38 protein-coding genes, 1 rRNA gene and 1 riboswitch (1 of these 40 running past the window's edge) are annotated in these 57671 nt (G+C 72.2%); of the genes, 8 read left to right on the top strand and 31 right to left on the bottom strand.

Features of this window, described 5'->3' with window-relative positions; genetic code table 11:
- The 10 genes from DQ392_RS21845 to DQ392_RS21795 all read right to left on the bottom strand — a co-directional run.
- Nucleotides 1-6381: the 5' portion of a type I polyketide synthase gene (locus DQ392_RS21845; RefSeq protein WP_114017386.1), read on the bottom strand. Its footprint begins 3162 nt before the window's first position; 6381 of the gene's 9543 nt are visible here — the first part of the coding sequence; the start codon lies at nucleotides 6379-6381; the stop codon falls past the left edge of the window.
- Nucleotides 6382-6405: 24 nt separating this feature from the next.
- Nucleotides 6406-17316, bottom strand: a complete 10911-nt coding sequence (locus DQ392_RS21840) for a type I polyketide synthase (protein ID WP_114017385.1) — start codon at nucleotides 17314-17316, stop codon at nucleotides 6406-6408.
- Nucleotides 17317-17561: 245 nt separating this feature from the next.
- On the bottom strand, nucleotides 17562-18323 hold the full coding sequence (locus tag DQ392_RS21830) for a thioesterase II family protein (protein WP_114017383.1): 762 nt from the start codon (nucleotides 18321-18323) through the stop codon (nucleotides 17562-17564).
- 135 nt (nucleotides 18324-18458) lie between these two features.
- Entirely contained in the window at nucleotides 18459-20069 is a 1611-nt protein-coding gene (locus DQ392_RS21825; RefSeq protein WP_114017382.1) for an AMP-binding protein, read from the bottom strand.
- The gene (gene hemA / locus DQ392_RS21820; RefSeq protein WP_114017381.1) at nucleotides 20066-21298 is read right to left on the bottom strand and encodes a 5-aminolevulinate synthase; all 1233 of its coding nucleotides are present in this window, start codon (nucleotides 21296-21298) and stop codon (nucleotides 20066-20068) included. The genes DQ392_RS21825 and hemA overlap by 4 nt, the downstream gene beginning before the upstream one ends.
- 59 nt (nucleotides 21299-21357) lie before the next feature.
- Entirely contained in the window at nucleotides 21358-21603 is a 246-nt protein-coding gene (locus tag DQ392_RS21815) for a hypothetical protein (protein WP_114017380.1), read from the bottom strand.
- Between the two features lie 94 nt (nucleotides 21604-21697).
- Nucleotides 21698-24316, bottom strand: coding sequence for a helix-turn-helix transcriptional regulator (locus DQ392_RS21810; protein ID WP_281273024.1), 2619 nt, complete (start codon nucleotides 24314-24316; stop codon nucleotides 21698-21700).
- 1477 nt (nucleotides 24317-25793) lie between these two features.
- Nucleotides 25794-26129, bottom strand: coding sequence for a YnfA family protein (locus DQ392_RS21805; protein ID WP_114017378.1), 336 nt, complete (start codon nucleotides 26127-26129; stop codon nucleotides 25794-25796).
- An 87-nt stretch (nucleotides 26130-26216) separates the two neighbouring features.
- Complete coding sequence (locus DQ392_RS21800; protein WP_114017377.1) at nucleotides 26217-26726, bottom strand: GNAT family N-acetyltransferase; 510 nt, start codon at nucleotides 26724-26726, stop codon at nucleotides 26217-26219.
- Nucleotides 26727-26944: 218 nt separating this feature from the next.
- Nucleotides 26945-28444: a SulP family inorganic anion transporter gene (locus tag DQ392_RS21795; RefSeq protein WP_114017376.1), complete on the bottom strand. Its 1500-nt coding sequence runs from the start codon at nucleotides 28442-28444 to the stop codon at nucleotides 26945-26947.
- A gap of 440 nt (nucleotides 28445-28884) precedes the next feature.
- Here DQ392_RS21795 and DQ392_RS21790 point away from each other — a divergent pair, with 440 nt between their 5' ends.
- Nucleotides 28885-29304, top strand: a complete 420-nt coding sequence (locus DQ392_RS21790) for a MerR family transcriptional regulator (protein WP_114017375.1) — start codon at nucleotides 28885-28887, stop codon at nucleotides 29302-29304.
- Between the two features lie 92 nt (nucleotides 29305-29396).
- Here the strand turns inward: DQ392_RS21790 and crcB (DQ392_RS21785) are convergent, their stop codons facing one another.
- The 3 genes from crcB (DQ392_RS21785) to DQ392_RS21775 form a co-directional block, all read right to left on the bottom strand.
- Nucleotides 29397-29771, bottom strand: a complete 375-nt coding sequence (gene crcB / locus DQ392_RS21785) for a fluoride efflux transporter CrcB (RefSeq protein WP_114017374.1) — start codon at nucleotides 29769-29771, stop codon at nucleotides 29397-29399.
- A gap of 49 nt (nucleotides 29772-29820) precedes the next feature.
- Nucleotides 29821-30315 carry a fluoride efflux transporter CrcB gene (gene crcB, locus DQ392_RS21780; RefSeq protein WP_114017373.1) on the bottom strand — a complete coding sequence of 165 codons (495 nt, stop codon included), beginning with the start codon at nucleotides 30313-30315 and terminating at the stop codon, nucleotides 29821-29823.
- A gap of 195 nt (nucleotides 30316-30510) precedes the next feature.
- A complete protein-coding gene (locus DQ392_RS21775) occupies nucleotides 30511-31170 on the bottom strand; it encodes a cysteine hydrolase family protein (RefSeq protein WP_114017372.1) in 660 nt (219 codons plus the stop codon).
- Nucleotides 31171-31309: 139 nt separating this feature from the next.
- Between DQ392_RS21775 and DQ392_RS21770 the strand changes: the two genes are divergently transcribed.
- On the top strand, nucleotides 31310-31786 hold the full coding sequence (locus tag DQ392_RS21770) for a pyridoxamine 5'-phosphate oxidase family protein (protein WP_114017371.1): 477 nt from the start codon (nucleotides 31310-31312) through the stop codon (nucleotides 31784-31786).
- Here DQ392_RS21770 and DQ392_RS21765 read toward each other — a convergent pair.
- Nucleotides 31777-33108 (bottom strand): aminotransferase class I/II-fold pyridoxal phosphate-dependent enzyme, encoded by a 1332-nt coding sequence (locus tag DQ392_RS21765; RefSeq protein WP_220182652.1) that lies wholly within the window; start codon nucleotides 33106-33108, stop codon nucleotides 31777-31779. The two genes, DQ392_RS21770 and DQ392_RS21765, sit on opposite strands and share 10 nt — an antisense overlap.
- 35 nt (nucleotides 33109-33143) lie before the next feature.
- On the opposite strand from DQ392_RS21765, the gene DQ392_RS21760 reads away from it, so the two are divergent.
- The gene (locus DQ392_RS21760) at nucleotides 33144-33830 is read left to right on the top strand and encodes a pyridoxamine 5'-phosphate oxidase family protein (RefSeq protein ID WP_114017369.1); all 687 of its coding nucleotides are present in this window, start codon (nucleotides 33144-33146) and stop codon (nucleotides 33828-33830) included.
- Here the strand turns inward: DQ392_RS21760 and DQ392_RS21755 are convergent.
- The 3 genes from DQ392_RS21755 to DQ392_RS21745 all read right to left on the bottom strand — a co-directional run bounded on the left by DQ392_RS21755 (nucleotide 33817) and on the right by DQ392_RS21745 (nucleotide 36243).
- Nucleotides 33817-34848 carry an EamA family transporter gene (locus tag DQ392_RS21755; RefSeq protein ID WP_114017368.1) on the bottom strand — a complete coding sequence of 344 codons (1032 nt, stop codon included), beginning with the start codon at nucleotides 34846-34848 and terminating at the stop codon, nucleotides 33817-33819. The genes DQ392_RS21760 and DQ392_RS21755 overlap by 14 nt on opposite strands.
- Nucleotides 34849-34888: 40 nt before the next feature.
- Complete coding sequence (locus DQ392_RS21750; RefSeq protein ID WP_114017367.1) at nucleotides 34889-35428, bottom strand: Clp protease N-terminal domain-containing protein; 540 nt, start codon at nucleotides 35426-35428, stop codon at nucleotides 34889-34891.
- Nucleotides 35429-35550: 122 nt separating this feature from the next.
- Nucleotides 35551-36243 (bottom strand): helix-turn-helix transcriptional regulator, encoded by a 693-nt coding sequence (locus tag DQ392_RS21745; protein WP_181856528.1) that lies wholly within the window; start codon nucleotides 36241-36243, stop codon nucleotides 35551-35553.
- Nucleotides 36244-36385: 142 nt separating this feature from the next.
- Between DQ392_RS21745 and DQ392_RS21740 the strand changes: the two genes are divergently transcribed.
- Nucleotides 36386-37237 carry a PhzF family phenazine biosynthesis protein gene (locus tag DQ392_RS21740; protein ID WP_114017366.1) on the top strand — a complete coding sequence of 284 codons (852 nt, stop codon included), beginning with the start codon at nucleotides 36386-36388 and terminating at the stop codon, nucleotides 37235-37237.
- A gap of 22 nt (nucleotides 37238-37259) precedes the next feature.
- Here the strand turns inward: DQ392_RS21740 and DQ392_RS21735 are convergent, their stop codons facing one another.
- Nucleotides 37260-38075, bottom strand: coding sequence for a CPBP family intramembrane glutamic endopeptidase (locus tag DQ392_RS21735; RefSeq protein WP_245981758.1), 816 nt, complete (start codon nucleotides 38073-38075; stop codon nucleotides 37260-37262).
- A 188-nt stretch (nucleotides 38076-38263) separates the two neighbouring features.
- Here DQ392_RS21735 and DQ392_RS21730 point away from each other — a divergent pair, with 188 nt between their 5' ends.
- Entirely contained in the window at nucleotides 38264-40114 is a 1851-nt protein-coding gene (locus tag DQ392_RS21730; RefSeq protein ID WP_114017364.1) for a substrate-binding domain-containing protein, read from the top strand.
- Between the two features lie 22 nt (nucleotides 40115-40136).
- On the opposite strand, the gene DQ392_RS21725 is transcribed toward DQ392_RS21730, so the two are convergent.
- Nucleotides 40137-41633 (bottom strand): glutamate-cysteine ligase family protein, encoded by a 1497-nt coding sequence (locus tag DQ392_RS21725; protein WP_114017363.1) that lies wholly within the window; start codon nucleotides 41631-41633, stop codon nucleotides 40137-40139.
- A 507-nt stretch (nucleotides 41634-42140) separates the two neighbouring features.
- On the opposite strand from DQ392_RS21725, the gene DQ392_RS21720 reads away from it, so the two are divergent.
- On the top strand, nucleotides 42141-42839 hold the full coding sequence (locus DQ392_RS21720) for a hypothetical protein (protein WP_114017362.1): 699 nt from the start codon (nucleotides 42141-42143) through the stop codon (nucleotides 42837-42839).
- A 298-nt stretch (nucleotides 42840-43137) separates the two neighbouring features.
- Nucleotides 43138-43341 carry a DUF5999 family protein gene (locus DQ392_RS21715; protein ID WP_114017361.1) on the top strand — a complete coding sequence of 68 codons (204 nt, stop codon included), beginning with the start codon at nucleotides 43138-43140 and terminating at the stop codon, nucleotides 43339-43341.
- Nucleotides 43342-43456: 115 nt separating this feature from the next.
- Here DQ392_RS21715 and gcvP read toward each other — a convergent pair whose 3' ends face one another.
- Nucleotides 43457-46369 (bottom strand): aminomethyl-transferring glycine dehydrogenase, encoded by a 2913-nt coding sequence (gcvP, locus tag DQ392_RS21710; protein WP_114017360.1) that lies wholly within the window; start codon nucleotides 46367-46369, stop codon nucleotides 43457-43459.
- Between the two features lie 187 nt (nucleotides 46370-46556).
- Nucleotides 46557-46653: riboswitch (glycine riboswitch) on the bottom strand.
- Between the two features lie 136 nt (nucleotides 46654-46789).
- Between gcvP and DQ392_RS21705 the strand changes: the two genes are divergently transcribed.
- On the top strand, nucleotides 46790-47167 hold the full coding sequence (locus DQ392_RS21705; RefSeq protein WP_114017359.1) for a PRC-barrel domain-containing protein: 378 nt from the start codon (nucleotides 46790-46792) through the stop codon (nucleotides 47165-47167).
- On the opposite strand, the gene DQ392_RS21700 is transcribed toward DQ392_RS21705, so the two are convergent.
- From DQ392_RS21700 to rrf, 11 genes are all read right to left on the bottom strand, one after another.
- Entirely contained in the window at nucleotides 47083-48609 is a 1527-nt protein-coding gene (locus tag DQ392_RS21700; RefSeq protein ID WP_114017358.1) for a DNA polymerase IV, read from the bottom strand. The two genes, DQ392_RS21705 and DQ392_RS21700, sit on opposite strands and share 85 nt — an antisense overlap.
- Nucleotides 48610-48674: 65 nt before the next feature.
- The gene (locus DQ392_RS21695) at nucleotides 48675-49319 is read right to left on the bottom strand and encodes a MerR family transcriptional regulator (RefSeq protein WP_114017357.1); all 645 of its coding nucleotides are present in this window, start codon (nucleotides 49317-49319) and stop codon (nucleotides 48675-48677) included.
- Nucleotides 49320-49553: 234 nt separating this feature from the next.
- Nucleotides 49554-50027, bottom strand: a complete 474-nt coding sequence (locus DQ392_RS21690) for a bifunctional nuclease family protein (RefSeq protein ID WP_114017356.1) — start codon at nucleotides 50025-50027, stop codon at nucleotides 49554-49556.
- Between the two features lie 74 nt (nucleotides 50028-50101).
- Nucleotides 50102-50866: a transcriptional regulator FtsR gene (gene ftsR / locus DQ392_RS21685; RefSeq protein WP_181856527.1), complete on the bottom strand. Its 765-nt coding sequence runs from the start codon at nucleotides 50864-50866 to the stop codon at nucleotides 50102-50104.
- A gap of 18 nt (nucleotides 50867-50884) precedes the next feature.
- Nucleotides 50885-51412: an FHA domain-containing protein gene (locus DQ392_RS36000; protein WP_342774973.1), complete on the bottom strand. Its 528-nt coding sequence runs from the start codon at nucleotides 51410-51412 to the stop codon at nucleotides 50885-50887.
- A gap of 432 nt (nucleotides 51413-51844) precedes the next feature.
- On the bottom strand, nucleotides 51845-52669 hold the full coding sequence (locus DQ392_RS21675) for a DUF881 domain-containing protein (RefSeq protein WP_114017354.1): 825 nt from the start codon (nucleotides 52667-52669) through the stop codon (nucleotides 51845-51847).
- 5 nt (nucleotides 52670-52674) lie between these two features.
- Nucleotides 52675-53007: a small basic family protein gene (locus DQ392_RS21670; RefSeq protein ID WP_114017353.1), complete on the bottom strand. Its 333-nt coding sequence runs from the start codon at nucleotides 53005-53007 to the stop codon at nucleotides 52675-52677.
- A complete protein-coding gene (locus DQ392_RS21665) occupies nucleotides 53004-53903 on the bottom strand; it encodes a DUF881 domain-containing protein (protein ID WP_245981756.1) in 900 nt (299 codons plus the stop codon). The genes DQ392_RS21670 and DQ392_RS21665 overlap by 4 nt, the downstream gene beginning before the upstream one ends.
- A 183-nt stretch (nucleotides 53904-54086) precedes the next feature.
- Nucleotides 54087-56582 carry a mannose-1-phosphate guanyltransferase gene (locus DQ392_RS21660; RefSeq protein WP_114017351.1) on the bottom strand — a complete coding sequence of 832 codons (2496 nt, stop codon included), beginning with the start codon at nucleotides 56580-56582 and terminating at the stop codon, nucleotides 54087-54089.
- A 109-nt stretch (nucleotides 56583-56691) separates the two neighbouring features.
- Nucleotides 56692-57300 carry a cardiolipin synthase ClsA gene (gene clsA, locus DQ392_RS21655; RefSeq protein ID WP_114017350.1) on the bottom strand — a complete coding sequence of 203 codons (609 nt, stop codon included), beginning with the start codon at nucleotides 57298-57300 and terminating at the stop codon, nucleotides 56692-56694.
- Nucleotides 57301-57593: 293 nt separating this feature from the next.
- A 5S ribosomal RNA gene (rrf, locus tag DQ392_RS21650) occupies nucleotides 57594-57671 on the bottom strand; the annotation flags it as partial.

Here is a 57671-nt window from a genome sequence, read left to right as displayed (position 1 = left end):
GGCGGCGGCCTGCGTGTGCCCCATGTTGGACTTCACCGAGCCCAGCCACAGCGGCCGGTCCGCCGGCCGGTCCTGGCCGTAGGTGGCCAACAGCGCCTGTGCCTCGATCGGGTCGCCCAGCGTGGTGCCGGTGCCGTGTCCCTCGACCGCGTCGACGTCCGGGGCGGACAGTCCCGCGCCGGCGAGCGCCTGGCGGATCACGCGTTGCTGGGAGGGGCCGTTCGGCGCGGTCAGCCCGTTGCTCGCCCCGTCCTGGTTCACCGCGCTGCCGCGCACCACCGCGAGCACCGGATGGCCGTTGCGCCGCGCGTCGGACAGCCGCTCCAGCACGAGCACGCCCATGCCCTCGCTCCAGCCCGTGCCGTCGGCGGCGGACGCGAACGACTTGCACCGGCCGTCCGGAGCCAGCCCGCGCTGGCGGCTGAAGTCGACGAAGACTCCCGGCGTGGACAGCACGGTCACGCCTCCGGACAGCGCGAGCGAGCACTCGCCGCGGCGCAGCGACTGGGCCGCCTGGTGCAGGGCCACCAGCGAGGAGGAGCACGCGGTGTCGACGGTCATCGACGGCCCCTCGAAGCCGAACGTGTAGGACACCCGGCCCGCGGCGACCGCCGCGGACACCCCGGTGCCGACGAAGCCCTCCAGTTCGCTGGGCAGGTTCTGCAACTGCGCGCCGTAGTCGTGGTAGGTCAGCCCGACGAAGACGCCCGTGCTGCTGCCGCGGACCGCGGCAGGGTCGATGCCCGCGTGCTCCAGCGCCTCCCAGGCGCCCTCCAGCAGCAGTCGCTGCTGCGGGTCCATGGTCAGTGCCTCGCGCGGTGAGATGCCGAAGAACGCCGCGTCGAACATGGTCGCGTCGTAGATGAACCCGCCGTGCCGGGTGTAGCTGGTGCCACGGTGTTCGGGGTCCGGGTCGTAGAGCTGGTCGAGGTTCCAGTTGCGGTCGGCCGGGAACGTCGAGATGACGTCACCGCCGTCGGCGACGAGCTGCCACAGGTCCTCGGGCGAACTCACGCCACCGGGCAGCCGGCAGCTCATGCCGACGATGGCGATCGGCTCGTCGTCCCCCACCTGCCTTGTGGCGGGTGCGCTCGCGCCGGTCCCCGCGTCGAGCAGCTCGGCGAGCAGGTACTCGGCGAGCGCGTGCGGCGTCGGATGGTCGAAGACGAGCGTCGCGGGCAGCCGCAGCCCGGTCGTGGCGTTCATCCGGTTGCGGAACTCGACGGCGGTCAGCGAGTCGAACCCGGCCTCCCGGAACGCCCGCTGGTCGTCGACGGCGTCGGCGTTCGGCAGCCCGAGCACCACCGCCGCCTGGGTGCGTACCACCTCCAGCAGCGTGCGCATGTACTCCGACTCCGGCATGCGGGCCAGCCGGTCCCGCAGCTGGGACGCCGCCGCCGCGCCCTCGCCGACGACCCGGCGCGCCGGGGAGGGCACCAGGCCCCACAGGATCGACTGCACGGCACCGACCCTGGCCGCCGCGCGCAGCGCCGTGAACTCCAGCCGGACCGGGACGAGCGTGTGCGCGTCGGCCGCGCACGCCGCGTCGAACAGCGCCAGCCCCTCCGGGGTGGACAGCGGCCCCACACCGATCCGGCTCAGGCGCGCGCGGTCGGTTTCGTCCAGCACGCCGGTCAGTCCGCTGGCCTCTTCCCACAGCCCCCAGGCCAGCGACATGGCCGGGAGGTGCTGGGCGCGCCTGCGCCGCGCGAGCGCGTCGAGGAACGCGTTGGCCGCGGCGTAGTTGGCCTGGCCGGGACCGCCGAACACACCGGCGGCGGAGCTGAACAGCACGAACGCGGACAGCGGCAGGTCTCGGGTGAGCTCGTCCAGGTTCAGCGCGCCCTCCACCTTGGGGCGCAGCACGGCATCGACCCGCTGGGGGGTGAGCGAGGCGAGGACACCGTCGTCGAGCGCGCCCGCGGCGTGCACGACACCGGTCAGCGGGTGCTCGGCGGGGACAGCGGCCAGCACCTGCGCCAGGGCCTCGCGGTCGGCCACGTCGCAGGCGACGACGGACACCGCGGCACCCAGCTCGGTGAGCTCCTCCCGCAGCCGCGCCGCCCGCTCGGTGGCGGGGCCGCTCCTGCTGGTCAGCAGCAGACGGCGCACGCCGTGTTCGACGACGAGGTGGCGGGCGACGAGTGCGCCCAGCGTGCCGGTGCCACCGGTGATCAGCACCGTGCCGGCGCGGGCCCACGGGTCGGCGGGCTCCTCGGGCTCGGGGTGCCGGGCGAGCCTGGGCACGTGGGCCACGCCCTCGCGCAGCGCGATCTGCGGCTCTCCGGAGGCCAGCGACGCGGCGAGTGCCTCCCACGACGCATGGGTCAGGTCCGTGTCGACGAGCACGAATCCGCCGGGGTTCTCCGACTGCGCCGAGCGGACGAGCCCCCAGACCGCCGACTGTGCCAGGTCCGCGGGCGCCTCCTCGGCCACCGCGACCGCCCCCTGGGTCAGCACCACGAGCGGCACACCGGCGTTGCGGTCCTCCGCCAGCCACTCCTGGGCCGCGGCCAGCACCTGCCCTGTGGCCTCCCGCACGGCCTCCGGCAGATCCGGCGCGGCGGGCCGGCCGACCACCAGGAACCCCATGTCCGGTGTACGGACGGAGGCGTCCTCGATCCGGGCGCCCGCCGCTTCCAGCGCGGACCGCAGTTCGTCCGACTCGCCGACAAGGACGCACGTCGCACCGTCGAGAGCGGGCTCCCAGCGCGCCGGCGCGGGCACCCAGTCCAGCTGGAACAGCCCGCCGCGCAGCGGATCCGCGGAGCGGTTGAGGGCTTCGGCGGGCAGCGGCCTGACGGCGAGTGAGTCGACAGACGCCACCGGCACACCGGCGGTGTCCGCCACGTCCACCCGGACCGCGCTGCCACCGGCGGGCGACAGCCGGACCCGCAGTGCGGTGGCGCCGGTGGCCTGGAGCCGCACGCCGGACCACGCGAACGGCAGCAGCGGCCCCTCGTCGCTCCCCCGGTCGCCGAGGACACCGCTGAGGGCGAGCGGGTGCAGCGCGGCGTCGAGCAACGCGGGGTGCAGCCCGAAGCCGTCGCTGTCGGCGGTGTCCTGGGGCAGGGCGACTTCGGCGAGGATCTCGTCGTTCCGCCGCCACAGTGCGCGCAGTCCGCGGAACGCGGGCCCGTACCCGACGCCCACCGCGGCCACCTTGTCGTAGATCGTCTCGGGGGCCAGTGCGGTCGCGTCTGCCGGCGGCCAGACGTCCTGGCCGAAGTGTGCCGCGGGCGCGTCGGCGGCGAGGAGACCCGTGGCGTGCCTCGTCCACGGCTCGTCCGGTGCGGCGTCGTCGCCGCGGGAGTGAACGGTGAACGGGCGCCGTCCGTCCTCGGCGGTGTGCACGGCCAGTTGGAGTTGCACGCCACCGCGCTCGGGCAGGACCAGCGGGGCCTCCAGGGTCAGCTCGTCGACGAGGCGGCAGCCGACCTCGTCGCCCGCGCGGAGGGCGAGCTCCACGAACGCGGTGCCCGGCAGCAGCACGTGGCCGCCGACCGTGTGGTCGGCCAGCCAGGGGTGCGTCTTCACGGACAGCCTGCCGGTGAGCATCACCCCCTGGCCGTCGGCGAGTGAGACGGTGGCGCCGAGCAACGGGTGGGCGGGGGCGCCGAGTCCGAGTCCGGAGGCGTCGACCGTCCGCGACGTGGTCTTCGGCCAGTAGGCCTGACGCTGGAACGCGTAGGTCGGCAGGTCGACCCGCGGCCGGGGACCGATCAGGCCCGCCCAGTCGATGTCCGCGCCACGCACCCACGCCTCGGCCAGCGAGGCCGTCAGGCGGTCGGGGCCGCCGTCGTCGCGGCGCAGCGAGCCGACCACGAGCGCGTCCGACACCCCGGCGTTCTCCAGGTTGTCCTCCGTGTCGATCTTCAGTGTGGGGTGGACGCTGGACTCGACGAAGAGCCGGAAACCCTCGGCGGCGAGCGCCTCGATGGCCGGGCCGAACCCGACGAGCTCACGCAGGTTCTCGTACCAGTACCCGGCGTCGGCCTCGGTTCCGGTGAGCCAGCGGCCGCGGACCGTCGAGTACCACGGGATGGCGCACTCGCGCGGCTCGATGGGGCGCAGCATCTGAGCGAGCCGCTCCTCCACCACCTCCACCTGCGCCGAGTGGCCCGCGCAGGACGAACCGACCTTGCGGACCCGTACGCCCTCGGCCGCGTAGGCGGCCACCAGTTCCTCCAGCGCGTCGAGATCCCCGGAGACGACGGTGGCGGACGGCCCGTTCACGGCGGCGACGCACAGCCGCCCGGCCCACCGCGTGAGCCGCTCGCCGACCTCGTCGGCGGGTGACGGTACCCATGCCATGCCACCGAGTCCGGTGATCTCCAGCAGCAGCTGGGAGCGCAGCGCCACGATCCGCGCACCGTCCTCCAGGGACAGCGCGCCGGCGACGACGGCCGCCGCGACCTCGCCCTGGGAGTGTCCCACCACCGCTGCGGGCTCCACCCCGCACGAGCGCCACACCTGCGCCAGCGAGACCATCATCGACCACAAAACGGGTTGGAGCACGTCGATGCGGTCCAGTCCCGGCGCGTCGTCGTCGCCGCGCAGCACCGCGGACAGCGACCAGTCCAGGAACGGTGCCAGCGCCTGTTCGCACTCCGCCAGCCGTTCCCCGAACACCGGGTTCGAACCGGCCAGCGCCAGGCCCATGCCCACCCACTGCCCGCCCTGTCCGGGGAACACGAACGCCGACTTCCCCAGCGGCCCCGCGACGCCCTCCACCACGCCCGCCGCGTCCACGCCCTCGCCCAGCGCCCGCAGCCCCGCGACCAGTTCCGCACGGTCGGCGCCCACCACGACGGCGCGGTGCTCGAAGGCGGAACGGCCACGGACGAGCGAAGCGGCCACGGCGGCCGGGTCCGCGTCGGCGGCGGGGTGCGCCAGGAGTGCGCGGGCCTGGCCGCGCACCGCGTCGGCGCCGCGCGCCGAGAGCACCCACGGCACCGAGGGCAGGTCCCCTGTCTCGGCGTCGTCCACCGGCGGTGCCTCGAACTCCTCCAGGATGACGTGCCCGTTGGTGCCGCTGAACCCGAACGACGACACACCGGCCCGGCGTGGTTCGCCGTCGCTGTGCCACGCGCGCGCCTCGGTGAGCAGTTCGACGTCGCCCTCGGCCCAGTCGATGTGCGGTGACCGTTCCTGCGCGTGCAGCGTCTTGGGCATGACGCCGTGGTGCAGGGCCATCACGGCCTTGACGATGCCGGCCGCGCCGGCCGCCGCCTGCGCGTGTCCGATGTTGGACTTGACCGAGCCGATCCACAGGGGCCGGCCGTCCGGGCGGTCCTGGCCGTAGGTGGCCATGAGCGCCTGCGCCTCGAGCGGGTCACCCAGTGGCGTGCCGGTGCCGTGTGCCTCGACGACGTCGACCTGGCGTGCCGACAGTTTCGCGTTGGCGAGCGCCTGCTGGATCACCCGCTGCTGCGAGGGACCGTTCGGCGCCGTCAGGCCGTTCGAGGCGCCGTCCTGGTTGACCGCGGAGCCCCGCACGACCGCCCACACCGGGTGTCCCAGCCGCACGGCGTCGGACAGCCGCTCGACGAGGAACATGCCGACGCCCTCCGCGGCCGCCATGCCGTCCGCTGCGGCGGAGAACGCCTTGCACCGGCCGTCCTTCGCCAGCGCGCGCTGCCGGCTGAACCCGATGAACGTGCCCGGGGTGGACAACACCGTGACCGCGCCGGTGACCGCCATCGTGCAGTCGCCGTCGCGCAGTGCGCGCACCGCGAGGTGCAGCGCGGTCAGCGAGGAGGAGCACGCGGTGTCGACGGTCGCCGCGGGGCCCTCCAGCCCGAACGTGTAGGAGATGCGCCCGGACACCACGCTGGGGGACACACCTGTCATCAGGTAGCCCTGCAACTCGGGTTCAGCCTGCGTCATGAGCGTCATGAACTCGCCGCTGTTCGCGCCCACGAACACCCCGGTACGGCTGCCGCGCAGCGTCGTCGGGTCGATCCCGGCGCGTTCGATCGCCTCCCACGCGGTCTCCAGGGCGAGCCGCTGCTGGGGGTCCATGCCGGCGGCCTCGCGCGGGCTGACCTGGAAGAACGCGGGGTCGAACTCGGTGGCACCGTCGATGAACCCGCCCTCTCGCACGTACGACGTGCCGACGCGGTCGGGGTCGGGGTCGTAGAGCGACTCGACGTCCCAGCCGCGGTCCTCGGGGAATCCCGTCATCGCGTCGGTGCCCTCGGCGACGAGGCGCCACAGGTCCTCGGGCGAGGCGATCCCGCCGGGGAACCGGCAGGCCATTCCGATGATCGCGATCGGTTCGTGGTCCTTGTCCTCGGCCTGCTCCAGACGCGCGCGGGTGTCGTGCAGCTCCGTGGTCACGCGCTTGAGGTACTCGACCAACTGCTCCTCGGTCGCCATCTGCGGCTACCCCTTCTCCTACGGTCAGGCGAGGCCGAGCTCGCTGTCGATGAACGTGAGTACCTCGTCCGCGCTGGCGTTCTCCAACTGCCCGGAGACGTCGGACTCCGCGGCCCGCGTCTGCTTGCGCCAGCTGGACGACAACTGCTGCAACCGCGCCGTGACCCGGTCGGGGCTTCCGCCGTCGGCCGCCGCGGCGGCGAGCGCCGCCTCGATCCGGTCGAGTTCGGCGAGCAGCCGCTCCTCGGGGGTGCGTGTGGGTGGCGCGATCTCGGCGAGCAGGTGGGCGGCCAGCACCTCGGGGGTCGGATGGTCGAAGACGAGCGTCGCGGGCAGCCGGAGCCCGGTGGCGGCCATGAGCCGGTTGCGGAACTCCACGGAGGTCAGCGAGTCGAAGCCGATCTCGTTGAAGGCGTGGCCCGGATCGACGGATTCCGGGCCCGGGAAGCCGAGCACGGCGGCCACATGCCCGCGGACCAGGTCCAGTACGGCGGGTTGCAGCTCGGCTTCCGGGAGTGCGGCGAGCCGTTCGGCGAGGGACTCGGCCGCCCTCGCGCCGGAGTTCAGCACCCGCCGCGAGGGCGTACGTACGAGCCCGCTGAACAGCGGGGGAACCCCCGCCGCTCCCATGGCCGCGAGGTCGAGCCGGATCGGTACGAGAGCCGCCTCGTCGGACGAGAGCGCGACGTCGAGCAGCGCCAGACCCGCTTCCGCGGACAGGGCGCCGAAGCCACCCCGCCGCAGCCTGCGCAGGTCCGTCTCGTCGAGGTGTCCGGTGATGCCGGTGCCGGGTGCCTGCTCCCACAGGCCCCACGCCAGCGAGGTGGCGGCGCGCCCCGCGGCGTGCCGGTGGCGGGCGAGGGCGTCGAGGAAGGTGTTGGCGGCGGCGTAGTTGCCCTGTCCGGCGTTGCCCAGCACGCCGGCCGCTCCTGAGTAGAGGACGAACGCGGCGAGGTCCGTGTCCCGGGTCAGCTCGTGCAGATTGACCGCCGCGTCCACCTTCGGCCGCAGCACGCGTGCGACCTGTTCGGGGGTCATCGCAGCGACGACGCCGTCGGCCAGCACCCCCGCGGTGTGCACGACGCCGGTGAGCGGGTGCTCGCTGGGGATGTCCGAGAGCACGCCGGCGAGTGCGGCCCGGTCGGCCGCGTCGCAGGCCAGGACCCGGACCGAGGCGCCGAGCGCGGTCAGCTCCTCCCGTAGCGCGGCGGCGCCCTCGCCGGCAGGGCCGCGGCGACTCGTCAGCACGAGGTGACGCACACCGTGTTCCGTCACGAGGTGGCGCGCGGCCAGCGCGCCGAGGGCGCCGGTGCCGCCGGTGACGAGCACGGTTCCTTCCGGGTCGAGCGCACGCGGCATGGTCAGCACGACCTTGCCGATGTGCTGCGCCTGAGCGATGTGCCGGAAGGCGTCCCGCGCCCTGCGCACGTCCCAGGTCTCGACGGGCAGCAGCGTCAACGCCCCCTCGTCGAACAGGGACACGATCTCGCCGAGGATCTCCCCCACCCGCTGTCCGGGCAGCGCGGCCAGGTCGAAGCTCTGGTACTCGACACCGGGCTGTGCTCGTGCCACGGCATCGGGGTCGCGCACGTCGGCCTTGCCCATCTCGATGAAACGTCCGCCGCGTGGCATCAGGCGCAGGGAGGCGTCGATGAAGTCTCCGGCGAGCGAGTTGAGCACCACGTCGACGCCCCGGCCGCCGGACGCGGCGTCGAAGGTGTCCGCGAAGTCGAGCGTGCGCGAGGACGCGATCCGCCGGTCCGCGAGGCCGTTGCCGCGCAGCACGTCCTGCTTGCCCTGGCTCGCGGTGCCGTAGACCTCGGCCCCGAGGTGCGCGGCGATCTGCACGGCGGCCATGCCGACACCGCCGGCGGCGGCGTGCACGAGCACCGACTCCCCCGCGGTGAGCCCGGCCAGGTCGACCAGGGCGTGGTACGCGGTGGCGAAGGCCATCGGCACGGAGGCCGCGTCGGTGAACGACCAGGCGTCCGGGATGCGCACCAGCCGGTCGGCGCTGGTCACCGAGGTCTTGGCCGACCCGCTGAGGAAGATGCCCATGACCCGGTCGCCGGGCGCGAGGTGGGCCACGTCCTCAGCCACCTGAACGACGACGCCGGCGCCCTCGCCGCCCATCGGGGTGTCACCGGGGTACATGTCCAGCGCGACCAGCACGTCACGGAAGTTCAGACCGACGGCGCGCACCTCGACCCTGACCTCGCCTGGCTCCAACGGCCCGCCGTCCTCGGCCGGCGCCAGGACCAGGTTGTCCACGGTGCCGCGGCTGCTGACGTCCAGCCGCCAGTTCTCCGCGCCGGCGGGCGGCAGCAGCCCGTCGTCCCGTCCCGTGCCGAATCCGGCCAGTCGTGGCACGTGCACGGTGCCCGCCCGCACGGCCAGCTGTTCCCGACCGGTGGCCAGTGCCGCGGGGAGCACGGCACGGGAAGCGGGCTCGTCGTCGATGTCGACGAGGACCAGGCGGTCGGGGTTCTCCGCCTGCGCCGACCTGACCAGCCCCCAGGCGGCCGCGTTGACCAGGTCGTCCTGCGCGCCACCGACCGCGACGGCGCCGCGCGTGACGAGGGCGAGGCGACAGGAGGCGAACCGGGTCTCGGCCAGCCAGGTGCGCACCAGCTCCAGCACCCGGCAGGTGGCCTCACCGACCGCGCCGGCGAGATCGGTCACCTCGTGCGGCGCGACCAGTTCGACGGCGACCAGCGCGGGAACGTCCTCGTTCTCGGCGAGCGCGGCCAGGCCGTCGGGCTCGACGCACACCGGCTCGGCGGCGTCCTCGTCCGCGACGTGGACCGGCTCCCACCGCAGGGCGTACATCGAGTCCGTGCCGGTGGCCGCAGCGCTCGGGCGCACCGGCAGCGGGCGCATCACGAGTGACTCGACGTCCGCGACGGGCGTTCCGGCGGGATCGGTGACCGTGACCGCGTACGCGCCGTTTCCGGCGTCGGCCAGCCGCACGCGGAGGGACGTCGCGCCCGTGGCGTGCAGCCGCACCCCCGTCCAGCTGAACGGCACACGTGGTCCGGTGTCGCCCGCCGTGTCCAGCGCGATCACGTGCAGTGCGGCGTCCAGCAGGGCGGGGTGCAGGCCGAACCTGTCGGTGCCTTCGGTGCCCTCGCTCAAAGCGACCTCGGCGTAGAGGCACCCGTCGTGCCGCCAGGCCGCTGTGAGCCCCTGGAACGTCGGCCCGTAACGCATCCCGATACCGCCGAACCAGTCGTAGACGCCCGTGACGTCCACCCGCTCCGCGCCCTCCGGCGGCCAGCGGCGGTCGTCCGGCACCGGGGCAGGGGTGTCCGCCACGAGCGACCCGGTGGCGTGCCGCGTCCACGGCTCGGTGTCGCCTCCCCGTGAGTGGACGCCGAGTGCCCGCCTGCCCTCGACGGGCGCTTCGACGGCCACCTGCACCTGCACGCTGCCGCGTTCGGGCAGCACGAGCGGCGACTCGATCGTCAGCTCTTCGACGGTGGCGCAGCCCACCTCGTCACCGGCGCGCACGGCCAGTTCGACGAACGCGGTGCCCGGCACCAGCACCTGCCCACCGATCTCGTGCTCGGCCAGCCACGCGTGCGTGCCCCGGGAGAGCCTGCCGGTCAGTACGACACCGCCGTCGGCGAGGGTGACGGTGGCGCCGAGCAGCGGGTGGGCCGGGGTCTCCAGGCCGACCGTGGCCACGTCGCCCGCCGAACGGCCAGGGCTGGGCAGCCAGTACCGCTGGTGCGCGAAGGCGTACGTGGGCAGGTCCACGTGGTGGGCCGGCTGTCCGAAGTAGCCGGCCCAGTCGATGGGGACACCGCTCGTGTGGAGAGTGGCGAGCGCCTCGACGAACGCCTGGTCCTCGTCGCGGTCCTTGCGCGCGGCGGGGACGGTCACCGCGGTCGGATCCAGGCTGTGCTGAGCGAGACCGGTCAGGGCTCCGTCGGGGCCGACCTCGACGAGGACGGAGGCGTCGGCCGCTGTGACGCCGTCGGCGAACCGCACCGCCTGGCGCACGTGCGTGACCCAGTACTCGGGGTCAGTGAGCAGGCCCTCGGTGGCCGGGCGCCCTGTCACGTTCGACACCAGCGGAATCGACGGCTCGTGGTAGGTGAGCCCCTTGGCGACCAACCGGAACTCGTCGGCCATCGGCTCCATCAGCGGCGAGTGGAAGGCGTGAGAGACCCGCAGCCGTTTGGTCCGCACACCGCGCTCGGCCAGCACCGCGGCGATCGCGTCCACCGCGTCCCCGGCGCCCGAGACCACCACCGCGTCCGGGCCGTTGACCGCCGCGATGCCGACCCGCTCGTCCAGCAGCGGAGTCACCTCCGCCTCGGACACGGCGACAGCCAGCATCGCCCCGTCGGCGGGCAACGCCTGCATCAGCCGCGCCCTCGCGGCAACCAGGGCGCACGCGCTCTCCAGCGGGAACACGCCCGCCACGTGCGCGGCGGCGATCTCACCTATCGAGTGCCCCACCAGCACGTCGGGGACCACACCGAACGAGGTCAGCAGCCGGTAGAGCGCGACCTCGTACGCGAACAGGGCCGGTTGGGTCATGCCCGTCTCGTCGAGAGCGGCGCCGTCGCCGAACATCACCTCCCGCACCGGCCGGGGCAGTAGCGGGTCCAGAGCCTCGCAGACCTCCTCCAGCGCGTCCGCGAACACCGGGAACGCGGCGGACAGGGCACGGCCCATGCCCGGCAGCTGGCTTCCCTGCCCGGCGAAGAGCATCGCCACCCTGCGGTCCGCCGCCGCGGTGCCCCGCACGACACCGGGGGCCGTCTGCCCCGCCGAGAGCACTTCGAGCCCCGCGACCAGCTCGGCGCGGTCACGACCGACCACGGCGGCGCGGTGTTCCAGCGCCCCGCGCGTCGCCGCCAGCGCGGCGCCCACGGCCGCCACGTCGAGGCCGCCGTCCAGGTGCGACAGCAGTTTCGCCGCCTGCCCTGACACTCCGTCGGCGGTTCCCGCGCTGATCAGCCACGGCACCACCGGAACGTCGAGGGGGTCGGCGTCGTCGGCGGCCGGTGGCGCCTGTTCGAGGATGATGTGCGCGTTCGTACCGGAGACACCGAAGGAGGACACGGCCGCCCGGCGGGCCCTCCCGTGGTCCTCCCACGCTCTGGCCTCGGTGAGCAGCTCGACGGCGCCCTGGGACCAGTCCACGTGCGGTGACGGCGCGTCCACGTGCAGCGTCGGGGGCAGCACCCCGTGCCGCATCGCCATCACCATCTTGATCACACCCGCGATGCCCGCGGCGGACTGCAAGTGGCCGATGTTGGACTTGACCGACCCCAGCCACAGCGGGCGGTCCGCGGGGCGGTCCTGGCCGTAGGTGGCGAGCAGGGCCTGGGCCTCGATCGGGTCGCCGAGCGCCGTTCCCGTCCCGTGCGCCTCCACCGTGTCCACGTCCGAGGTGGACAGGCCGGCGTCGGCGAGCGCGGCCCTGATCACCCGCTGCTGCGAGGGGCCGTTCGGCGCGGTCAGACCGTTCGAAGCACCGTCCTGGTTGACCGCGGAGCCGCGCACCACCGCCAGCACGGGGTGGCCGTTGCGCCGGGCGTCCGACAGCCGTTCGAGCGCCACCATGCCGACGCCCTCCGACAGCCCGAACCCGTCCGCCGCCGCGGCGAAGGACTTGCACCGTCCGTCGCGGGAGAGCGCGCCCTGGCGGCTGAACCCGACGAAACCGAGCATGGTGGACATGACCGTGACGCCACCCGCCAGCGCGAGCGAACACTCCCCGCGCCGCAGCGCGTTGGCCGCCAGGTGCAGCGCGACCAGCGAGGACGAGCACGCCGTGTCCACCGTCAGCGTCGGCCCCTCCAGGCCGAGCGCGTAGGCCGTGCGCCCGGACACGACGCTGCCGAGCGTCCCGGTCATGAGGTGGCCGATCGACTCCTCGGAGAGCTGTTCGGAGCCGCGCCCGTAGTGCTCGTAGGCCGTACCGACGAACACACCGGTATCGCTGCCGCGCAACGAGCCCGGGTCGATGCGCGCGGCTTCGACCGCCTCCCACGCGGTCTCCAGCAGCAGCCGCTGCTGCGGGTCCATCGCCAGCGCCTCGCGGGGTGAGATCCCGAAGAAGCCCGCGTCGAAGTCGCCCGCCGCGCCGACGAAACCGCCCTCCCGCACGTACGTGGTCTGCGGTCGCGTAAGGTCCGGGTCGTAGGCGCCCTCGACGTCCCAGCCGCGGTCCTCGGGCAGGGGCGAGATCGCGTCGGTACCGTCCGCGACCAGCCGCCACAGGTCGTCCGGGGTGCGCACCCCACCGGGGGTGCGGCAGCTCATGCCGACGATGACGATCGGATCTGTGGCGGCCGGCGTCGTCTCAGGGCCGGTGTCGCCCGCCGTCTCCCGCTCGCCGAGGAGCTGCCCGGCCAGCAGCGCGGTGACGGCCTTGACGTTCGGATGGTCGAAGATGACCGTCGTGGGCACCCGTGCTCCGGTGGCGGCCTGGAGCCTGGTGCGCAGTTCGACGGCCGACACCGAGTCGAAGCCCAGGTCCCGGAAGGCCCGGTCCACCTCGACGTCGGCGGGGTCGCTGTGGCCGAGCACGGTGGCGACCTGCTCGCGGACCAGGTCGGTGAGCAGCCGGTCGCGGTCGCGGTCGCCCAGGGGGAGGAGCCGGGCGCGCAGCGGGGCCGTGGCCTCCTCCGCCGCGGTGGCGGACGCCGCCGTGACGACGCGTGCCACCTCGTCGATGTCGGCCATCAGCGGCCGGTTCCGCGCGGAGGTGAACAGCGGGTGGAAGCGGTCCCAGTCGACGTCGGCGACGACGAGGTGCGTCTCGTCGTCGGCCAGTGCCTGTGCCAGGCCCTGGAGGGCGCGGTCCGGTGCCATGAACGGCATGCCGCCGCGGCGCGCTTCGTCCTCGTCGAGGAACGTCGTCATGCCGGATCCCGCCCAAAAGCCCCAGGCGACGGCCGTGCCGGGGAGCTGACGGGCACGGCGGTTGGCGGCGAGCGCGTCGAGGAACGCGTTGCCCGCGGCATACGCGCCCTGGTCGCCGCTCCCCCACACGCCCGCGCCCGAGGAGAACAGCACGAATGCGTCGAGCGCCCGCTCGGCGAACACCTCGTCGAGCACGGCGGCGCCAGTGAGCTTGGCCGCGGTGGCGAACGCGAGCTCGTCGGGTCCTAGCAGGTCGAGCCGCTTCCTGTGCGGTATGCCGGCCGTGTGGAACACCGAGCGGATCACGTCACCGGCGGCCTCGATCTCGCGGACCAGCGCGGAGACCGCGTCGGCGTCGGCCACGTCGCAGGCCGCGACGGTCACCCGTACACCGGTGCGCTCCAGTTCGGCGGCGAGGTCGGCCGCGCCCGGTGCGCCGGCGCCGCGCCGGCCGGCCAGCACGAGGTGTCCGGCGCCGCTCTCGGCGAGCCAGCGCGCCACGTGCGCGCCGAGACCGCCGGTACCGCCGGTGATCAGCGCGGTGTCGCGCGCGCGCCATGTGCCCGTGCCGCGCGGCGTGCGGGGCGCACGCGTCAGACGGCGGGCGAAGAGCCCCGACGCGCGGACGGCGATCTGGTCCTCGTCGTCGATTCCGGCCAGTGCGGCGGCAAGGCGGGTGCGGGCGCGGGTGTCGACCGTCTCCGGCAGATCCACCAGCCCGCCCCAGCGGTCGGCGTGCTCCAGGGCGAAGACCCGGCCCAGCCCGCCGACCGCGCTCTGCGCGGGAGCCGTCAGCGGATCGCTCCCACCGACCGACTCCGCCCCTTGGGTGGCCAGCCACACCGGTGCGGTGACCTCCTCGTCGCCGAGCGCCTGGAGCAGCGCAAGCGTCCGGGCCGGCCCCCGCTCGGACGTGGCGAGGAGCGACAGCACGCCCGTCGGCGCTGCCGCGAGGGCGTGGCGCCGTACGGTCTGCGCGACCTGGTCGCGGTCGAGTTCGTCACCGAGTTCGAGGAGTCGCACGTCGGCGCCGTGTTCGGTGAGCGCGGTCGTCGCGGCGGACACCAACGCGTCGTCGGCGACGGCCACGAGCCACCACGTACCCGTCAGCTTCGGGGCCGCCGTGGTGAGGGCGAGCGGCTTCCACGTGACCCGGTATCGCCAGGTGTCGAGGACGGACTGTTCCTGCCGGCGGCGGCGCCAGGAGGACAGCATCGGCAGCACCCCGAGAAGCGGTGACCCGTCCTCGATGCCCAGCGTTGCGGCGAGCGCGTCGGCGTCCTCACGCTCCACAGCGGCCCAGAAGCCGGAGTCGTCCGCCTCGGTGGGTGAGGAGGACGCCTGTACGGCGTCAGGCGTGAGCCAGAACCGCTGACGCCGGAACGCGTAGGTGGGCAGTTCGAAGTCGCCCAGGGACACGCCTGAGAAGTAGGTCTTCCAGTCGACGCGGACGCCGTGGGTGTGGAGCCTGCCGAGCGCGTCGATCAGGAACGTGGCCTCGTCGCGGTCCTTGCGCACGAGCGGGACGGCTACCGCCGCGTCGTCCCCGGCGTGATCGAAGACCTGCTCGGCGAGGCCGGTCAGCACGCCGTCAGGACCGATCTCGACGAACACCGTGGCACCCGCGGTACGCGCGGCGGTCACCATGTCGGCGAACCGGACGGTTCGGCGGACGTGGGCGACCCAGTACTCGGGATCGGTGACCGGCTCGGCGGCTGTGGACATGATCGGGATGGTCGGCTGCTGGTAGGTCAGGGACTGCGCGACCTGCCGGAAAGCGTCCAGCATCGGGTCCATCAGGGGCGAGTGGAACGCGTGCGAGACCTTGAGTTCCCTGGTCCTGACGGACCGTTCGGCCAGCAGCGCCGCGATCCGGCCGAGCTCCCCCTCGGCCCCTGACAGGACCACGGCGGCCGGCCCGTTGACCGCGGCCACACCGACCCCGGCGCGGCCGTCGAGCAGGGGCAGCACGTCCGCTTCGGCAGCGGCCACCGCGAGCATCGCGCCGCCCCCGGGGAGTTCCTGCATCAGGCGGGCGCGCGCGGCGACCAGGGTGCACGCGTCGTCGAGCGAGAGCACCCCGGCGACATGCGCGGCCGCGATCTCGCCGATCGAGTGACCGGCCAGCATGTCCGGGGCGAGCCCGAACGCGGTCGCCAGCCGGAAGAGTGCCACCTCGAAGGCGAACAGCGCGGGCTGGGTCATGCCGGTTGCGTCGAGCGCCGCGGCGCGTTCGGAGCCCGGCTCGGCGCACATCACCGCGCGTACGGGGTGCGGCAGCTGGGGGTCGAGCGCGCGGCACACCTCGTCCAGGGCCTCGGCGAAGGCGGGGAACGTCTCCGCGAGCCCGCGCCCCATGCCCAGCCGCTGACTCCCCTGGCCGCTGAACAGGAAAGCCTGCTTTCCGGCCGTCCCGCCACCGGTGAGCACGTTGGCGGGACGGTCGCCGGCCGCGAGCGCCCGCAGCCCGGCCAGCAACTCCTCCCGGTCCGCGCCCGATATCACCGCACGGTGGTCGAGGACCGCGCGGGTCGTCGCGAGTGCCGCGCCCACCACCTCGGCCGGTGCGTCCTGTTCCGACAGCCGGCTCAGCAGCCGGTCGGCCTGGGCGGGCAGCGCGTCCGAGGTCCGCGCCGACAGCAGCCACGGCACGACGGGCGGAGCCGCCGCGCCGCCCTCCGCTTCCGGCTCCGCCTGGGGCACCTCCTCCTGGGGCGCCTCCTCGATGATGACGTGTGCGTTGGTCCCGCTGAACCCGAACGAGGAGACGCCCGCCCGCCGCGGACCGTCGCCACGGGTCCACTCCCTCGGTTCGGTGAGCAGTTCCACCTCGCCCGCCGACCAGTCCACGTGCGGGGACGGCCGAGCCGCGTGCAGCGTGCGGGGCAGCACCCCCCGGCGCATCGCCATGACCGCCTTGATCACGCCGCCCACCCCGGCTGCCGCCTGCGTGTGGCCGATGTTGGACTTGAGCGAGCCCAACCACAGCGGGCGGCCCGCGGGACGGTCCTGGCCGTACGTCGCCAGCAGCGCCTGCGCCTCGATCGGGTCGCCGAGCACGGTGCCGGTGCCGTGCGCCTCGACCACATCGACCTGGGAGGCCGACAGTCCGGCGTCGGCGAGCGCCTGGCGGATCACGCGCATCTGCGACGGGCCGTTGGGGGCGGACAGCCCGTTGCTGGCGCCGTCCTGGGTCGCCGCGCTCCCGCGCAGCACCGCCAGCACCCGGTGGCCGTTGCGGCGCGCGTCCGAGAGCCGCTCCAGCACGAGCACGCCGGCACCCTCGGCCCAGCCCGTACCGTCCGCCTCCGCGCCGAACGACTTGCACCTGCCATCGGCCGAGAGCCCGCGCTGCCTGCTGAACTCGACGAACGTGCCAGGCGACGCCATCACCGTCACGCCACCGGCCAACGCGGTCGAGCACTCGCCGCGCCGCAGCGAGTTCGCCGCCAGGTGCAGCGCGACCAGCGACGACGAGCAAGCGGTGTCGATGGAGACGGCGGGCCCGTTGAGGTCCAGCGTGTAGGCGACCCGGCCCGAGACGACGCTGCCGAGCGCCTCGCTGCGTACGTAGTCGTGGTACATGACGCCCACGAACACACCCGTACGGCTGCCCCGCATGGACACCGGATCGATGCCGGCCCGCTCGAACGCCTCCCACGACGTCTCCAGGAACAGGCGCTGCTGCGGATCGCTGCCCAGCGCCTCACGCGGGGACATGGAGAAGAACCCCGGGTCGAAGTCGCCCGCGTCGTAGAGGAAACCACCGCTTCGGGTGTACGACGTCTCGGGGTGCTCCGGGTCCGGGTGGTACAGCTCCTCGCCCCAGCCGCGGTCCGTCGGGAACGCGGAGATCGCGTCGACACCGTCGTCGACCAGCTGCCACAGGTCCTCCGGCGACCCGACGCCGCCCGGGTAGCGGCAGGCCATACCGACGATCGCGACCGGCTCGTGATCCCGCCCCTCGATCCGCCGCAACTGTTCGCGTGTGTCGTGCAGTTCGCCCGAGACACGCTTCAAGTAGTCCCGGAGCCTGTTCTCGTCAGCCATCAGGATGCCAACCCCTTGTCGCCCGAATCCGGGAGTTCGTTACCGCCGCAGACGGACAACCCGCCGTCACTCACCGACCCGCCCTGCTCACGCGACGCGCTGGAGGACGACAGGGCGCGGCCCCGGAGATCTTCGGCCTCCCTCAGGGCGACACGCGGAGCCTCGGCCGGTGGGAAATCGCTCGCTGCCATGTCCGCCTCGTGCTCCTCGCGAGTGTCAGGGATGCGGGTCGAACGCCGGTGCCGTCAGGGCGCCCGCAGCGCGGAGATGCGCCGGGCCACCCGGTCCGTCACGGCCACGGCGTGGTCGTTGAGGTAGAAGTGACCGCCGTCGAAGACCTCGACGTCGCACGGTCCCGTGGTGTGCTCGGACCACGCTCCCGCCTCGTCGAGACTCGCGTGCGGGTCGCTGTCGCCGATGAGTACGTCGATGGGGCAGCTGACCCGGGCGCCCGGCGTGCACCGATAGGTTTCGATCGCCTTGTAGTCGCTGCGCAGCGACGGAAGGATCATGCGCAGCACCTCCTCGTCGCCGAGCATGCGGGCGTCCGTGCCGCTGAGCCGCTGGAGTTCGGCGATGAGTGTGTCGTCGCTCTCCCGGTGCACGCTCTCGCTGCGCACGGCGGACGGGGCGCGCCTGCCGGACGCGAAGAGGAGGAACGGCGTCACACCGTCGCGCTCCAGCCGCTGCGCCACCTCGAAGGCGATCACGGCGCCCATGCTGTGCCCGAAGAACGCCACGGGCCGGTCCGTCAGCGGGCGCAGCATCGGGGCGATCAGGTCGGCGAGCTCGCCGATGCTCTCGACGGCCGGCTCGTTACGCCGATCCTGGCGGCCGGGGTACTGGACCGCCAGCACGTCCACATCCGGCGACAGAGTCTTCGACACCGGGAAGTAGAAGGAGGCTGAACCACCGGCGTGCGGAAAACAGACGAGACGCGTGGAGGCGTCGGGGGCCGGGTGGAATCGGCGCAGCCAAAGCTCTGTCTCGATATTGGTGAGAGTCATGGTTTCTTCGCGTTCCTTTGCGCGCGGGCTCGGTCGGTCAACCCCGCTCCCTGCGGCGGCATCCGTACGTCAGGCCAGAACAGGCCACTGCCAGTAGATGCCGAGCGGCAGCGGAGGACCATGGGGGAACCGCCCCTAACCGGGGCCGGGGACACCCCCTACCGGGCCTCCTAGCGTCTCCCCGGTGGCACGGAAGACGGCGGCCCCCGATTCCGTCGCGGACCTCGACGCGGCGACCGGTCCCAGTGTGGAGACCAGCTCCCGCTTGAGGACCTTGCCACTGGCGCCCAAGGGGAGCGTGCGGGCGAACTCGACGTGCCGCGGGCACTTGTGGCGGGACAACCGCTGCCTGCCCCAGTCCACGATCTCCTCGGCCAGGTCACAGGTGGCCTCCTGGGACCTGGTGGGCACGACGACGGCCCACACCTCCTCACCCAGCACCGGGTGCGGCACACCGACGACGGCCACGTGCGCCACGGCCGGGTGCTCGGCGAGCACCTCCTCGACCTCCCGCGGATAGACGTTGTAGCCCCCGCGCAGGATCAGCTCCTTCTTCCGGCCCACGACGGTGAGGTAGCCGTCCGCGTCCAGCGTGCCGAGATCGCCGGTGTGGAACCACCCGTCCCTGATCACCTCGGCGGTCAGGTCGGGGCGGCCCAGGTACCCCGCCATGACGGTCTCGCCGCGGACCACGATCTCGCCCACCTCGCCGACGGGAAGCAGCTCGACGCTGTCGGCGTTCGGCCGCGCGACGCCGACGGTGACGCCGTCGTCGATCGGCACACCGACCGTTCCCGGCCGGCACGGCACGCCGGGGTGGTTGTAGGTCAGGCTGGTGGACGTCTCGGTCATCCCGTAGCCCTCGTACACCGGGCATTGGAACACGCGCCGCACGTCGTGGAAGGTCGGCACCGGAAGCGGCGAACCACCGCTGTACACCCTGTCGAACCGTGGCACCGGCCCGCCGTCCGCCACCGCGTCCAGCAGCTTGAGGTACATCGTGGGCACGCCCATGAACACCGTGCACCGGTGCTCCGCCGCCAGTGCGAGAGCTTCCTTCCCGGAGAACCTCTCCATCATGACCAGGGTGATGCCCGCCTCGAAGGCGGTCAGCATGGAGCAGATCTGGCCGAAGCCGTGCGCCAGCGGCAGACCTCCGAGCAGGACGTCGTCGCTGCGGAACGCGTAGGGCGTGACGGCCATCGTGGTGACGTTGCGCAGGATGTTCCGCTGGGTGAGCACGACGCCCTTCGGCGCGCCCGTCGTGCCGGAGGTGTAGAACACGACCGCGGGGTCGTCACCCCGACGGGCGACGAAGGCGTCCTCCGGCCTGGTGTGCGCCGCCGCCCTCTCCAGCTCCGCGACGGTCGACACCCTCGTACCGAGCCCTTCCGCCGCCGCACCAGCCCGTGCGCGCAGGGAGCTCGCGCACACCAGGAAGCGGACGTCCGCGTCGGTGAGCACGTGGGCGATCTCGGACACCGAAGCGGTGCCGTTCAGCGGGACCGCGACCGCACCCGCGGCCTGCACGCCGAAGTACACGAGCGGGAACTGTTCGTCGTCGGCCAGCACCAGGGCCACCGCGTCCCCCGGCCGTACCCCTGAAGCGTGCAGCACGGCGGCGTACCGGCGCGCCCGCTCCCACAGCCGGCCGTAGGTGAGGTGTGCGGAACCGCGGATCAGGGCGCGGTGGCCGGGCCGCCGTGCCGCCGTACCGGCGAGCAGGGCGGCGAGCGAACCGGTCACCGCTGCGCGTGGCGGGCGTGCCCGGTCGGTATGCCCACTTCCTGCCACACGTCCAAGAGCGCGTCGGCGAACTTGTGCACGTCCGCCGTCCGGTGCACGGCTGACGGAGCGATCCTCAGCACCTCTTCCCCCGCCCGGACACTCGGCGCGTTGACCGGCTGCACGTAGATGCCGTGCCGTTCGATCAGGAGCTTCGACGCCAGCTTGCACTTCGCGTCGTCCCCGACGAACGCGGACACGATGTGCGAGTCCCGGGAGATGTAGGGGATGTCCGCCTGCGTCAGCAGGCTCTTCAGCAGATCGGCGTTGCGCCCCAGCCGTTCCCGCTCGGCGCCCGACTTGCGCAGATGACGTACGGACTCCAGCGCCGCCGCGGCGGTCGCGGGCGGGATCGACGTGGTGAAGACGAAGCCGCGGGAGAGCATCCGTACCGCGTCGATCACCGCGGCGGGCCCTGCGATGTAGCCGCCCACCGTGCCGAACGCCTTGGCGAGCGTCCCCATGATCACCGTGAACTCGCCGGCGATCCCCTCGCGGGCCGCGATCCCGGCGCCCTCAGGGCCGTACATCCCGACCGCGTGCACCTCGTCCAGGAACGTGCTCGCGCCGTGCTCCTCCGCGAGGTCGGCGAACTCGGCGAGCGGAGCGATGTCACCGTTCATGGAGTGCACCGACTCCAGCACGATGAGCTTGGGCTGGTCGGGATCGACCGACTTCAGCAGCTGCTCCAGGTGCGCCGCGTCGTTGTGGCGGAAGATGTGCTTCTGCGCGCCGCTCCGCCGCAACCCGTCGATGATCGAGGCGTGGTTCAGCTCGTCCGAGAACACCGCGGTGCCCTCCGGATGGCCCGCCAGCACGGTCAGCGCCCCGTCGTTCGCCGCGAATCCCGAGGTGAACAGCAAGGCGGCTTCCTTGCCGTGGAAGTCGGCGAGCTCCTTCTCCAGTGCCACGTGGTAGGGGTTCGTGCCGCCGATGTTCCGCGAGCCGCCCGATCCCACACCGTGCGCGTCGATGGCGGTGTGCGCCGCCTGACGGAGCGCGGGGTGCTGGCCCATGCCGAGATAGTCGTTGCTGCACCACACGCTGACTTCGACCTCGCGGTCACCGCGCTGCGTGGTCGCGTTGGGGAAACGGCCTGCCTGCCGGCCGATCTCCACGAACTCGCGCTTGTACGCGAGGTTCTGAGCCGAGTTCTTCGTGTCGATGTAGTAGTTCAGGTGACGGGACATAGCCAATTCCTCGCGCTCTTCGGTGGTCGTTCGACTAGTGCGTCGGTGCGCGAGGCGAGTCAGCTCCGCAGCGGCACCTCGTCGAGCTTCCGCGCGTCCTCGGGCAGGAGCTCGTCCAGCACGACGACGTCACGGGCACGGTGCGCGGGCGACAGCGGCTCGCGTACCCGTACCCGCGTGTCCTCGATGGTCAGTGGCGTGCCGGTGTGCAGGACGACCGGGCCGCTCCTCGTCGTGGTCTCACGTCCGCGCGCACTTCCCCGCTGTCGGAGAACCCGGCTGCACTGGTTTCGTCTTCTCCTCACCCATGATGCTGGCAGCGGAACAGGGGGGACACCCCAACGGGCCCCAGACTGTGGACCCCTGCCGACAGCTGTGCGGTCCGCTGCCGAGCGCGGTTCAGTGCACCGACGCGGTGTCCACGGTGTAGATGTCGAGATTCGCCGGCAGGTGGCGCCTGCCACCGATGTGCAGCTTGCGGTAGACGTTCGTGAGGTGCTGTTCGACGGTGCTGACCGTGACGTACAGCAGCTTGGAGATCTCCCGGTTGGTGTACTTCAGCGCCGCGAGAGCGGCGACGCGCCGCTCCGACTCGCTCAGCCGCGCGTTGACCGCGTCGATCGCCTCCGCCGGGCCCGCCGCGTCGGACTCGGTGACCCGCAGTGTGGGCGAGAGATGCTTGATGTCCTCGAGCAACAAGTCGGCACCGCACTCGGTGGCGAGGTTGACTGCCTGCTGACTTATCACCTCGGCCAGCGGGTCGTCGACCGCCTGCAATGCCTCGCCGAGCTTCCCCAGCGTCCTGGCCAGCTCGACCCTGTCGCCCGAGCCGCGCAGCTCGTTGACCGCCTGCTGGAGCAGCACCGCACGCGTCTTCGGGGCGCTGGTCGCCGCGCGCAGCCGCAGCGTGATGCCGCGGATCCACGGACGGCGGGCGTCCGGCGTGGACAGCTGTTGCAGCACGAGCCGGTCGACGGCCTGCGTCTCGCCCATCCGGCACAGCACCTCGGCCGCCTCGGTCCGCCACGGAAGAATGACCGGCCGGTCCAGGTCCCAGCGCCGCATGATGCGTCCGGCCTCGAAGAAGTCCCCCAGCGCGGCGTGGAGTTGGTTGGTGGCCGCGAGATACCTGCCACGGGCCCGCAGGTAACTCAGCCCGTGGATGCTGTCGAACAGCTTGGCGGGGGTGGGCTGGTCGATCTCCGCGGCGGCTCCGACGAAGTCCCGCATCTCCGTACGGGCACAGATCAGCGTGGCGACCGCGCTGTGGACGAACGCGCAGTTGCGCCGGTCCCTGACCAGCCCGAGCACCTGCACGGCGTGCTGCTCCGCCGCACGCAGGTCACCGAGTCGCAGCAGCGCGTGGGCGAGTGTGGAGGTGAACGCGCACTGCCATCCGCGCGCGTCGCACAGCGTCGCTTTTTCCAGCAGGTCCCGGCTCCACCTGACCGCGCGTTCCGGAGCGTCGGAGTGGGTGAGCGCCGTGACGGCCTCCAGTATCGAGGACAGCGTCGCCCCCTCCAGCGAGGTGGACTCCAGGAACTTCTCCATGTCGGCGACGCTGGCGTCGGACACGGCGAACTGGGGTGACTCCACCATCACCCGCAGCGGTGAGGCGTCGCCGTCGGGCTCGCTGTGCTCCGAGAGCCCGCCGAAGGCCCGGTTGCGGAGCTCGACGGCGTCGGTGATCCGCCCCTGGGCGACGAGCAGCCGGGCCAGCGGCCACACGCTCTGCCCGCTCGCGTTCGAGGCGCTGAGCGCGTCGAAGGCGTCGCTGAGGTGCTGCTCCGACAGCGTCGGATCGACGCGCCAGGTGATCGCGGCGAGCCTCGTCTCGATCTCGGCGCGGCGCACCTGGTCGACGCACGCGGCATGCGCGTGTTCGAGCAGCCTGATGGCCTGCTCGATGTCGTCGCAGGCCATCGCCTCTTCCGCGGCGGAGTAGAAGACCTCGGCCACCCACGGCTCCGCGGGGCCGACCTGTCCGGTCTGGTCCACCAGGAACGACGCGATCAGGTGCTCGGCGACCTGTCGTGTCGTCCCGCCGGCCGCGTGGAGCAGTTCGGCGCTGCGGCGGTGCAGCGCGGCCAACTCGCCGCGGGTCAGGTTGTCCAGCACCGCGGTCCTTCCGGCGGCGTGCCGGAACGTGGTGCCGTCCACGACACCGGACGCGGCCAACGCGGCGGCTCCCAGCGACGCGGCCGATGTGGTGATCAGGAGCAGCTCCGCGATCCGTGCCGACGAGGCGTGTTCGCCGAGCACCGCTATGGCGCCCGCCAGCCGCAGGCCGTCGCGGCTGCTGCGGCGGGCACACGTGACCACGGCCTGGGCGAAGGGCCCGCCGATCGCCGGGACACACGTGACCGCGTTGCGGTGCTCGGCGATCAACGCTTTGAGCAGCAGCGGATTACCCCCACTCGCCTGCTCCAGCTCCACCGCCCGGCCCGCGAGGCCCGGGTGGCCGCCGACCATCCGCTCGACCTGGTCGCTGCGCAGCAGGGACAGCCTGATGTGCCGGACGTTCCGCATCCGCAGGAACTCCGTGCTCAGGTCGGTGTCCAGCAGCGCGAAGTGGTTCGTCTGGCTGAGCAGGACCAGCACCGGCGCCGTCCTGCTGAGCCGGATCAGCTGCCGGAAGCTCTCCAGCGAGGCCGCGTCCGCGTAGTGCAGATCGTCGACGCAGCACACGACCGGCGTGCCGCCGCCGGCCTCGATCAGGTCCGACCACACCACACCGGGCGCGTCGACAGCTGCGGCACCTTCCGCGGGAAGGGCCGGTACGGACGCGGCGCTTCCCGACAGGCGGCGCAGCGTGCTGAAGGGGGTGCCGCGGTCCGTCTCGAACGCGGAAACACTCACCACGGTCGCCCCCTGTGCCGCGGCACGTTCGGCGAAGGTGGCGATCAGTTCGGTCTTGCCACACCCTGCGGGGCCCTCGATCAGGGCGACTTGTCCGGTGCCCTCGGAAACCGCCCCCATAGCGGATTCGAGCTCTGCGAGATCTGCCTTCTGGTCCACTAACAACGTTTCCCCCGTTTTTTCAAGGGGGCGTGCGATTCTCCGCGGGCTGCCAAGCGCTCAACTGGAAGACACAGGACGTCACATAAACTTTTTACCAAGATTTTTCAATGTGCCTGCACCCCAGCGCCCCCACAGTTGCACACCCCGCCCCTGAACTCCATACGTGTCTACACCACCTAAGATGAACCGTCAAAGATGCCAGGTTGACAGCAAAGCGGAAACTCGTATTCAGGTTGTGTGGGCGCTTCCGGTTGACGCACCACGGACGCCGCGGACGCGGCACACGCAAGGAGGCGGACCGACTCACGACCGGCGGCGATGGGGAAATGGTGACGGTTCGTGGCGACCGACCGCCCCCGACGCGGCCGGCCTCCTCCTGAGATCGTCAAGGCGCCGCCGATCGGCGTCCGGTCCGTGCGGCGGCGGCGAGTCCGGGCCGAAGGCAACCCGCGGGCCCGCCGGTCGTGCGGCCCGCTCCGGCCGCCGCGGCTTACGCCACATCCAGTGTCGGAACAGACCACCGACGGCTGCTTCGAGGCACCGCCCTGACGATCAACCCCTGCTTCTGAGACACGACATCACACGTCCCTTCTCAGGTAGCCGGTGTACCGCGATTGAACTAGTGACGTCGTAGGGGGCGCAGGCCGCGACTCGGCGCGGCATCAGGTGGGCGGGCGGCATGTGCAGGTGGCGGGGTGACGGCCGGGGTGCCCTGGCCGCCCACGGGCGTTCCCTCCGATCAGCAGGGGCCGCAACCGCCACCACCCTCCCGGCAGGGCCGCCCGCCTATCACGAAATACGCACACGGCAACCCCGCTTCCGAGTTGACGCCCCTACGGCACCGACAACCACACGACGGCTTCCGTGGCCATCGATGCCCCGGAACTTCCGAATCCGGCCTTCCTCACACCTTCGAGAACCGACCCACACCTCGGTGCACAGGCCGGCTCCGCCTCTCTGCCGTGACGCCGACGACGGAGCCGCTGAGCCTTCGCACGGGCGGACGTGGCAGGCGGTGGGCGGCGGATCCGGAAGAGTGGCGAAGCGCTCAGGAACGCACGGAGCCGGGCCCCGTCCTGGCTTTGCCCACCCAGCAGGCCGGCACGACACAGGGGTTCGCGGCGGCAAATATCGAAGACTCCTCCTCACCGGAGAAGGGGGCATTCACCAGCCGAACTAGGGGGCGAATATCTTCGGTTAACGCATTTCGAATACCGCTGATGCGTGGGGGGTCGCGAGGTGAACAGGAACTCCGCTTTCGCAAGGCAGAGCGTGCTCCGTGGTCAAGCCGTTCTCCTCGTGTATTTCAGCCGTTCTCCTCGCGTGTTGCATTACCCAAAGGTCATTCCACGCGCCCTTGCGCCCCAGCGCGGAAGCGTCGCGCCCCATGCCTGGTCCTCGGCCGTCAAGGAGTCCGAAAGGGCGCCGTCGCACCCTCGGTAAGGCGGCGCACCGTCGGTAAGGCGGCGCACCGTCAACGGCCGCGCGGCGCGTACATGATGAGGGCCATCCCCGCGAGGCACACGAGGGCACCGATGACGTCGAAGCGGTCGGGCCGGTATCCGTCGGCGACCATGCCCCAGGCGAGCGACCCGGCCACGAAGATCCCCCCGTAGGCGGCGAGGATGCGCCCGAAGTCGGCGTCGGGCTGGAGGGTCGCCACGAAGCCGTAGAGGCCGAGCGCGACGACGCCGGCACCGATCCACACCCAGCCCTTGTGCTCACGGACGCCCTGCCAGACCAGCCAGGCACCCCCGATCTCGAACAGGGCGGCCACGGCGAACAGGGCGACTGAACGGGCAACGAGCACAGCGGCAGGGTTCCTTTCCGGGGGAAACACGTCCGGGAAGACACCTCCGGGAACACCTTCCGGGGACGCGCGGTGGGTGACGTCGGATCAGGCGACGACCGGGCTGCGGCGTTCGACGAGGACGACATCGCGCCAGCGTCCGCGGTGGCGGCCCATGCGCTCCCGGGTGCCGACGACCCGGAAACCGGCGCGCCGATGGACGGCGAGGCTTGCGGTGTTCTCCGGGAAGATGCCGGACTGGACGGTCCAGATCCCGGCCCCCTCCGTGGAGTTGACCAGCGCTTCGAGCAGCGCGGAGGCGATGCCACGGCCGCGGGCGGCCGCACCGACGTAGACGGAGTGCTCGACCACGCCGGCGTACGCGCGGCGGTCGGAGACCGTCGTCGCGGCGACCCAGCCGAGCACGGAGGCGTCCTCGTCCAGCGCGACGAAGCGGTGCCCGGGCAGCTTCGCCGCATCGAACTCCCGCCAGGCCGGTGCCACCGTCTCGAACGTGGCGTCGCCCTCGTCGATACCGGCCTGGTAGATGGCCAGTACCTCCTCGGCGTGCGCGCCGGTCAGCGGGGCGATGCGCACCGCCGGGCTCGTCTTGGACATGCCCCCATTCTGGCCTCGGCCAAAGCAGCCGGTCACGGCGGGCGTCGGCGCGCCGTGCGGGTCGGCCCGCGCACCGCCCGGCGCCGGGAGAGCACCGCTTCCCCGCCGCATGTCGCGCGACCGTGACCTCGCACACTCCCGGAAGTTCCGGCCGTGTCGGTCGGTGGCTGTCGCCCCCGAACCGACCTGTATCAGTGATCGCCCCGAACGGACCTGTGTCAGTGGCTGTCGGTCAGTCCTGCCAGACGGCGGCGCATGTCGGCGCTGGGCGCGTTCAGGCCGATAAGGGTGACCTTCTTCCCGCGCTCCGCGTACTTGGTCTCCACCGCGTCCAGCGCGGCCACGGAAGAGGCGTCCCAGATGTGGGCGTCGGAGAAGTCGATGACGACGTCGTCAGGGTCACCCCTGTAGTCGAACTGGTGGATGAGGTCGTTGGAGGAGGCGAAGAACAACTCGCCGGTGACGGCGTAGACGACCTGCTCACCCTCCGGGTCGACCACGCCTGAGACCTCGGCGAGGTGGGCGACGCGCTTGGCGAAGATCACCATGGCGGTGACCGAGCCGACGACGACGCCGATGGCGAGGTTCCCGGTGGCGACCACGACGATCACGGTGATCGCCATGACCGCGATCTCCCCCACCGGCATCCGCCTGAGCGTCTTCGGCCGGACGGAGTGCCAGTCGAAGGTACCGACCGAGACCAGGATCATCACGGCGACGAGGGCGGCCATGGGGATGTCGGAGACGACGGGGCCGAAGACGATGCACAGCACGAGCAGGAAGGCGCCGGCAAGGAAGGTGGACAGGCGCGTGCGGGATCCGGCCGTCTTTACGTTGATCATGGTCTGGCCGATCATGGCGCAGCCGCCCATGCCGCCGAAGAAGCCCGTGACGATGTTGGCGACGCCCTGTCCGATCGACTCGCGGGTCTTGTCCGAGTGCGTGTCGGTGATGTCGTCGACCAGCTTGGCCGTCATCAGCGACTCCATGAGCCCGACCAGCGCGAACGCGAGTGCGTAGGGGGCGATGACGGTCAGCGTGTGCAGCGTGAACGGCACGTCGGGGATGCCGGGGACCGGCAGGGAGCTGGGGAGCTTGCCCTTGTCGCCCACGGTGGGAACGGCGATGCCGGCGGCGATCGTGACGAGGGTGAGGGTGACGATCGAGACCAGCGGCGCCGGGATCACCGTGGTCAGCCTCGGAAAGAGGATCATCAGCCCCAGGCCCCCGGCGATCAGCGGGTAGACCGGCCACGGCACGTCGCTCATCTCCGGCACCTGCGCCATGAAGATCATGATGGCCAGCGCGTTGACGAACCCCACCATGACGCTGCGGGGGACGAAGCGCATCAGCTTGGCGACGCCGAGCGAGCCGAGTAGCACTTGGAAGGCGCCGCCGAGGAGGACGGTGGCGATCAGATAGCCGAGCCCGTACTCCTGGTTGAGCGGTGCCACGACGAGGGCGACCGCTCCCGTCGCCGCGGAGATCATGGCCTTGCGGCCGCCGACGAAGGAGATCACCACGGCCATGGTGCAGGCCGCGTACAGGCCGACCTTCGGATCGACCCCTGCGATGATCGAGAAGGAGATCGCCTCCGGGATGAGCGCGAGGGCGACCACCAGGCCCCCCAGCACCTCGGTGCGCAGCACCTGGCCGGACGCCAGCCATTCGGGCTTGGACAGGCGCAGCTTGGCGGCTGCGGACAGCGGTGAGGACATGCGACCGTTTCTGCTCGGGCGTGACGTCCGTGCCGCGGACGCACACGCGTCGTATGTGCCGACGCACACGCGTCGTACTGGCTCCGCAAGGGAGGAAACCGACTCGGCGGGCCCGCCTGGGCGGGGGCCTCACCGGGCCATCGCGGCAACCGGGCGGTTGCCGATCGGGCATCATTGCCCACGGGACTCGGCGCCGCCGGGCCCGGCCCGGGCTCGCCACGGCGCGAACGCCTCCACGGCGCACTCGGCGGCGGGGGCGAACGTGTGGACACTCTACCCTGACGTGAGGGCAGGGTTCGAGCCGGGAGGATCGGGGCCGAGGGCCGCACCTGGCCGTACGGCCGCCCGGCTCACGGAGACCGTGCCCCGCGGCACGGTTCCACCACGGATTCGACCACGGTTCCACGGCCAGGCGGCTGAAAGAAGGAGAAGACAGGGCGATGGGTGAGCGGCGGATGCAGATCGGTGAGGTCGCCGAGAGGACCGGTTTGTCGCTGCGCACCATCCGTCACTACGAGGAGGTCGCCCTCGTCATCCCGTCGGCCCGGAGCAAGGGCGGCTTCCGGCTCTATACGGAGGGCGACGTGGAGCGCCTGATGGTGATCCGGCGGATGAAGCCGCTGGGTTTCTCCCTGGAGGAGATGCGGGACTTGCTGAAGATCACCGACAGGATCGCCGACACCCGTGATCCGGCCACGGGCGGGGAGCGCGAACGCCTGCGGGAGCGCCTCGACTCGTTCCGCAAGGTCGCCGACGCCCGGTGCGAGACACTGCGGGCCCGGCTGGAGATGGCCCAGGACTTCGCCGCCACCCTGCGCCGCCGCCTCGACGCCGACGCCGACGCCGACAACCGCGGCTGAACCGGATTCGCGGACGCCGCAGAGGCACGCAACTCTACCGTTGCGTAAGAGTTTCCGAGCGTGCGGACTCATGCCCCCATGGCATGGCGGCCTCACCCCCACATGGCATGGGCGAGGGCGGCTCCGGTGAGGGCCGCTCCGAGACCGGCAGCGATGCCGACAGCGACGTTGGCGGCGGCGAAGAACCGGTCCCCGTTCTCCGCGAGGCGCAGGGTCTCGTAGGAGAAGGTGGAGTAGGTGGTGAGCGCTCCGCACAGCCCGGTGCCCAGGAGCAGTCGGGTCTGCGTGGAGGCCGCCCCGGCGGTGGCGGCGCCGGTGATCAGGCCCATGAGCAGGCTCCCCGCGACGTTGACGGTGAAGGTGCCCCAGGGGAAGACGGTGTCGTGCCGGGACTGCACCGCGCGGTCCGTCAGATACCGCAGAGGTGCGCCGGCCATCGCCCCGACGATCACGAGCAGCCAGTTCACCGCGGACCTCCCCTTCGTGGTCGGGCGACCGGACCGCGGGCCGCGCGCCTCACCGCTGCCCCCACGCGAGGACCCGTCGCGTCAGCGCCGCCGCCGCCCACACGGCTGCCAGGGCCCCGGCCGCCGTGAGCCCGAGATAGGCGAGGGCCGTGCGGGGGCTGCCCTCCTCGACGAGGCGCTGGATGTCGGTGGCGTAGGTGGAGAACGTCGTGAAGCCGCCGAGTACGCCGGTGCCGAAGAACGGCCGCACGAGCCGGTGGGCTGTCCACAGCTCCGTGAGGACGACCATGAACAGGCCGATGATCGCGCAGCCGGTGACGTTGACCAGCAGCGTCGTCCACGGGAAGGTCCCGGCCTGTGTCGGCCACAGCAGGGAGGCTCCGTAGCGGGCGGCGGCCCCGATTCCGCCGCCGAGGGAGACGGCGGCCACGACGGGGGCGTGTCGCCGGCGCAGCTCGTCGCGCTGGGCGGGGACGTGCAGGTCGACATCGGGGTCGACGGGTTCGTGCGGCACGGGGTCCGGGGCTCGGCCGTGTTCGGCCATCTGTCCTCTCCTACTCGTCGGGCACGCCTGGGCAGGCGGGCGTGCGCGTGCGCAAGTAGGGACCGTTGGCGGCGCCCTCGCCGCGGTTCGGTTACGGCGGGCCCCACCGCCGTCGCGGCGGCCGGAGACCACCGCTGGGGCCAGGGTACCGTCCCGGTCCGGCACTCTCCCGTCCGGCCGGGGCCTTCGCAGTGATCACGGGGGCGGGTCCGTGACGCCGGTGGACGCGGGGTCCCAGCAGTCGCGGACCGCGTCCGCCGTGGTGACCGTCGCGACGAGGGCGAGGGTGTGCCTGACCATGGCGGGCGTGTAGTCGGCGGGTACGCCCGCGATGGCGTCGGCGGGGACCACGGCGGTGTAGCCGAGGTTGACGGCGTCGAAGACCGCGTTGGGCACGGCGACGTTCGCCGAGACGCCTGTGACGACGAGTGTCCGGATCCCCAGGTTCCGCAGTAGTGCGTCGGCCTCCGTGCCCGCGAGCGGCGAGAGGCCGTGCAGCCGCCGCACCACCAGGTCACGCTCGGTGACGGGGATGGGTTCGGCGACCTGGACGGCGGGTGAGCCGGGCTCCTGCCGCACGGGGAGCCGCTCGGCGGCGCGGAAGAGCCGTGCGTTGTGGCTGGAGCCCCGCCCGTCCGGGCGCCGCTCTGCGATCGCGTGCAGCACCTGTACTCCGGCACCGTGTGCGGCGCGGGCGAGCTGTGCGACGCGTCGCAGCGCCCCCGAGTCCCGTGCGTTCTCGGCGAGTTCGGGCAGTGCGCTGTCCTCGCCGACGACGCCGCGCTGGCATTCGACGGTGAGCAGGGCTGTGGTGGCGGGGGCGAGCTGGGCGGCGAGCCGCTCGTTCGGGGGCATGCGGAAGCTCCCCTCTCCTGGTGGAAGTGGACGCAGGGTAGGAAGCATTGCGTCGAACGGGAAGAGCCCGCATGATTTTACTGACAGGTAGTCAGTTGTCTCGGGTCACGCAGCCGGGCGTACGGAAGGGCGGAACCGCATGGCCGTCACGGAGCAGCGGCGGGGGCGCCGGATCATGATGACGCCCGGGGAGCTCGACGCCTTTCTGCGGGACCGGCGCACCTGCCGGGCAGCGACGGTGGGGACGGACGGCGCCCCGCACGTGGGCGCACTGTGGTTCGTGTGGGACGGCGCCTCGCTGTGGCTCTACTCGCTCACCCGCAGCCGCCGCTGGGCGCAGTTGCTGCGGGACCCGCGGATCGCGGTGGTGGTGGACGACGGTGAGGAGTACGGGGAGCTGCGCGGAGCCGAGCTGACGGGGCGGGTGGAGTTCGTCGGGGAGGCGCCCCGCACCGGGGAGCGCTGCCCGCAACTGGCCGAGGCGGAGCGCCTGTTCCCGGCCAAGTACTTCGGTTCGGCCGGGATGCCGCACGACGGACGGCACGCCTGGCTGCGGCTCACGCCCGAGAAGGTCGCCTCCTGGGACTTTCGCAAGCTCGCGCCCGCTCAGTCGTAGCGCCCCGCCCCCTCGGTGCGCAGGGCCGCTGCCATGTCGCCGGCGAGACGGTCGATACAGGCCATGGTCAGCGGTGAGACGGTCAGCCGCACGCCCGGCGGGGACGCCAGCCGGAAGCGTGCGCCTGGCGCTGCCGCCCAGCCCGCCTGGAGCAGCCGCGCCACGGTGCCCGTCTCGTCCCGCACGGGCACCCAGACGTTCATGCCGCTGCGCCCCCGCGCCGCCACGCCCCGCTCCGCGAGCGCGTCGACCAGGGCCGTACGCCGCGCGCCGTACGAGCCGGCCACCCGGGCGGCGTCGACGGCCGTTGACTGCCACAGGTGAGCGACGGCGCGCTGGAGGAGGTGGCTGACCCAGCCGGGGCCGAGCCGCTGCCTGCCGCGCACCCGGTCGACGGTGAGCCGGTCCCCGGTCAGGACGGCCAGCCGCAGGTCGGGGCCGTAGGCCTTGGCGACGGAGCGGACCAGGGCCCAGTGCCGGGTGGCGCCCGACAGCGGATGCAGCGGCAGGTCGACGATGCCGTGTCCGTGGTCGTCCTCGATCAGCAGCGTCCCCTCCCGAGCCGCCAGCACGGCGCGCAGTTCGCGGGCGCGGGCGGCGGTCACGGCGGCGCCCGTCGGGTTCTGCGCGCGGCCGGTGACGACGACCGCGCGCGCCCCCTGCTCCAGGGCTCGTTCCAGCTCGCCGGGGAGCGGGCCCTCGTCGTCCAGCGCGACGGGCAGCGGGCGCAGCCCGAGGGCGGGGATCAGGTCGAGGAGGCTGCCCCAGCCGGGGTCCTCCACGGCGACGGGGTCACCGGGGCGCAGGTGGGCTCCCAGCACCCGCTCGATCGCGTCGAGGGAGCCCGAGGTCACCGCGAGCGGCCCCGCGGGGACGCCGTCGGCGTCGAGTGCGGCGCGGGCGAGTGCGGCGAGAGCGGGGTCGGCGTCCGGGGCACCGTAGAGGACGGGGGCGCGGGCGGCGGTGTCGGTGGAGGCCGCCAGCGCGGGGCCCAGCGGGGGCAGGAGCGCCGGGTCGGGGTTGCCGGTGGAGATGTCGAGGCCGCCTTCGGGGGGTGTGACCCGGACGGATTCGCGGGGCGCGGTGGCGGGCCGTTCCCGCACGCGGCTCCCCCGCCGCCCCGCCGTCTCGATGACGCCACGCTCGCGCAGCGTGCGGTACGCGGCGGCCACCGTGTTGGGGTTGACGCCCAGTTCCGACGCCAGCTCGCGCATCGGCGGCAGCGGGTCACCGGGGGCGAGGGCTCCGCCGCCGACGCCGCTCTCGACGCTGGCCGCGATCTCCGCTGCGCCACGCCCTTCGATCCTGTAATCTCCTAGCACAAAAAACATTATGCACTAGTGCAAAAGGAGATGCCATGGCGAGCCCGCTGCCCGACGAGACGACTGTCCGCACGCCCTACGCGCGCACGTCCCGCACCACCGGCACCAGGGCGCGGGAGCGGATGTCCTACGACCGGGAGTCGGTGCACGGCATCCTCGACGCCGGCTACCTGTGCCACCTCGCCTTCGTCCGCGAGGGCCGGCCCGTCGTCCTGCCGACGCTGTACGCACGCGTGGGCGAGCACCTCTACGTGCACGGCTCCACCGGATCGCGGCCGCTGCGTGAGGCGGGACGCTCCACGTCGGGGATGCCGGTGTGCGTGACGGTCACGCACGTGGACGGGCTGGTGCTGGCCAAGTCGGCGTTCCACCACTCGATCAACTACCGCTCGGTGGTGGCGCACGGGGACGCGTACGAGGTCACCGACCACAAGGAGCGGCTGCGCGCGCTGGACGCGGTCGTGGACAACGTCGTGCACGGGCGCGCGGACGACTCCCGCAGGGCCGATCCGAAGGAGCTGGCGGCGACCGCCGTGCTCCGGCTGGCCCTCGACGAGGTCTCGGCCAAGGTGCGCGCGGGCGGCCCCGACGACGACCCGGAGGACCTGGACCTGCCGTACTGGACCGGGGTGGTGCCGGTCTCCCCCGCCTACGGCGCCCCCATACCGGCCGACCACCTCAATCCGGGGACCCCCGTGCCCGGCTACCTCACCTTGCGCTGACGTCCCGGTCCGCCTCGGGGGCCCCGGCGGATCCGGCGACCGGGGCCCCCGAAGCCGTGGCACCCGGCTGCGGTCCGGGGGTGGAGCGCTGCGCGATGAACGCGCCCACCAGCACGAGGGCACCGCCCGCCAGCTGGACGGCGGTCAGGTGCTCGCCCAGCAGCACCCAGGCCAGCACCGTCGCGATGACCGCCTCGAGGCAGGCGACCACGCCCGCGACCGGCGGCGAGAGCAGCCGCACCGACACGACCCCGGTGACGTAAGCGGTCGCGGTGGCCACCAGCACGATCCAGGCCAGCAGCACCAGCCCGCTGACGTCGGTGCCGTCCATCGCGGCGCTACGGGACAGAACCGCCCAGTCGGTGTTCCACGGCCGGGCGATCACCGTCAGCGCGAGCGCCCCGATGAGCAGGCCGTAGGCGATGACCCCGAGCGGGTCGGCGGGCCGCCGGGCGGTTTCCCCCTCCTCGGCGGTACTGCCGTGGTCGGAGAGGACGAAGTACCCGACCTGGCAGCACGCGGCCCCCAGCGCGAGCAGCAGTCCGAGCCCGTCCAGCCGCAGCCCCGCCCACACCTCGACCACGCAGCTGAGGCCGCCGACGGCCAGGACCATGCCCACGGCGGCGGCCCGCGTCACCGGGCGGCGCTGCACGAACCTGACCCACAGCAGCACGAGCGCGGGCGCCAGGTACTCGATCAGCAGCGCCACGCCGACGGGGATGCGGGAGAGCGCCGTGAAGTAGAAGGCCTGCACGCCTGCGACGGCGAGCAGCCCGAAGCCCAGCAGCAGCCAGGGGCGCTCCCGCACCAGCGACCTGTGCCGCCAGGCGAGCGGCAGCAGCACCACGGCCGCGCCCGCCGCCCGTAGCCAGGTGACGTGCAGCGGCTCCAGACCGGCCTCGATCAGCGGCTTGGCCGCGACGCCTGAGCTGCCGAAGGAGCAGGCGGAGACGAGCGCGAGAAGCAGTCCCGTGGTGCGGGCCCGTGAGGCGTCCGGGGACGAGGAGGTGGCGTGCATGAGCACATCATGTCAACGCCCGTCAGGAGTGTCACCCCTGTCACTCCTGACGAGATCCGACGCCCAGTCGCCCCGCCAGCCGCGCCACGTCCACCCCGGCACGGCGCAGCACCTCCACTCCGCGGCACTCCTGGTCGGCCACCACGCCGGCGAACAGGTCGAGGCCCTCCGCCTCCTCCCGCCCCCGGCGCCGGGCACGCTCACCGGCGAGTTCCAGGGCCGCCCGCGCGCTGGGGGACCACCCCGGGACACCGCCGGGCTGCTCGGAGACGGCGGGGACGGCGCCCGAGTCCTCCAGGGTGCTCTGCCAGCGCAGTCCGTAGCCGATGCTGCGCTGGACGAGGTAGCCGAGGAGCTTGCCGACCTGGGGGCTGCCGCCGTCCAGCAGATCCCACGTGGAGCTGTCCGACTCCAGCAGGCTGTGCAGCAGGTGCGCCGTGTCGATCTGCCGGTCACCGTCCCGCGCGGCCCTGCGGCGCGCGGTCGCCATCATGGCCGCCAACGCGTCGCTGACCTGCGGATCGACGGCGTCGTCGGCCTCCGCTGCGGTCTGACGGCTGGACGGTGTAGGACTGTGCACACAACCACCACATCACACGCACCTGTGCCGCTTCATCGGCGCCCCGTGGCATATGCCCGTCCCCCAGGGGGTGGGCATGGTGTCGGGCGCCTCCTCCTCGGGGAGGAGACGCCCGACACCCTTCAGTCCTCCTCCGCCAGGATCAGATAGAGGCTCTTCCTGGCGTCGTTGACGACCCGCAGCGCCTTCTCCCGCTGCTCGGGCGTGCCGGTCGCCCACACCTGCTGGAAGGCGGCCGTCAGCCCGCCCGCCGCCGTACGGACCTCGTGCAGGGCCTCCCAGTCGGCCCCGCGTCCCGCGTCCTCCCAGGGCGCCTCCGCGCCGGCCTCGGCCTCGGAGGTGCCCGCCTCGGTGAGTGAGAAGTGCTTCTTGCCCCCCTCGCTCTCGCTGCTGATCAGCCCCTCGTCCTCCAGCAGCTGGAGGGTCGGGTAGACGGAGCCCGGGCTGGGCTTCCAGGCGCCGCCACTGCGCTCGGCGATCTCCTGGATCATCTCGTAGCCGTGCATGGGGCGCTCCTTGAGCAGCGCGAGGATCGAGGCGCGCACGTCGCCGCGCCGGGCGCGGCCGCGGGGGCCGCCGCGGCCGCGCGGCCCGCGCCCGCCGAAGGGGCCGCCCCCGCCGAACGGCGGCCCGAAGGGACCGAAGGCCGCGCGCCCCTGACCCCGCCGGTCCCCGCCGCCGTGCGGGCCGCAGGGGCGCCCGGCCTCGGGGCCGTCGACGCCGTACCCCGGCCCGGGGCCGTACCTCCGGGGGCCGTGCTCCATGTCGTGGCGCTTACCGCGCTCCTTGCCGTATTCCATTCCGAAGGGATACATCGCTGACTCCTCTCAGATACGTCTTGAACTAGTCGCGATGCCTCAACGATATATCGGAAACCATCGGATGACAAGTCCCTCCGGGCCACCTGCCGCCGACTGGCCGTGTGCCGGCCCACTCGGCCCCCGTACCGTCCCGGCCATGAGAATCCGCACCGTCGACGCCTTCACCGCACGCGCCTACGCCGGCAACCCCGCAGCGGTCGTCCTGCTGGACGGCGAAGCACCCCGCTCTTTCCCGCCCGACGCGAGCCTCCAGGCGGTCGCCGCCGAGATGAACCTGGCCGAGACCGCCTTCGCCCACCCGCTGGCCGAAGACCGCGGAGCCGACTGGGCGCTGCGCTGGTTCACGCCGACGACGGAGGTGGACATGTGCGGGCACGCGACACTGGCGACCGCGCACCTGCTCGCGGAGGACGGCGTACTGCCCGAAGGCGGGCGCGTCCGGTTCCGCACGCGCAGCGGAGTACTCAGCGCCTCCCGGGAACCGGACTCCACACTCACCCTGGACTTCCCCACCGCCACGCTGACGGAGGTGCCCGTGCCGGACGGCGCCGGGGAGGCGTTCGGCGCGCCCGTGGTGGCCGCGTGGGACACCGGCGGCCTGGGGATGCTCGTCCTGGAGATCGCCGACGAGGCGACACTGCGCGGGCTGACGCCCGACCTCGCGGCCGTGACCGCGCTGCCCAGCCCCGCGGTGCTCCTGACGGCCGCCGCGACGCCGCCCGCGCGCGAGGCCGCACAAGGGGCCCCGTACGACTTCGTCTCGCGGATGTTCGCGCCCGCACAGGGCATCCCCGAGGACCCGGTCACCGGCAGCGCCCACACCGCGCTCGCCCCGCTGTGGTCGCAGCGCCTCGGACGCGGGGAACTGACCGGGTTTCAGATCTCCCGGCGCACCGGCTACGTGCGCACCACGCTGCGGGGCGCGCGCACGCTGCTGGGCGGCAGCGCCGTCACCGTGCTGGACGCCACCCTGCACGCCCCGCTGTGACCCGGCGCGCCCACAGGGCCGCTCACGGGGTGGGCAGCCAGTCGACCCTCCCCGCGAGGAGCGCGTAGCCGACGAAGGCCACGATGTCGATCAGCGCGTGGGCGGCGACGAGCGGCCCCACCCGCCGCCACCTGAGATAGAGGAGACCGAAGACCACGCCCATCGCCAGGTTTCCGAGGAACCCTCCGATGCCCTGGTAGAGGTGGTACGAGCCGCGCAGCACCGCGCCGGCCGCGAGCGCCGCCACGGGCGGCCAGCCCAACTGGCCCAGCCTGCGCAGCAGATAGCCGACGACGATGACCTCCTCCAGCACCGAGTTCTGCACGGCGGAGGCGATCAGCACCGGGTACTTCCACCACACGTCGGGCAGCGACTCGGGCTCCACGGTGAGGTTGAAGCCGTTCGCCTGCGCCAGCAGGTAGAAGCCGATGCCGCAGCCGCCGATCCCGGCGGCCACCGCGGCGCCCCACCCCAGGTCGAACCCCGGCCTGCGCCGGTCGAGACCCAGCGCCCGGAGCCCGCCCGCCCCCTCCCGGGTGAGCAGGTGCGCCACCAGGGCCACAGGCACCAGCGCGGTGGCGATGCCGAACAGCTGCCACGCCAGGTCGAGCCAGGGCCGTCCGGGCGCCTGCGACGAGTTGAGCCGCGCCGCCTGGTCGCCCAGTCCGCCCGGCTGCGTCAGCGCACCGACGAAGCTGATCAGCGAGGAGATGCCGCTGGCCCCCAGCGAGAGCGCCAGGACGAGCAGCACCTCCGTACGGAGCGTGCGCCGCCGGGCTCCCTCTTCGGGGAAGGCCGCCGCGGTGGGCGGCGGGTTGTCGGGCGCCTGTCCGCGCACACGAACCTCCTGTTGCATATGCCGTCTTGGCCTCGGTCGGGCGATCACGCCTCATCCACCCCGTCACCACGCTATGGTCACGGCAGCAGGTACAGGATCGTGCGCGGCGACCGGGGGGACGAGCGCCGACGGGGTGTGCCGCGCTCCCCCACCGGCGCCGGATGGCTTCCGGGAGGGGCGATCACGCCATGCCACGACACAGCTTGCCCGACGACTCCGGTGCGCACGGGCCGCGGGGGCCCTACACCGCGGAGCGGCCCGGACACGCGGGCACCCGTACGCGGCACGGCACACGCGGGCGCGCACGCCGGCGCACCGTGTTCTGCGCCGTGGGGCTGGTCGTCGCGCTGGGGGCGGGAGCCGTCGTCGCCACGCGCACCGGAGTGCTCCCCTTCGGCGGTGCGTGCGACGGGTCGACGGTGGAGCTGCGCGTGGCCGCCGCGCCCGCGATCGCCCCCGCCCTCAGGGCCGTCGCCGACCGGGCGCGTGAGGAGAACGCCAGATCGGACGGGCAGTGCCTGGACGTCCACGTCGGCGAGCGTACCGGCGCCGAGATGGCGGCCGTGCTGAGAAGAGGCGGCGGGAAAGCGGCGGAGGACTTCGACGTCTGGCTGCCGGACTCGCGGATATGGACGGACCGCGCGTCCTCCTCCTCGGGCAAGGACACCGGCCTGCGCCCGCTGGGGAGCGTCGCCACTTCACCGCTGGCCCTGGCCGCCGTCCCCGCGGCGGCCGAGGAGATGGGGTGGCCCGGCAAGACCTACTCGTGGGCGCAGCTGGCCGCCGCGGCGAGCGGCGAGGGCGACTTGCGCGTCGGCACCGCCGATCCGGCCCGCAGCGCGACAGGGCTGCTGGCCCTCACCCGGATCCAGAGCGCGACGGCCGAACAGGGCGCTGACACCTCCCGGACGGCGGCCGCCGCGGCCGCCCGACAGCTCGCCGAGCGCACCGCGCCCGGCGACTCGCAGGTCCTGGCGACCCTGCCGCACGACACCTCCGGCGCCGAATTGGGCAATCCGCGGCGCAACCAGGCTCTTCTCCTGTCCGAGCAGGCCGCCTACGCCCACAACAGGAAGCGGGGCGGCGCGCCGGGGCTGCGGCTGTTCTACCCCGGCTCCACGAAGGACGGCTCCACCGTCCTGGACTATCCGTACACGCTGCTTCAGACCGGCGAGCGCGACACCGCGACCAGTCGGGCCGCCACCCGGTTCCAGACCCTCCTCGGCGGCGCCGAGGGCCGCCGGGAGCTTCGGCGGCACGGCTTCAGGGCGCCGGACGGCGAGGCCGCCGGGGGCGTGGCGCGCACCGCCGGGGCCCGCGCCCCCCAGCCCTACACGGCCACGCCGGGCGAGCCGCCCGCACCCGAGGACGTGCGCACGGCGCTGGGCATGTGGACGATCACCGTGCAGAGCGCCCGCTTCACCCTGGTGGTCGACGCCTCGGCCTCGATGGCCGCGCCCGTGCCCGGCCGCCCCGGACAGTCCCGGATGGATGTCACCAAGGCGTCGCTGCTGCGGGGGCTGACCCGGTTCACACCGCGGGACGAGGTGGGACTGTGGGAGTTCTCCACCCGGCTGGCCGGGGACAGGGACTACCGCGAGCTCGTGCCGCCGCGCCGGCTCGGCCACGAGGACGGCGACGGGGTGACCCAGCGGTCCCGGCTGACCAAGGCGTTCGGGGGCATGGAGCCCATCCCCGGCGGCGCGACCGGGCTCTACGACACGACCCTGGCCGCCTACGAGCAGGCACGCAAGCAGTACGCGAAGGGCAGGTTCAACGCGCTCGTCGTCCTGACCGACGGCGCCAACGAGGACCCGGGCAGCATCTCCCGCGCCGAACTGGTGGCCGAGCTGGAGCAGTTGAGCGACGGCAAGGCGCCGGTACCGCTCATCGCCATCGCCGTGGGCCCCGACGCCGACGAGAAGGCCGCCGAGGAACTCGCGAAGGCGACCGGCGGCTCCGCCCACCAGGTCAGTGACCCGGCCCAGATCCATCAGGTGATCCTCAAGGCGATCGTGGAGGCGGGCAGCCGCGGCTGACCCGCTCCACCAGCCCTCGACGTCAGAGTCCGCCGTCCCACGTGTGGACGGCCGCGCCGTCGGCGGCCCGGTCGCAGTAGGCACGGGTGACCGCGGCCAGCGCCTTGTCCCGGTCGAGCCCCGACTCCAGCGCGCTGCGGTAGGCGGACGCCTGCCAGGAGGCGCCGTTGACCCCGCGCCGGCACCGCTCCTCGATCACCGTCAGGCAGCGGTCGCGGTCCGCGGGCTCCACGCCCCAGGCGTCGAGTCCGGCGGCGGCGAGCGGCAGCAGCTCCTCGCGCACCAGCCGGGTGGCGGGCCGCCGCACCAGTCCCGAGCCCCGCCCCGAGCGCGGCCACCACAGCTGGGCCTCGATGCCGTGCCGGCAGGCGGCGTCGAAGTTGCGCTCCGCGTACGCGAACGGCATGCGGTTCCACACCGGCCGGGGATCGTCGGCCAGCGCCCGCACCAGCCCGTAGTAGAACGCGGTGTTGGCGAGCACGTCGGTCACCGTCGGACCCGCGGGCAGCACCCGGTTCTCCACCCGCAGGTGCGGCGCCCCGTCCATGACGCCGTAGACCGGGCGGTTCCAGCGGTAGACGGTGCCGTTGTGCAGGGTCAGCTCCGGCAGCGAGGGCACACCGCCGGCGGCGAGCACCCGCTGCGGGTCCTCCTCGTCGCGCAGGGGCAGCAGGGCGGGGAAGTAGCGGACGTTCTCCTCGAACAGGTCGTACGCCGAGGAGATCCAGCGCTCGCCGAACCAGGTGCGAGGGCGCACACCCTGTACCCGCAGCTCCGGTGACCGGGTGTCGGTCGCCTGGAGGAAGAGGGGGATCCGCGACTCGCGCCACAGCTCGTGCCCGAACAGGAAGGGCGAGTTGGCCCCCATGGCAATCTGCGCCCCGGCGATGGCCTGGGCCGCGTTCCACACGTCGGCGAACCGCCCGGGCGTCACCTGCAGATGCAGCTGCACGGAGGTGCAGGCGGACTCGGGCGCTATCGACTCGGAGGTGGTCGTCAGGTGCTCGACCCCCTCGATGTCGAGGGTGATCTCCTCGCCTCTGGCCGCCATGATCTGGTCGTTGAGCAGCCGGTAGCGGTCCACGTCGGTGAGGTTGGCCACCGTCAGGTCGCCGGGTGTGAGGGTCGGCAGGGTTCCGATCATCACAATGCGCGCCTCGGCCTCGCGGGCCTGGCGGTCCGCGTAGGCGAGGCCGGTCCGCAGTTCCTCGGCGAGCTGGTCGAGAACGCGACCCGAGAGCGCGTGCGGCACGATATTCACTTCGAGGTTGAACTGTCCCAGCTCGGTCTGGAAATCGGAGCTCGCGATCCGCTGGAGAACCTCGGCATTCACCATGAGCGGCTGGCCCTGGGCGTCCGCGAGATTCAGCTCGATCTCCAATCCCATCAGGTTCCTGGGCCGGTCGAACCTCTTCTCTTCCAGTAGCTGCCCCAGCCCCTCCAGGCACTTGTGCAGCTTCTGCCGGTACCGCCGCCGGTCGGACAGGTCGAACCTGTCGGCGACGACCTTCTCTCCCATCGGGGGCTTCCTCCCTGCTCGCGGCTAGCGCCGGGATATCTTTGGGGCGTACGTGGCCGAGCGTGCACCGATAATGCCCTGCCTGGCCGTGGATAACGCCTGCCGGGGCTGACCGGGCGGGTAAGTGCCGCTAGGCTGGCGCATGTCGGACGGCACATTCCTTCGGCATACGGCGGCGTCCCAGCCCAACGGCATCTCCTTGTGAGAAACACCGACCACAACAGGCCGACCGCGTTTCCTCCCGCGCCCGAGGTCATACACGTTCACCCGTCGTCAGCGCAGGTGAAAAGGGCGGCGATTCGGCCGGTTATCCCCTTTCGGTAAACACCGGCGTACGTTAGCGGAAACCTCTCTCGAACACATCTCGTATAAACTGCACGAACGAGGCAGAGACTTGGCGACCCGACCCGCCGTCGACCCCTCCCGCCGCGCTCGCGGCCCCTTCGCGCCGACATCGCCGTCGCGCCCCCGCCAGCACCGTGTGTCTCCCGAGAGAGGCGACCCGCCATGCCGCTGCACGTATCCGAGGCCCCTGCCCCAGCCCTGCGCAGTGTCCTGACCGCCCTCGGCTCGCCGACGGCCGTCAGAGGCACCCGCGCCCCCGCGACCCTGCGCGCGGCCCAGGGCCATCTGCGTCCCGAACTCCCGCTGCCCGCTTACGAGATGGCGCGCGTGGCGCCGAGCACCGACGAGCGGGCGCACGCGCGCGCCGGTCACGCGGCCCCCGGCCCCCTCACCCGTCTGACCGGCTGGCGTTTCCTGCTGCGCGACGAGACGAGCGATGCCGCCGGTCCGCACGGCGCCGCCCACGCCGGCACCGCCGAGGCCGTCCTGACCGCGGACGGCTGGGCCTTCGGGCAGTTCCGGCAGGGCCCCTACGTGCTGTCCACGGTACGGGCGATGCGCCAGGCCGAAGCGCTGCCGACGCCCTACCAGCCGCGGCTGCTGTCCGTTCCCGAGCTGTACATGCTCACCCTGTGGCTGCACCACGACACCTCCGCCGACCCCGCCGAGGGCGAGCCCGAAGCGGCCGACCTGCTGATTCCACTGGCCCCCGCGCCGCCCGGTATCGCCGCCCACACGGCGCACCGCGTCGACGCGCTGCTGCCCGTGCTGACCCGCCGGCTGGTCACGGCCCCCGCCGCGAGCGCCCGTTCGGAGATCTCCGGCGCAAAGACGGCCCCTCTGCTGCGCACCTCCGCCTGACAGCCGTCCCCGCCGGTGGAAGCGTGTGACCACGCGGCCCGCCTCTCGTGCCCCGGACGTACTAGTGCCTCCCGGCGGTCTCAACCCCCCGCAGGTACCGAATCGTTGGACGCAACCGCCCGCACGGGTGACGCGTCTGAGCGGTTGGGTACGTGCTGACGCGAAATCCCTGCGGATTCGTGCCGGCGGCGGAACACTGTGAGATGGACCGGAACGGACCACGGTTTACGGGGGAACGGCCATGCAGAGCAAGCGCCGCAGGACAGACGCCATCACACGACGGAAGACGACAGCGACAATGTGCCAGCACCAGCCACTGTGCCCGACAGCCGACTCCGCCGACCGGGAGGCCGCGCACCCCGTGGCCTACCACCCCGAGCAGGGCTGGAGCCTGCTCTGCAACGGGGTCCTCCTCTTCGAGGACACCGGCGAGCTGCTGCCGGACGGCCAGATCATCGCGCCGCACCGGCCACTCCGCACCCGGCACGTGACGGCCGCCTGAGGGCCGCGCCCGGCAACGGGCACGTGTCAGGCCCTGTGCGGCGTGCGCCGCACAGGGCCTGACACGTGCCCGCTCGCCGCCTCGTGGGGCGGCGAGCGGTGGCTGGTCTGCCTGGTTACCCGGCCTCGTACTCCGCGACCGGCGGGCAGGAGCACACCAGGTTGCGGTCACCGAAGGCGCCGTCGATCCGGCGCACCGGCGGCCAGTACTTGTCGGATGCCTTCACGCCCGCGGGGAAGACGGCCTCCTCGCGCCCGTACGCCTGCTGCCACTCGCCGGCGAGCATCGCGGCGGTGTGCGGGGCGTTGCGCAGCGGGTTGTCCTGCGCGTCCCACTCCCCCGTCCCAACCTTGTCGATCTCGGCACGGATGGCGATCATCGCCTCGCAGAAGCGGTCCAGCTCCGCCAGATCCTCGCTCTCGGTGGGCTCGATCATCAGCGTGCCGGCGACGGGGAACGACATCGTCGGCGCGTGGAAGCCGTAGTCGATCAGCCGCTTGGCGACGTCGTCGATGCTCACACCGGTCTGCTTGGTCAGCGGCCGCACGTCGATGATGCACTCGTGCGCCACCAGCCCGTTCGGGCCCGCGTACAGGACCGGGTAGTGCGGCTCCAGGCGCTTGGCGATGTAGTTGGCGCTGAGCACCGCCACCTGCGTCGCCCTGCGCAGCCCCTCGGCGCCCATCAGACGCACGTACGCCCACGAGATGGGGAGAATGCCCGCCGAGCCCCACGGGGCTCCGGAGACCGGCCCGATGCCCGTCTCGGGGCCCGCGGCGGGTTGCAGCGGGTGGTTGGGCAGGTAGGGCGCCAGGTGCTCCCGCACGCCGATCGGGCCGACGCCGGGGCCGCCGCCACCGTGCGGGATGCAGAAGGTCTTGTGCAGGTTCAGGTGCGAGACGTCGGCGCCGAAGCGGCCCGGCTTCGCCACACCGAGCAGCGCGTTGAGGTTGGCGCCGTCCACGTACACCTGGCCGCCCGCCTCGTGCACGGCGGCGCACACGTCGCTGATGTGTTCCTCGAAAACGCCGTGCGTCGAGGGGTAGGTGACCATCAGGACGGCCAGCTCGTTCCCGTGCTGCTCGATCTTCGCGTGCAGGTCGGCCACGTCCACGTCGCCGTTGTCGCTGGTCTTGACGACGACGACCTTCATGCCCGCCATCACCGCGCTGGCCGCGTTGGTGCCGTGCGCCGAGGAGGGGATCAGGCAGACGGTGCGCTGCTCCTGGCCGTTCGCACGGTGGTAGGCGCGGACGGCCAGCAGCCCGGCAAGCTCGCCCTGAGAGCCCGCGTTGGGCTGGAGGGAGACCCTGTCGTAGCCGGTGACCTCGGCGAGCCGCTCCTCCAGCTCGCGGATCAGCGTCAGGTAGCCCTCGGCCTGCTCGGCGGGGGCGAAGGGGTGCAGCGCGCCGAACTCCGGCCAGGTGACCGGCTCCATCTCGGTGGTGGCGTTCAGCTTCATCGTGCACGAGCCGAGCGGGATCATGCCCCGGTCGAGCGCGTAGTCGCGGTCGGCCAGCCGGCGCAGGTAGCGCAGCATGCCCGTCTCGGAGCGGTGCTCGTGGAAGACCGGGTGGGTCAGGTACTCGTCGGTGCGCAGCAGGGGCTCGGGCAGCGCGTCCGCTGTCGCGGTGTCCAGCGCCGCGAAGTCGCCCGCAGCGTCGTCGCCCAGGACCCCGAACGCCCGCCACACGGCGGTCAGGTGCTCGCGCCCGGTGATCTCGTCGCAGGTGATGCCGACGTGGTCGGCGTCGGTCAGACGCAGGTCGACCCCGGCCAGGCTCGCCCGTTCGACGACCTCGGCCGCCCGTCCCGGCACCCGTGCGGTGACCGTGTCGAAGAAGGCGCCGTGGACGACCTGGACACCGCCGTCCCGCAGCCCGGCGGCGAGCAGCGCCGCGTAGCGGTGCGTACGGCGCGCGATCGCGGCCAGTCCGTCGGGCCCGTGGTAGGTCGCGTACATCCCGGCCATCACTGCCAGCAGCACCTGCGCGGTGCAGATGTTGCTGGTGGCCTTCTCGCGGCGGATGTGCTGCTCGCGGGTCTGGAGGGCGAGGCGGTATGCCTGCTCGCCGTCGGCGTCCCTCGACACGCCGACGAGACGGCCCGGCAGGCTGCGCGCGAACGCGTCGCGCACCGCCATGTAGCCCGCGTGCGGTCCGCCGAAGCCCATCGGCACCCCGAAACGCTGGCTGGAGCCGACGGCGATGTCGGCGCCCAGCTCGCCGGGCGACGTCAGCAGGGTGAGCGCGAGCAGATCGGCGGCGACGGTGACGACCGCGTCCAGCTCGTGGGCCCGCTCGATGACGGCCCGCTGGTCGCGCACGACACCGGAGACGCCCGGGTACTGGAGCAGGACGCCGAACACGCCGCGGTCGGCGATCTCGTCGGGGATGCCCTCGCGCAGGTCGGCGACGACGACCTCGACACCGGTGGGCTCCGCGCGGGTACGCAGCACGCCCACGGTCTGGGGCAGGCACTCCGCGTCGACCAGGAAGACGGTGGAGCCGCGCTTGCCCGCCTTGCCGACGCGCCGCGACAGCGCCATCGCCTCGGCGGCGGCCGTCGGCTCGTCCAGCAGGGACGCGCCCGAGGTGGGCAGCCCGGTCAGGTCGGCCACAACGGTCTGGAAGTTGAGCAGCGCCTCCAGCCGCCCCTGGGAGATCTCCGGCTGGTACGGCGTGTAGGCGGTGTACCAGCCCGGGTTCTCCATCACGTTGCGCAGGATCACCGGCGGCGTGAACGTGCCGTGGTATCCCAGGCCGATCATGGAGTGCTGCACCCGGTTGCGGTGCGCGAACGAGCGCAGCTCGGCCAGCACCTCGGCCTCGCTGCGGGCCTCGGGGAGCGCCAGCCGCTCGGTGCTCTTGATCACGTCGGGTACCGCCGCCGCGGTGAGCTCGTCGAGCGATCCGTAACCGACCTGGGCGAGCATCTTCGCCTGCGCGGCCGCGTCGGGCCCGATGTGCCGGCTCTCGAACGGTGTGCCGCTCTCCAACTCGGTCAGCGGGATGCGGTGGGAAGTCATCTGCGGGGGCCTCCTGGTCGGTGCGACCTCGGGGGGCACCTTCCACGGGTGCCCGTTCGGCCTCCCCCTCTGTCATCCGGACCTGAGAGTTTCACCGACCCGCCCCACTGACCGGACGCTCGGCTTACACCGTCGGTGAGGGGGGCATCGGCGCTGGTCCGGGGCCCGCCCTGCTTTCCAGAGTGACCTCGTCCGTGCGGTACGTGAGCCTGAGAGATTCCGGGGAGGAGTTGCTCCTTCGGCGCCTCCGGAAACTTCCCGGAGGACTCTCCCGCACGGGGTCGACAGCCGTTTACGAGCGTATCAGCGAGCCCCTCGGTGGTAACCCGGAGTGTGTTCAAGTGGCCAGTGGCCGAAAAGTACCGTTTCGTAGTGGGTACGAGCAGGAACAGCATGTCGCAACCCGTGGGAGGGAGATCCGTGCAGACCGACATAGACCCGCGGAGCCTGATCGGCCGCAAGGCGTTCGACAGCCGGGGAGACAAGATCGGCACCGTCGACGAGGTGTACCTGGACGACGCCACCGGCGAACCGGAGTGGGCAGCCCTGCGCACCGGGATCTTCAGCCGTGACGCCTTCGTACCGCTGGAACCCTCCCGACTGGACGAGACCGGCCTGCGCGTGCCCTTCGCGCGCGATCTGATCAGGGGCGCGCCCGACTTCGGAGTGGGCCGCCACCTCTCACCGCAGCAGGAGCTCCAGCTCTACCGCCACTACGGTCTCGACACACCACTGCCCGACGAGGCACCGGCACCGCCGGACCGCGACTTCGGGCGGGTGGCGGGCGCCGGCGACTGACCCGCTCCGGCCCCGGAACCGCCCGCGGGGGCAGGCGCGGCCCGCCGCGCCAGCGCCTCGGCGACGCGCGCGTCCAGCATGACCGGTTCGGCCGGCTCGAGATCCGGGTCGTCCACGGCGAACGTGCGCACCCGGCCCGGCGGCGTGTCGGGCTCCTCGAAGCGGACGGTCACCTTCCCGACGCCGCTGCCCTGCACCCAGCCCCTGCCGTGCGCCGCGTGCCGCACGTCCCGGCCAGGAATCCACTGCCGGTCGGCGGGCACCGCGGCGTCCGGCTCCTCCACGACCGTGCTGTCCCGCTCGGCGTCCGCCTCGGCGGCCTGCCGCGCCGCCTCGGCCTCGGCCTCGCTCCGCGCGGCCTGGGCCTGCGCGAACAGGTCCTCCTGCGTGAAGTCCGCCAGACCGCTGACGGCCACGCCCAGCAGCCGCACCCCGGCCGTGGTGTCCACCCCTTCCAGCAGCCGCAGCGCCGCCTCCTTGACGACACCGGGATCGTCGGTGGGGCCCCGCAGGGTCTCCGACCTGGTCAGGGTCGAGAAATCGTAGCTGCGCACCTTGATGACCACTGTCCGCCCCGAACGGCCGGCGGCGCGCAGCCGCGTCACACAGCGCCGGGCGAGCCGCTCCACCTCCAGCCGCACCCGCGTGCGGTCGGTCAGATCGACGTCGTAGGTGTCCTCGACGGACACCGACTTCGCGTCCCGCTCCGCCACCACGGGTCGCTCGTCGATCCCGTGGGCCATGGCGTGGACGGCGGTACCGTGCGCCTTGCCCAGCAGCCGCAGCAACTCGTCCGCGCCCGCCTCTGCCACCTCGCCGATCGTGGTGAGACCCGCACGGCGCAGCACCTCACCCGTCGCGGGCCCCACCCCGGGCAGCGTCCTCACCGGCATGGGCGCCAGGCGTTCCCGCTCGGTACCCGGCTCTATCAGCACCAGGCCGTCCGGCTTCGCCTCCTCCGAGGCGATCTTGGCGAGCATCTTGGAGCCGGCCAGTCCCACGGAGCCGCTGAGCCCCGTCGCCGCCCGGATGTCCCGCCGCAGCCGCTCACCGATCTCACGCGCCCCCTCGGCGCCGCCCTGCGTGCCCGTCGGCGCCTCGTGGGCCTCCAGATCCACGAACGCCTCGTCGAGGCTCAGGGGCTCCACCAGGGGCGAGAGCGCGTACAGCAGCTCCATCACCACCTCGCTCACCGCCCGGTAGAGCCCGAAGCGGGTGCCCAGATAGGCCGCGTTCGGCGCCAGGCGTCTGGCCTGCGCGGTGGGCATCGCCGAGTGCACCCCGAAGCGCCGGGCCTCGTACGAGGCGGTGGAGACCACCCCGCGCGGGCCGAGCCCGCCGACCACCACGGGCTTCCCGCGCAGGCTCGGCTTGGACGCCTGCTCCACCGCGGCGAAGAAGGCATCCATGTCCAGATGCAGGATGGTCGGCTCGGTCCTCACACGTCCGATGCTGCCGCATGGCACCGACAACCGGCCCGGTCACCCGGCTCGCGGCGCGCTGGCCCTCAGCCCACGCGGTTGCGGCGGCGGGCCAGCTCGTCCTCCGGGTGGTCGCCCACCAGGGTCTCCCCCGTGTCGACCCGCTCCCCGTGCAGCTGCGAGAGAGCGCCCTCGACGTCCTTCCACACCACGCCCACGGCGATCCCGAAGACTCCCTGGCCGCCCTGGAGCAGATCGACCACCTCGTCGGGCGAGGAGCACTCGTAGACGGTCGCCCCGTCGCTCATGAGCGTCATCCGCGCCAGGTCGGTGCGGCCGCGCGAGCGCAGGTGCCGGACCGCGGCACGGATGTTCTGGAGGGAGACACCGGTGTCCAGCAGCCGTTTGACGATCTTGAGAACGACGATGTCGCGGAAGCCGTAGAGCCGCTGGGTGCCCGACCCGTAGGCGGGCCGGATGCTGGGCTCCACCAGCCCGGTGCGGGCCCAGTAGTCCAGCTGGCGGTAGGTGATGCCGGCCGCGGAGCACGCGGTCGGTCCGCGGTAGCCGACCTGCTCGGCCGGGGTCTCCGCCGCTTCGCCCGGGGCCCCGTCCGTCCGTAGACCGGCTGCGGGCCGCCCTGGGGACACCTCCCGCCCGTAGGCCGCCCGTGGACCGCCGAGTAGGGACGAATCGCCAGCTGCCGTACCTTCGCCGCCGGTGCTTGCCACGCCGACCTCCGTCCTTCACATCCCGGGTTACCCCCGGAACCTGCCCACATGAAGGTAGGCAGTCACTCCGAGTGCGTCAACGATCGCCACACTCGGCACGGCGAGTGATAATGCCCCCAGGAGTGGTTTTGCGTGCCCTCGGTTGGGGAACAGCTGGCCGGATGGCCGCCGCCCCCGGCCGCTGAGGCGCACTCCCCCGCGCCGCGTCGGCGGACGCGGCGCGAGCGGGGGCCGTCACTGGCTGCTGGAGCCGAAGTCCTCCGGAGAGATCTGGTCGAGGAACTCGCGGAACTTCTCCACCTCGTCCTCCTGCTCGTCGGGGATCGCGATACCCGCGTCGTCCAGCACATCGTCACTGCCGTAGATCGGCGTGCCGGTGCGCAGCGCGAGCGCTATGGCGTCGGACGGGCGGGCACTGACTTCCACACCACTGGCGAAAACCAGCTCCGCGTAGAACACGCCTTCCCGCAGATCCACGATGCGGACCGCGGTCAGCTCCTGACCCACTGCTTCCAGGACATCCTTGAACAGGTCATGGGTGAGTGGGCGTGCGGGGGTCATGCCCTGCTGGGCGAAGGCGATCGCGGTCGCCTCCCCGGGGCCGATCCAGATAGGGAGGTAGCGGTCGCCTCCCACTTCTCGCAGGAGCACGATCGGTTGGTTGGTGGGCATTTCCACCCGGACACCCACGACGTCGAGCTCATTCACACAGCAACCCTAGGCCGTGCCGCGCCTGTTTGGGTAGTCGGGCACCCGTCCGGCGACGGCACCGGTGTGCCGATTCAGTCACCCGAGGCGCCTGGCGCGGCCTGCACGAAGGCCGCGTAGAGCCGCGCGGACAGCCCGGCCAGCTCCTGGACCGTTCCCTCCGCCAGCTCCCTGGTGCGGGCATCCGGGTGCCTTCTGAGGGACGCCACGGTCTGCTCGGCGAGATCGAGCTGGCGCTCGGCACAGAGCTTCAGCGCCCGCAGATGACGCGCCTCCAGACCGTGCCTGCCCAGCTCCGCCACCAGGCGCGCCACCGCCAGCTCGCCGTGCCCGTACCTGCCCTCCGCGTCGGCGCCGAGCAGCCCGTACTCCTCCCACGCCGTGAGCTCCTCCGGGGCCGCCGAGACGGCGGCCAGCAGCTCTTCCCGGTCCAGGCGCACGGCAGCGGGCGGGCTTGCGGCCCGCCGAGCCGCCTCCCGGCCCTCCGGCTCGGCGGGCCGGCCCGGCGAGGGCGGGACAGCTGACGGGCCGGCGCCGTCCGTGGCGCCCGCCAACTGCTCCCTGATCACCTTGAGCGGCAGGTAGTGGTCACGCTGCATGCGCAGCACGTGGCTGAGCCGCTCGACGTCCTCGGCGCGGAACTTGCGGTAACCCGCCGGTGTCCGCGCCGGCTCGACGAGGCCCTCCGCCTCGAGAAAACGGATCTTGGAGACGGTGACCTCGGGAAACTCCTCACGGAGCGCCTCCAGGACGGCGCCGATGCTCATCGGGCCGCTCCCTGGGCCTGCGTCCCCTGCGGCGGTGCCCACCCGGGCACCGCCGGACGGCGTGTGCAGCACGAGCCTCCCTGCAAGATCTCAGACGGTACGCGGGCTCCCGTAGAAGACCAGGCGGTACTTGCCGATCTGCACCTCGTCGCCGCTGGCCAGCGGCACTCCCGCCTCGATCCGCTCACGGTTGACGTAGGTGCCGTTCAGGCTGCCGACGTCCGAGACGGTGAAGGCGCCGTCGGCACCGCGCCGGAACTCCACGTGACGACGCGAGACCGTCACGTCGTCGAGGAAGATGTCGCTCTCCGGGTGGCGGCCCGCGGTGGTCAGCTCACCGTCGAGCAGGAAGCGGCTGCCGGAGTTGGGGCCACGCCGCACGATCAGCAGCGCCGAGCCCAGCGGCAGCGCCTCCACCGCGGCCTGCGCCTCGGGGGGCAGCACAGGAGAGACGTGCTGGCCCGTGGACTCCGAGTCGTAGGCCTCCAGCCCGGAGATGGAGATCGTCGACGTCGTCTCGGACGACCCCTCCGCGGGCACGCCGCCCCGCAGGGGGGCGCCGCAGTTGGAGCAGAACCGGCTCGCTTCGGCGACCTGGGCTCCACACCTGTTACACACCGGCAAGGCAGAACCTCCACCTGGATTTGAGGTTTGCGGTGCCTGGGAACCTATGCGCCCCTGCGTACCGGGGTCAACAGAAAACGCGCCGTGACCACCCGAATTGTCGCCTGCCGGTCCGGCCACCTCGTCGCGGAACAGGGGGCGCTCCCCGCTGCTCCCGGGGGCGGAACCCGTCACCTCGGTGTCACGGGGCGCACGGTGCCGTGCGGTACCCGTGTCACCGCTCCGGCGGCCCTTGCCGAACAACTTCGCAAAAAAACTCACGGGCGATTCCCCTCGCACGAAACAGACCCGCCCGTGGGGCAGGACAGACCCTCGATGCTCTCATTGGTCACTCTCGACGCCCGTCTAACGTCCGTGACCCATAGACAGTTTCCCTCACGCGGTGCCCGGCCGGCCCGCCGACCCCCCGCAACTCTTCTCACCATCTCACTGCGAGGACGACCGAGCGTAGTCAGGCCGCTTCGCCTGTCGCAAGGCGTCCACGGTGACCTTCTCCGAGCGCGTCACACCCACTGTGGCCTGCTTGTTCTTCAGTGTCTGCACGACTCCGCCGGGGATGTTCAGCGCCGGTTCGAGATCCGCGGGCTTGCCGATGACCTCGAACCGGTACGGCGGATCGATCTTATGCCCGTCCACGCTCACTCCGCCGCCACTGTCGGTGAAATAGGTACTCGCCACCACGCGCACCCCGTTGACCTGCATCGCCTCGGCCCCCGCGGCCCGCAGCTCCTGGACGGCGTCGAGCAGCGTGTCCGAATCGGTGGTGCCGGCGCGGTCGTTGATCGTCATACGGATACCGGGCCCCTCGGCCGCCACCGTACCGGCGAGGACCCCCAGCTGCGCCGCCTTCTGCCTGGTCTGCTTGCGGGCCTCTTCCGCCTGGTCGGAGCTGTTCTCCAGCTCGGTGCGCTGCCCGGTCAGCTTCCGCTTCTCGTCCTCCAGCCGCTTGGTGCGGTCGTCGAGCTCGTCCAGGATGCGCACCAGGTCCTCCTGGCGGGCTCCGCGCAGCGCGCTGTTCTCGCTGGTGGACCGCACCTGGATGGCGAGCCCCAGGCCGAGGACGAACAGCAGGAGCGCCACGATGAGTTGGGCCCGCGTCACCCGTGGGGGCCAGACGGCCTTGGCCAGCCGTTGCCGCCCGGTCAGCCGCGCGGCCCCCTGGTCTCCCGACGCCGCCTCGTCCGCGGGCCCCTGCGTGCTCTCCGGCCGCTCGGGCGGCAGTTCCTGCCTCGGCCTGCGCTCGTCGCTCATCGGCCTCACGCCCTGAAGACGTGCCGGCGGATGGCGGCCGCGTTGGAGAAGATCCGGATACCCAGGACGACGACCACCCCGGTGGAGAGCTGGGCACCGACCCCGAGCTTGTCGCCGAGGAAGACGATCAGCGCCGCCACCACCACGTTCGACAGGAAGGAGACGACGAAGACCTTGTCGTCGAAGATGCCGTCCAGCATGGCGCGCAGCCCCCCGAACACCGCGTCCAGCGCGGCGACGACAGCGATGGGCAGGTAGGGCTCGAACGCCATCGGCACCACGGGCCGGACGACGAGTCCGGCCACCACTCCGACGACGAGGCCCAGTACGGCGATCACGATGTGCTGCCCTTCCCTGTTCGCACAGGCTTCGCTGTTCTCAGATTCAGACTCGGCGCGGCCGGCAGCCGGACCTCGTCCTGGACGGAGATGCTGGTCTTCGCCCCGTAGTCCTTGTGCAGGATGTACAGATACTGCCCGTCGACGCTGTCCTGGAACGTCCTGCTGAACTTCTGCCCAGGGCCGACGGCAAGCAGCGTATAGGGCGGCACCAGCGGCTTGTTGTCGACCAGGATCGCGTCCCCCGCCGCGCGGATGGCCGAACGCGACGTCAGACGCTGACCGTTGACCGAGACGGCCTCCGCCCCCGCCGCCCACAGCCCGTTGACGACCCGCTGGAGATCGCGGTCCCTGATCCGCCCCGTGTCGGAGAAGCCGTCGCTCTTCCTGGGACCGTCACCGTCGCCGGATCCGGCGTCCTCGGCGTCGTCCACCACCAGCTTGAGACCGGGGCCCTTGACGGGTGTCGCGCCGGCCAGCAGCGTCGCCGTGCGGCCCCGCTCGTCTCCGTGCTTCTCCAGGGCCTCGCGCTGCTCGGCCTCGACGGAGGAGCGCAGCTTGTCGACGTCCTCACTCAGCGTGTCGGCTTCCTTGCCGCCCGACTCGATCCGCTGGATCAACTCCTGCTTCTCCTTGGCGATGCCCGGCGCGGAGATACGCGCCTGCGCCGCACCGACGGTCACCACCAGCCCGGCCAGCACCAGCCCCACCGCGAGACCGAGCTTGGCCCGCAGGGTGCGCGGCATCCGCGAGCGGCCCACCTCACCCCGCCGGGCGGCGGCCTCCGCGTACCCCTCGTCGAGGCTGTGCTCCATCACGTTGGTCAGCAGCGACATGGAGGCATCGGGCCGCGGGAACCGCGACAAGGTGCTCCGACTGGGCTGCTGCTGCGACATGCCGCACATCGTCGCACGTGACGACCCCTGCCACCGAACGCACCCACCTCTACGCCGTGCGGCGGGACTTGCCCTTGGCGTTGCCCCCGGGGAAGGACACGCCCCGCCGCGACCAACGCGACCAGGCAGGGCTGCGCGGCCGACGCCGCAGGCCGTGGGCCCGGCCGCCGCCCTGCCCGCGGCTCAGTGTCCCGCGCTGTCGACCACGGCCGCCCACTCGTCCAGCAACGCCTGCGCCGACGCCTCGTCGGGGCCCTCGGCCCACAGATGGGTGACGGCCTCCGCCGGGTCCGGCAGCACCATCACCCAGCGTCCGTCGGACTCGACGACCCGCACCCCGTCGGTGGTGTCGACCGACCTGTCCCCGGCCGCCTCCACGACCGTACGCATCACGAGCCCCTTGACCGCCCACGGCGTCGGCAGGTCCCGCCGGCTCACGTGCGCCTGCGGAATCCGCGCGTCGATCTGGCTGAGGGTGAGCTGTGTACGGGCCACCAGCCCGATCAGCCGCACGAAAGCGGCCGCACCGTCGAAGACGGAACTGAACTCCGGAACGATGAACCCACCGCGCCCGTCGCCGCCGAAGACCGTCGCGTCGTCCCGGCTGACCCGGGCCAGGTCGTCGGTCGAAGTCGTCGTCCACTCCACCTGGGTCCCGTGGTAGGCCGCGACCTGCTCCGCGATCCGGGTCGTGGTCACCGGCAGCGCCACCCGGCCGCTGCGCCGCTCGGCGGCCACCAAGTCCAGCATGACCAGCAGCGCGCGGTCGTCCTCGACGATCCTGCCCTGCTCGTCCACCAGGGAGATCCGCTCACCCACCGGGTCGAACCGCACGCCGAACGCCGCCCGCGCCGAGGCCACGATCTCCCCCAGCCGCACCATACCGGCCCGCCGGCTCTCCGCCGTCTCCGTCGGACGCGCCTCGTCGAGCCCCGGATTGATCGTCAGCGAGTCCACACCGAGGCGGCCGAGCAGACTCGGCAGCACCAGCCCCGCGCTGCCGTTGGACGCGTCCACGACCACCTTGAGCCCGGACTCCGCGATCCCCGTGGTGTCCACGGCACGCAGCAGGGATCCTGTATAGGAGTCGTAGACGCTGGAGGGAAAGCTCAGGTCGCCGATCTCGCCAGGGAAGGCGCGGCGGTACTCCTGGCGCGCGTAGACGCGGTCCAGCTTGCGCTGCTTGGCCTGGGAGAGGTCCGCGCCGCGCTCGTCGAAGAACATGATGTCGACCGAGTCCGGAACACCGGTCGTCGTCCGGATCATGATGCCGCCCGCGCTGCCCCGCGCCGTCTGCTCGCGGGCCACGGGGAGCGGCACGTTCTCCAGGTCACGTACGTCGATGGCGCTGGCCTGGAGCGCGGAGATGATGGCCCGCTTCAGCGCGCGGGCACCGCGGGAGTGGTCACGCGCAGTACAGACCGTGGAGCCCTTCTTCAGCGTCGTCGCGTACGCGCCCGCCAGCCGTACCGCCAGCTCGGGCGTGATCTCCACGTTCAGGATGCCGGAGACGCCCCGCGCCCCGAACAGGTGCGCCTGCCCGCGGGACTCCCAGATCACGGACGTGTTGACGAACGCGCCGGCCTCGATCGTCTTGAAGGGGTAGATGCGCACGTTCCCCTGAACGATCGATTCCTCACCGATGAAGCACTCGTCGCCGACGACGGCTCCGTCCTCGATACGCGAGGCCCGCATGATGTCGGTGTTCTTGCCGATGACGCAGCCGCGCAGATTGCTCTGCGGGCCCACGTAGACGTTGTCGTGCACCACCGCGCGGTGCAGAAAGGCGCCGCTCTTGACCACGACGTTCGACCCGATGACGGACTGCTCACGCACCTCGGCGCCCGACTCGACCTTCGCGTAGTCACCGATGTAGAGCGGGCCACGCAGCTCGGCGTCCGGATGCACCTCGGCCCCCTCGGCGACCCAGACGCCCGGCGAGATCTCGAACCCGTCCCGCTCGACGTCCACCTTGCCCTCGAGCACGTCGGCCTGCGCCTGCACATAGCTCTCGTGCGTGCCGACGTCCTCCCAGTAGCCCTCGGCGACATAGCCGTAGATCGGCTTGCCCTCCTCCATGAGCCGCGGGAAGACGTCACCCGACCAGTCGACCGACGCGTCCGCCTCGACGTAGTCGAACACCTCCGGCTCCATCACGTAGATGCCGGTGTTCACCGTGTCGGAGAAGACCTGCCCCCACGTCGGCTTCTCCAGGAACCTGTCGACCTTCCCGTCCTCGTCCACGATGGTGATACCGAACTCCAGCGGATTCGGCACCCGGGTCAGGCACACGGTGACCATCGCGCCGCGCTCCCTGTGGAACCGGATGAGGTCGCTCAGATCGAAATCCGTGAGCGCGTCGCCCGAGATGACGAGGAACGCGTCGTCCTTCAGCGCCTCCTCCGCGTTCTTGACACTGCCCGCCGTACCCAGAGGCTTCTCCTCGTGGGCGTAGCTGAGTTCCATGCCGAGCTCTTCACCGTCACCGAAATAATTCTTGACCAGCGAAGCCAGGAATTGCACGGTCACCACGGTCTCGGTGAGCCCATGACGCTTGAGCAGCTTGAGCACATGCTCCATGATCGGCTTGTTCACCACTGGCAGGAGCGGCTTGGGCATGCTCGCGGTCATCGGGCGAAGGCGCGTGCCCTCGCCGCCAGCCATCACGACGGCCTTCATGTCGGAAGCGTCCTCCTCATACAGACGACGGTCATACCGACCCTCACCCCTCCAGGATGGCCCACAAAGCCGAATTCAGGGCAGTCGGCCTCCGAGCGGAGGCGGGTGTTCAGTCGGTTTCAGCATCCGCGCTGATCAGACGGCGGACCTGGACCACGTAAAGGATCCCTGCCCACCAGTAGAGCGCAGTACCCCAACCGGCGAAGGCCCATCCAAAGATCGCAGCGAGTGATGCCAGCCATCCACTTCCGTCACTGAGCAGCAGCAACGGGAAGGCGTACATGAGGTTGAAGGTGGCGGCCTTGCCGAGAAAGTTGACCTGCGGCGGCGCGAAGCCATGGCGGTCCAGGACCCACACCATGACCAGAAGCAGCAGTTCGCGGGCCAACAACGCGATCGTCAGCCAGAGGGGGAGAATCTCGCGCCAGGTTAGACCCACCAGCGTCGAGAGGATGTACAGCCGGTCGGCGGCCGGATCGAGAATACGGCCCAGGCTGCTGATCTGATTCCACCGACGGGCGAGTTTACCGTCGAGGTAATCGCTGACCCCGCTCGCGACGATCACGAGGAGTGCCCACAGGTCGCAGTTCGGCCCGCCGAACTCCGGCCACAGAATCAGCCACAGGAACACCGGCACGCCGACCAGACGAGCCATGCTGAGGATGTTCGGGATGGTGAGGACCCGGTCCGTCTGGACCCGCGTCTCCTGGACCTCCACCCGTGGACCTCCTGTGTGAACGTGCCGACGATGCCCCCTGACCCTACCGGGCGCCGCTCACCCAGCGTGCACGGGGTGGCATGAAGGGTGGGCGGATCGAACGGCGCCGGCAGCGCTCCCGCCACGCGGTGACGCCTGGGGAGCCGGACCCCGGCAAGCGCCGGCCGACCCGTTGGGCAGCCCTGATAAGCACTATCGAACGCGGAGAAACTCCGTCGAACGCACAGAAGAAAGCCCCGTCGCACAAAAGAAAGCCCCGTTGGCGTGTGCCAACGGGGCTTTCCTCACATGGAGTTCGGCGGCGTCCTACTCTCCCACACGCTCCCGCATGCAGTACCATCGGCGCTGAAAGGCTTAGCTTCCGGGTTCGG

The organism is Streptomyces reniochalinae (genome assembly GCF_003323735.1).
GTDB classification, from domain to species: domain Bacteria; phylum Actinomycetota; class Actinomycetes; order Streptomycetales; family Streptomycetaceae; genus Streptomyces; species Streptomyces reniochalinae.
The sequence above is the reverse complement of the archived record's forward strand: the minus strand, read 5'-3'. Positions and strand labels throughout refer to the sequence as shown.

Excerpts from the sequence above, each read along its gene's own strand:
- DQ392_RS21840 (WP_114017385.1), bottom strand. The coding sequence starts at position 17,316 with ATGGCTGACGAGAACAGGCTCCGGGACTACTTGAAGCGTGTCTCGGGC.
- DQ392_RS21830 (WP_114017383.1), bottom strand. The coding sequence starts at position 18,323 with ATGACTCTCACCAATATCGAGACAGAGCTTTGGCTGCGCCGATTCCAC.
- hemA (WP_114017381.1), bottom strand. The coding sequence starts at position 21,298 with ATGTCCCGTCACCTGAACTACTACATCGACACGAAGAACTCGGCTCAG.
- DQ392_RS21800 (WP_114017377.1), bottom strand. The coding sequence starts at position 26,726 with ATGTCCAAGACGAGCCCGGCGGTGCGCATCGCCCCGCTGACCGGCGCG.
- DQ392_RS21795 (WP_114017376.1), bottom strand. The coding sequence starts at position 28,444 with ATGTCCTCACCGCTGTCCGCAGCCGCCAAGCTGCGCCTGTCCAAGCCC.
- DQ392_RS21790 (WP_114017375.1), top strand. The coding sequence starts at position 28,885 with ATGGGTGAGCGGCGGATGCAGATCGGTGAGGTCGCCGAGAGGACCGGT.
- crcB (WP_114017373.1), bottom strand. The coding sequence starts at position 30,315 with ATGGCCGAACACGGCCGAGCCCCGGACCCCGTGCCGCACGAACCCGTC.
- DQ392_RS21775 (WP_114017372.1), bottom strand. The coding sequence starts at position 31,170 with ATGCCCCCGAACGAGCGGCTCGCCGCCCAGCTCGCCCCCGCCACCACA.
- DQ392_RS21770 (WP_114017371.1), top strand. The coding sequence starts at position 31,310 with ATGGCCGTCACGGAGCAGCGGCGGGGGCGCCGGATCATGATGACGCCC.
- DQ392_RS21760 (WP_114017369.1), top strand. The coding sequence starts at position 33,144 with ATGGCGAGCCCGCTGCCCGACGAGACGACTGTCCGCACGCCCTACGCG.
- DQ392_RS21755 (WP_114017368.1), bottom strand. The coding sequence starts at position 34,848 with ATGCACGCCACCTCCTCGTCCCCGGACGCCTCACGGGCCCGCACCACG.
- DQ392_RS21745 (WP_181856528.1), bottom strand. The coding sequence starts at position 36,243 with ATGTATCCCTTCGGAATGGAATACGGCAAGGAGCGCGGTAAGCGCCAC.
- DQ392_RS21740 (WP_114017366.1), top strand. The coding sequence starts at position 36,386 with ATGAGAATCCGCACCGTCGACGCCTTCACCGCACGCGCCTACGCCGGC.
- DQ392_RS21730 (WP_114017364.1), top strand. The coding sequence starts at position 38,264 with ATGCCACGACACAGCTTGCCCGACGACTCCGGTGCGCACGGGCCGCGG.
- DQ392_RS21725 (WP_114017363.1), bottom strand. The coding sequence starts at position 41,633 with ATGGGAGAGAAGGTCGTCGCCGACAGGTTCGACCTGTCCGACCGGCGG.
- DQ392_RS21720 (WP_114017362.1), top strand. The coding sequence starts at position 42,141 with ATGCCGCTGCACGTATCCGAGGCCCCTGCCCCAGCCCTGCGCAGTGTC.
- DQ392_RS21715 (WP_114017361.1), top strand. The coding sequence starts at position 43,138 with ATGTGCCAGCACCAGCCACTGTGCCCGACAGCCGACTCCGCCGACCGG.
- gcvP (WP_114017360.1), bottom strand. The coding sequence starts at position 46,369 with ATGACTTCCCACCGCATCCCGCTGACCGAGTTGGAGAGCGGCACACCG.
- DQ392_RS21675 (WP_114017354.1), bottom strand. The coding sequence starts at position 52,669 with ATGAGCGACGAGCGCAGGCCGAGGCAGGAACTGCCGCCCGAGCGGCCG.
- DQ392_RS21665 (WP_245981756.1), bottom strand. The coding sequence starts at position 53,903 with ATGTCGCAGCAGCAGCCCAGTCGGAGCACCTTGTCGCGGTTCCCGCGG.
- DQ392_RS21660 (WP_114017351.1), bottom strand. The coding sequence starts at position 56,582 with ATGAAGGCCGTCGTGATGGCTGGCGGCGAGGGCACGCGCCTTCGCCCG.